The organism is Vitiosangium sp. GDMCC 1.1324 (assembly GCF_003044305.1).
Lineage (GTDB): Bacteria > Myxococcota > Myxococcia > Myxococcales > Myxococcaceae > Archangium.
On sequence record NZ_PZOX01000013.1, the window covers coordinates 114,740 to 170,638 of the forward strand.

At 68.3% G+C, this 55,899-nt stretch carries 51 protein-coding genes (2 of these 51 only partly in view); 28 read left to right on the plus strand and 23 right to left on the minus strand.

Going from position 1 to position 55,899, the window contains the following annotated elements; all coding sequences use genetic code 11:
• From DAT35_RS32585 to DAT35_RS32595, 3 genes are all read left to right on the plus strand, one after another.
• Window positions 1-1,031: the 3' portion of a hypothetical protein gene (locus DAT35_RS32585; protein WP_146209987.1), read on the plus strand. It extends 22 nt beyond the left edge of the window; only the last 1,031 of its 1,053 coding nucleotides appear in the window; the start codon falls outside the window, past its left edge; its stop codon occupies window positions 1,029-1,031.
• A 108-nt stretch (window positions 1,032-1,139) separates the two neighbouring features.
• Window positions 1,140-1,448: a hypothetical protein gene (locus tag DAT35_RS32590; RefSeq protein WP_108072400.1), complete on the plus strand. Its 309-nt coding sequence runs from the start codon at window positions 1,140-1,142 to the stop codon at window positions 1,446-1,448.
• A gap of 98 nt (window positions 1,449-1,546) precedes the next feature.
• Window positions 1,547-2,458, plus strand: a complete 912-nt coding sequence (locus DAT35_RS32595) for a LysR family transcriptional regulator (RefSeq protein WP_108072402.1) — start codon at window positions 1,547-1,549, stop codon at window positions 2,456-2,458.
• A gap of 1 nt (window position 2,459) precedes the next feature.
• Here DAT35_RS32595 and DAT35_RS32600 read toward each other — a convergent pair whose 3' ends face one another.
• Both DAT35_RS32600 and DAT35_RS32605 read right to left on the minus strand, forming a co-directional pair.
• Window positions 2,460-3,692, minus strand: a complete 1,233-nt coding sequence (locus DAT35_RS32600) for a multidrug effflux MFS transporter (protein ID WP_108072404.1) — start codon at window positions 3,690-3,692, stop codon at window positions 2,460-2,462.
• A gap of 141 nt (window positions 3,693-3,833) precedes the next feature.
• Window positions 3,834-4,364: a hypothetical protein gene (locus tag DAT35_RS32605; protein ID WP_158501989.1), complete on the minus strand. Its 531-nt coding sequence runs from the start codon at window positions 4,362-4,364 to the stop codon at window positions 3,834-3,836.
• Window positions 4,365-4,416: 52 nt separating this feature from the next.
• Here DAT35_RS32605 and DAT35_RS32610 point away from each other — a divergent pair, with 52 nt between their 5' ends.
• The 3 genes from DAT35_RS32610 (at window position 4,417) to DAT35_RS32620 (ending at window position 8,030) form a co-directional block, all read left to right on the plus strand.
• The gene (locus DAT35_RS32610; protein ID WP_158501990.1) at window positions 4,417-5,253 is read left to right on the plus strand and encodes an AraC family transcriptional regulator; all 837 of its coding nucleotides are present in this window, start codon (window positions 4,417-4,419) and stop codon (window positions 5,251-5,253) included.
• A gap of 131 nt (window positions 5,254-5,384) precedes the next feature.
• A complete protein-coding gene (locus DAT35_RS32615) occupies window positions 5,385-6,227 on the plus strand; it encodes a DUF2381 family protein (protein ID WP_255415227.1) in 843 nt (280 codons plus the stop codon).
• A gap of 12 nt (window positions 6,228-6,239) precedes the next feature.
• Window positions 6,240-8,030, plus strand: coding sequence for a serine/threonine-protein kinase (locus DAT35_RS32620; RefSeq protein ID WP_108072412.1), 1,791 nt, complete (start codon window positions 6,240-6,242; stop codon window positions 8,028-8,030).
• A gap of 90 nt (window positions 8,031-8,120) precedes the next feature.
• On the opposite strand, the gene DAT35_RS32625 is transcribed toward DAT35_RS32620, so the two are convergent.
• From DAT35_RS32625 to DAT35_RS32635, 4 genes are all read right to left on the minus strand, one after another.
• Window positions 8,121-8,591 (minus strand): NUDIX hydrolase, encoded by a 471-nt coding sequence (locus DAT35_RS32625; protein WP_108072417.1) that lies wholly within the window; start codon window positions 8,589-8,591, stop codon window positions 8,121-8,123.
• Window positions 8,588-10,108 (minus strand): DUF2380 domain-containing protein, encoded by a 1,521-nt coding sequence (locus DAT35_RS32630; RefSeq protein ID WP_108072421.1) that lies wholly within the window; start codon window positions 10,106-10,108, stop codon window positions 8,588-8,590. Before DAT35_RS32630 ends, DAT35_RS32625 begins: the two co-directional genes overlap by 4 nt.
• The gene (locus DAT35_RS61885) at window positions 10,105-10,236 is read right to left on the minus strand and encodes a hypothetical protein (RefSeq protein ID WP_255415226.1); all 132 of its coding nucleotides are present in this window, start codon (window positions 10,234-10,236) and stop codon (window positions 10,105-10,107) included. The genes DAT35_RS32630 and DAT35_RS61885 overlap by 4 nt, the downstream gene beginning before the upstream one ends.
• A 287-nt stretch (window positions 10,237-10,523) precedes the next feature.
• Window positions 10,524-10,841, minus strand: a complete 318-nt coding sequence (locus tag DAT35_RS32635) for a helix-turn-helix domain-containing protein (protein ID WP_199243067.1) — start codon at window positions 10,839-10,841, stop codon at window positions 10,524-10,526.
• 134 nt (window positions 10,842-10,975) lie between these two features.
• Between DAT35_RS32635 and DAT35_RS32640 the strand changes: the two genes are divergently transcribed.
• The 3 genes from DAT35_RS32640 to DAT35_RS32650 all read left to right on the plus strand — a co-directional run bounded on the left by DAT35_RS32640 (window position 10,976) and on the right by DAT35_RS32650 (window position 16,105).
• Window positions 10,976-11,467, plus strand: coding sequence for a Dabb family protein (locus tag DAT35_RS32640; RefSeq protein ID WP_233261861.1), 492 nt, complete (start codon window positions 10,976-10,978; stop codon window positions 11,465-11,467).
• A gap of 538 nt (window positions 11,468-12,005) precedes the next feature.
• Window positions 12,006-15,212 (plus strand): serine/threonine-protein kinase, encoded by a 3,207-nt coding sequence (locus DAT35_RS62175; RefSeq protein ID WP_108072428.1) that lies wholly within the window; start codon window positions 12,006-12,008, stop codon window positions 15,210-15,212.
• A 44-nt stretch (window positions 15,213-15,256) separates the two neighbouring features.
• Entirely contained in the window at window positions 15,257-16,105 is an 849-nt protein-coding gene (locus tag DAT35_RS32650) for a hypothetical protein (RefSeq protein ID WP_146209989.1), read from the plus strand.
• Between the two features lie 38 nt (window positions 16,106-16,143).
• Here DAT35_RS32650 and DAT35_RS32655 read toward each other — a convergent pair whose 3' ends face one another.
• The 5 genes from DAT35_RS32655 to DAT35_RS32675 all read right to left on the minus strand — a co-directional run bounded on the left by DAT35_RS32655 (window position 16,144) and on the right by DAT35_RS32675 (window position 21,189).
• Window positions 16,144-16,563 carry a hypothetical protein gene (locus DAT35_RS32655; RefSeq protein WP_108072434.1) on the minus strand — a complete coding sequence of 140 codons (420 nt, stop codon included), beginning with the start codon at window positions 16,561-16,563 and terminating at the stop codon, window positions 16,144-16,146.
• A 153-nt stretch (window positions 16,564-16,716) separates the two neighbouring features.
• Window positions 16,717-17,145, minus strand: a complete 429-nt coding sequence (locus tag DAT35_RS32660; RefSeq protein ID WP_108072437.1) for a hypothetical protein — start codon at window positions 17,143-17,145, stop codon at window positions 16,717-16,719.
• 125 nt (window positions 17,146-17,270) lie between these two features.
• The gene (locus DAT35_RS32665; RefSeq protein WP_158501991.1) at window positions 17,271-18,587 is read right to left on the minus strand and encodes a hypothetical protein; all 1,317 of its coding nucleotides are present in this window, start codon (window positions 18,585-18,587) and stop codon (window positions 17,271-17,273) included.
• Between the two features lie 95 nt (window positions 18,588-18,682).
• Window positions 18,683-20,203 (minus strand): M4 family metallopeptidase, encoded by a 1,521-nt coding sequence (locus tag DAT35_RS32670; protein ID WP_108072442.1) that lies wholly within the window; start codon window positions 20,201-20,203, stop codon window positions 18,683-18,685.
• Window positions 20,204-20,421: 218 nt separating this feature from the next.
• Window positions 20,422-21,189, minus strand: a complete 768-nt coding sequence (locus DAT35_RS32675) for a M15 family metallopeptidase (RefSeq protein ID WP_233261862.1) — start codon at window positions 21,187-21,189, stop codon at window positions 20,422-20,424.
• 18 nt (window positions 21,190-21,207) lie between these two features.
• Here DAT35_RS32675 and DAT35_RS32680 point away from each other — a divergent pair, with 18 nt between their 5' ends.
• A complete protein-coding gene (locus DAT35_RS32680; RefSeq protein WP_158501992.1) occupies window positions 21,208-22,062 on the plus strand; it encodes a YARHG domain-containing protein in 855 nt (284 codons plus the stop codon).
• Window positions 22,063-22,131: 69 nt separating this feature from the next.
• Here DAT35_RS32680 and DAT35_RS32685 read toward each other — a convergent pair whose 3' ends face one another.
• Window positions 22,132-23,037 carry a CapA family protein gene (locus DAT35_RS32685; RefSeq protein ID WP_108072447.1) on the minus strand — a complete coding sequence of 302 codons (906 nt, stop codon included), beginning with the start codon at window positions 23,035-23,037 and terminating at the stop codon, window positions 22,132-22,134.
• Window positions 23,038-23,108: 71 nt separating this feature from the next.
• Between DAT35_RS32685 and DAT35_RS32690 the strand changes: the two genes are divergently transcribed.
• Window positions 23,109-23,984: an MBL fold metallo-hydrolase gene (locus tag DAT35_RS32690; RefSeq protein ID WP_108072449.1), complete on the plus strand. Its 876-nt coding sequence runs from the start codon at window positions 23,109-23,111 to the stop codon at window positions 23,982-23,984.
• Here the strand turns inward: DAT35_RS32690 and DAT35_RS32695 are convergent.
• Together DAT35_RS32695 and DAT35_RS32700 are read right to left on the minus strand one after the other, a co-directional pair.
• Window positions 23,947-24,165, minus strand: coding sequence for a hypothetical protein (locus DAT35_RS32695; protein ID WP_108072451.1), 219 nt, complete (start codon window positions 24,163-24,165; stop codon window positions 23,947-23,949). The genes DAT35_RS32690 and DAT35_RS32695 overlap by 38 nt on opposite strands.
• Before the next feature lie 93 nt (window positions 24,166-24,258).
• Window positions 24,259-24,531 (minus strand): hypothetical protein, encoded by a 273-nt coding sequence (locus tag DAT35_RS32700; RefSeq protein WP_233261863.1) that lies wholly within the window; start codon window positions 24,529-24,531, stop codon window positions 24,259-24,261.
• Between the two features lie 122 nt (window positions 24,532-24,653).
• Here DAT35_RS32700 and DAT35_RS60110 point away from each other — a divergent pair, with 122 nt between their 5' ends.
• From DAT35_RS60110 to DAT35_RS32720, 4 genes are all read left to right on the plus strand, one after another.
• Entirely contained in the window at window positions 24,654-24,791 is a 138-nt protein-coding gene (locus tag DAT35_RS60110; protein WP_199243068.1) for a hypothetical protein, read from the plus strand.
• A gap of 101 nt (window positions 24,792-24,892) precedes the next feature.
• Window positions 24,893-26,875, plus strand: a complete 1,983-nt coding sequence (locus DAT35_RS32710; RefSeq protein ID WP_108072455.1) for a molecular chaperone DnaJ — start codon at window positions 24,893-24,895, stop codon at window positions 26,873-26,875.
• A 129-nt stretch (window positions 26,876-27,004) separates the two neighbouring features.
• A complete protein-coding gene (locus tag DAT35_RS32715; RefSeq protein ID WP_108072457.1) occupies window positions 27,005-28,639 on the plus strand; it encodes an LVIVD repeat-containing protein in 1,635 nt (544 codons plus the stop codon).
• Window positions 28,640-28,786: 147 nt separating this feature from the next.
• On the plus strand, window positions 28,787-30,388 hold the full coding sequence (locus DAT35_RS32720; protein WP_108072459.1) for an LVIVD repeat-containing protein: 1,602 nt from the start codon (window positions 28,787-28,789) through the stop codon (window positions 30,386-30,388).
• Between the two features lie 15 nt (window positions 30,389-30,403).
• On the opposite strand, the gene DAT35_RS32725 is transcribed toward DAT35_RS32720, so the two are convergent.
• A complete protein-coding gene (locus DAT35_RS32725) occupies window positions 30,404-31,024 on the minus strand; it encodes a hypothetical protein (protein WP_108072461.1) in 621 nt (206 codons plus the stop codon).
• Between the two features lie 140 nt (window positions 31,025-31,164).
• On the opposite strand from DAT35_RS32725, the gene DAT35_RS32730 reads away from it, so the two are divergent.
• Entirely contained in the window at window positions 31,165-31,671 is a 507-nt protein-coding gene (locus tag DAT35_RS32730) for a nuclear transport factor 2 family protein (protein WP_108072931.1), read from the plus strand.
• A gap of 16 nt (window positions 31,672-31,687) precedes the next feature.
• Here DAT35_RS32730 and DAT35_RS32735 read toward each other — a convergent pair whose 3' ends face one another.
• From DAT35_RS32735 to DAT35_RS32745, 3 genes are all read right to left on the minus strand, one after another.
• Window positions 31,688-32,623, minus strand: a complete 936-nt coding sequence (locus tag DAT35_RS32735) for an NYN domain-containing protein (protein ID WP_108072463.1) — start codon at window positions 32,621-32,623, stop codon at window positions 31,688-31,690.
• Window positions 32,624-32,757: 134 nt separating this feature from the next.
• Window positions 32,758-33,879, minus strand: a complete 1,122-nt coding sequence (locus DAT35_RS32740; RefSeq protein WP_108072465.1) for an aminotransferase class I/II-fold pyridoxal phosphate-dependent enzyme — start codon at window positions 33,877-33,879, stop codon at window positions 32,758-32,760.
• Window positions 33,880-33,949: 70 nt separating this feature from the next.
• Window positions 33,950-34,849 carry a DMT family transporter gene (locus tag DAT35_RS32745; RefSeq protein WP_108072467.1) on the minus strand — a complete coding sequence of 300 codons (900 nt, stop codon included), beginning with the start codon at window positions 34,847-34,849 and terminating at the stop codon, window positions 33,950-33,952.
• Window positions 34,850-35,565: 716 nt separating this feature from the next.
• Between DAT35_RS32745 and DAT35_RS32750 the strand changes: the two genes are divergently transcribed.
• Window positions 35,566-39,207 carry a hypothetical protein gene (locus DAT35_RS32750; protein ID WP_146209990.1) on the plus strand — a complete coding sequence of 1,214 codons (3,642 nt, stop codon included), beginning with the start codon at window positions 35,566-35,568 and terminating at the stop codon, window positions 39,205-39,207.
• Window positions 39,204-39,989, plus strand: a complete 786-nt coding sequence (locus DAT35_RS32755) for a hypothetical protein (protein WP_108072471.1) — start codon at window positions 39,204-39,206, stop codon at window positions 39,987-39,989. The genes DAT35_RS32750 and DAT35_RS32755 overlap by 4 nt, the downstream gene beginning before the upstream one ends.
• A gap of 75 nt (window positions 39,990-40,064) precedes the next feature.
• Here the strand turns inward: DAT35_RS32755 and DAT35_RS32760 are convergent, their stop codons facing one another.
• Entirely contained in the window at window positions 40,065-41,036 is a 972-nt protein-coding gene (locus tag DAT35_RS32760; RefSeq protein WP_108072473.1) for a hypothetical protein, read from the minus strand.
• Window positions 41,033-41,941, minus strand: a complete 909-nt coding sequence (locus DAT35_RS32765; protein ID WP_199243069.1) for a hypothetical protein — start codon at window positions 41,939-41,941, stop codon at window positions 41,033-41,035. The genes DAT35_RS32760 and DAT35_RS32765 overlap by 4 nt, the downstream gene beginning before the upstream one ends.
• Before the next feature lie 127 nt (window positions 41,942-42,068).
• Between DAT35_RS32765 and DAT35_RS32770 the strand changes: the two genes are divergently transcribed.
• The 3 genes from DAT35_RS32770 to DAT35_RS32780 all read left to right on the plus strand — a co-directional run bounded on the left by DAT35_RS32770 (window position 42,069) and on the right by DAT35_RS32780 (window position 44,474).
• Complete coding sequence (locus DAT35_RS32770; protein ID WP_108072474.1) at window positions 42,069-42,554, plus strand: hypothetical protein; 486 nt, start codon at window positions 42,069-42,071, stop codon at window positions 42,552-42,554.
• Between the two features lie 167 nt (window positions 42,555-42,721).
• Complete coding sequence (locus DAT35_RS32775; RefSeq protein WP_108072476.1) at window positions 42,722-43,192, plus strand: hypothetical protein; 471 nt, start codon at window positions 42,722-42,724, stop codon at window positions 43,190-43,192.
• A gap of 397 nt (window positions 43,193-43,589) precedes the next feature.
• Window positions 43,590-44,474, plus strand: coding sequence for an S-methyl-5'-thioadenosine phosphorylase (locus tag DAT35_RS32780; protein WP_108072478.1), 885 nt, complete (start codon window positions 43,590-43,592; stop codon window positions 44,472-44,474).
• Window positions 44,475-44,559: 85 nt separating this feature from the next.
• Here the strand turns inward: DAT35_RS32780 and DAT35_RS32785 are convergent, their stop codons facing one another.
• Window positions 44,560-45,963 (minus strand): alpha/beta fold hydrolase, encoded by a 1,404-nt coding sequence (locus DAT35_RS32785; protein WP_108072480.1) that lies wholly within the window; start codon window positions 45,961-45,963, stop codon window positions 44,560-44,562.
• A 369-nt stretch (window positions 45,964-46,332) separates the two neighbouring features.
• Between DAT35_RS32785 and DAT35_RS32795 the strand changes: the two genes are divergently transcribed.
• From DAT35_RS32795 to DAT35_RS32810, 4 genes are all read left to right on the plus strand, one after another.
• The gene (locus DAT35_RS32795) at window positions 46,333-47,442 is read left to right on the plus strand and encodes a hypothetical protein (protein ID WP_146209991.1); all 1,110 of its coding nucleotides are present in this window, start codon (window positions 46,333-46,335) and stop codon (window positions 47,440-47,442) included.
• A 17-nt stretch (window positions 47,443-47,459) separates the two neighbouring features.
• Complete coding sequence (locus DAT35_RS32800; RefSeq protein ID WP_108072486.1) at window positions 47,460-48,188, plus strand: hypothetical protein; 729 nt, start codon at window positions 47,460-47,462, stop codon at window positions 48,186-48,188.
• A 159-nt stretch (window positions 48,189-48,347) separates the two neighbouring features.
• Window positions 48,348-49,463, plus strand: a complete 1,116-nt coding sequence (gene mtnA / locus DAT35_RS32805; RefSeq protein ID WP_108072488.1) for an S-methyl-5-thioribose-1-phosphate isomerase — start codon at window positions 48,348-48,350, stop codon at window positions 49,461-49,463.
• Entirely contained in the window at window positions 49,460-50,119 is a 660-nt protein-coding gene (locus DAT35_RS32810; RefSeq protein ID WP_108072490.1) for a class II aldolase/adducin family protein, read from the plus strand. The genes mtnA and DAT35_RS32810 overlap by 4 nt, the downstream gene beginning before the upstream one ends.
• Window positions 50,120-50,265: 146 nt before the next feature.
• On the opposite strand, the gene yjjJ is transcribed toward DAT35_RS32810, so the two are convergent.
• Both yjjJ and DAT35_RS32820 read right to left on the minus strand, forming a co-directional pair.
• Window positions 50,266-51,588, minus strand: a complete 1,323-nt coding sequence (gene yjjJ / locus DAT35_RS32815; RefSeq protein ID WP_108072492.1) for a type II toxin-antitoxin system HipA family toxin YjjJ — start codon at window positions 51,586-51,588, stop codon at window positions 50,266-50,268.
• Between the two features lie 273 nt (window positions 51,589-51,861).
• Window positions 51,862-53,361, minus strand: coding sequence for an MEDS domain-containing protein (locus DAT35_RS32820; protein WP_108072494.1), 1,500 nt, complete (start codon window positions 53,359-53,361; stop codon window positions 51,862-51,864).
• 166 nt (window positions 53,362-53,527) lie between these two features.
• On the opposite strand from DAT35_RS32820, the gene DAT35_RS32825 reads away from it, so the two are divergent.
• The 3 genes from DAT35_RS32825 to DAT35_RS32835 all read left to right on the plus strand — a co-directional run.
• Entirely contained in the window at window positions 53,528-54,211 is a 684-nt protein-coding gene (locus tag DAT35_RS32825) for a hypothetical protein (protein ID WP_108072496.1), read from the plus strand.
• 444 nt (window positions 54,212-54,655) lie between these two features.
• Window positions 54,656-55,627 carry an ArsA-related P-loop ATPase gene (locus DAT35_RS32830; protein WP_108072500.1) on the plus strand — a complete coding sequence of 324 codons (972 nt, stop codon included), beginning with the start codon at window positions 54,656-54,658 and terminating at the stop codon, window positions 55,625-55,627.
• Window positions 55,624-55,899, plus strand: partial view of an ArsA-related P-loop ATPase gene (locus DAT35_RS32835; protein ID WP_108072503.1) — the 5' portion only. It continues 840 nt past the right edge of the window; 276 of the gene's 1,116 nt are visible here — the first part of the coding sequence; the start codon lies at window positions 55,624-55,626; the stop codon falls past the right edge of the window. Before DAT35_RS32830 ends, DAT35_RS32835 begins: the two co-directional genes overlap by 4 nt.

Sequence of the window (55,899 nt, forward strand, 5' to 3'; positions counted from 1 at the left end):
GCCTCCTGTGCGCCGCGCTCCTCGTGAGCGCGTGCAGGTCGTCGAAGCCCCCCGAGTCCCCACCCCCTCCCGCCGCCGCCCCCACGGTGGCGACCGACTCCGCGGCGGCGCCCGCTCCGGCCCCGGCCCACTTCACCGGGCCGAGCCTCTCCATCCTCGAGCCCGTGCCGCCCGAGCGCTGCCGCTGGGTGCGTCTGGGCTTCGAAGGAGCCCGCGCGGAGCTCTTCACCTTCGATGGCGCGTGCGCGCAGGCGGAGCTCTCGTGGAGCCATGACGGGGGCAAGGGCGCCGTGCTGCTCGCGCCCCACGCCGAGGCCACCGAGCGAGCCTGGGTGGTGGACTTCGCCTCGGGCCAGGGCATCGAGCTCGCACTGCCCCGGCCCGGGTACACCACGGACCTGGGCTTCGACCCCGAGGGCCACCCCGTGGCGCTCGTGTCCCCCGAGGGCATGCCCACCGACGACCCCTCGCAGCCGGCCGTGGCCCGCGCCTTCCTTCACGATGGAGAGGGCTGGCGGCTGCTCGAGTCCAAGGAGACGGCCTACGCGGGCGAGGGCGCCGGCAACCATGCGCTCGACGCCACGCGATCGCTCGGCCCCACCACCACGCTCAACGGCCCCGAGGCCCTCCCCGTGACGCGCCAGGTCGAGGGTGGCAGCGCGGACCTCGCCGCGCTCGGCAACGCCCTTCCTCACAAGCGCTCTGGAGATGGCGGCCAGTGGGTCTTCGCCCCCACGGCGAGCGGCCCGCTCTTCTCCTGGAAGACGGACGCCGCGGCCCCCGCCTCCTGCATGCCCCTGCGCTGGTACGAGGGCCCGAAGCTCGCCGAGCCCGAGCGCCTCGCGCTGCCCGCCGAGGCCTGCTTCCAGCTCTTCCTGCGCGACGACGTGCTGCTCATCGCCAGCGAGCAGGCGGCCCGCGTCTACGACCTGAAGCAACACAAGCGCCTGGGCTCGGCGGACAAGGCCCTCAAGGCGCGCTTCTGGCCCAGGCCGCTGGCCACCGCCGCCGCCGCCACGCCCACGCCCTGAGGCCTGGAGCCACCGCTCCGTTGCCCGTCTGCCCTCCTGCCTGACTCCGGGACCACGTTGCCGCCAGGCGGGCACGCCATGACCGTTGTTACTCGGAGGTATTCCATCATGGCGAACCAGGACCGACGTCCCCCCCCCCAGTCCGCCGAGGACATGTTCGGACGCCCCACGGACGTGCGTCACGACGAGGACGAGAGCCAGCCCACGCGTGAGCAGCAGACCGCCCACCGGATTCCCAGGCACGAACCCGAGGACGCCTTCCACAAGCGATGCGAGGACGAGGCCGAGGAAGAGGCCGCCTACGGCGGAGTCGGGGAGATCTCCGACGGCGACGGCGTGCGCAGCGACCGCGGCACCAATCCCCTTCCCGGCTTCTACTGGGAGGCGTACCCCGACAAGAAGCCGGACCAGGACTGAGCACCAGGGCCACGAGCCCCTTCCTGGGCGGAGGGTGTCATTCCTAGGCTGGCCCACCGGGCGCCAGCCGCGGACACCGTTCCGCCAGGAGAACAATCGTGGCCGCATCCCTCGATGACCTCACCGCCATGACCGTGTTCGCACGCGTCGTGGAGGCCAACTCGTTCTCGGGCGCGGCGGCCCGGCTCGGCATCTCCAAGTCCGCGGTGAGCACCCGCATCACCGCGCTCGAGCGCCGGCTCGGAGTCCGGCTCCTGCAGCGCACCACGCGCCGCCTCTCGGTGACGCATGAGGGAGCCCGGCTCTACGAGCGCTGCGCGCACCTGCTCTCGGTGGCGGACGAGGCCGCCGACCTGCTGGGCAACGTGGGCTCCATCCCCGAGGGCACCGTGCGCGTCAGCGCCCCGGTGGGCCTCGCCCTGCACCCACTCGCCTCGCTGCTCGAGAAGTTCTCCGAGCGCTACCCCCGGGTGCAGGTGGAGCTGTCGGTGTCGGATCGCCAGGTGGACATGCTCGCGGAGGGCTTCGACGTGGCGCTGCGGCTGCACCCGCGGCCCGCCGAGCGCTCCCTCTCTCTCATCGAGCGCCGGCTCGGAACCGAGAAACCACTCATCTGCGGAGCGCCCGCGTACTTCGCCCGGCATCCGCCGCCACAGTCTCCCCATGACCTGGCCCACCACAACTGCCTGCGCATGATGCGCAGCAGGGATTGGCACTTCCGGACGGAAGAGGGCCCGGTCATCGTCCCGGTCTCGGGCACGCTCCTGGTGGACAACATCGCCGTGCTGCGCGAGGCGACGCTCGAGGGCCTGGGACTGGCGCGGCTGCCCCGCTCGCTCCTCGAGGAGGACCTGCGCGAGGGACGGCTCCTCACCGTGCTCGACGCGTACGCGGCCGACACGCTCGTCATCACCCTCGCCTACCGCCAGCGCAAGCACCTGCCGCGCCGGGTGCACGTCTTCATCGACTTCATGACCGAGCACTTCCGCAAGCTGTTCCGCGGAGGATGACTCAGGCTGGGGACACGGCCGGGGAGGAAGCCCGGGCCTCCTCCAGCTTCCGCGCGGGCATGAGCCACAGCGTCCCCCAGGCCGCCACGGCGCACGTCCCCATCACGGCCGCCATGGGGAGCATGCTGCCGTCGTTGAAGAACCCGACACACGCCGAGGCCCCAGCCGAGATGGCGAACTGGAGGGAGCCGAGCACCGCGGACGCCACCCCCGCCCGGTCACCATGGTCCTCGAGGGCCAGGGCGGCCGCGTTCGGCGTCACGAAACCGATGCTGCCGATGAACAGGAACAGGGAGGGCGCCAGGGTGATGACGGCGCCGAGCCCACTGAGCGCCAGCCCCACGAGCACGGCCCCCATGAGGACCATGACGGACAGCGCCGAGAGGGCGATGCGCTCGGGGGTACGGCGGACGAGGAGCCGCCGGTTGACCTGGCCCGCGCCAATGAGCCCGAAAGCATTCGTCCCGAAGAACCAGGCGAAGTGCTCCGGCGAGACGTGATGGAGCTCCATGAACACGAAGGGCGAACCGGAGATGTAGGCGAACATGGCGGACTGCGCGAAGCCACCGGCGAGGGTGGCGGCGAGGAACCGCCGGTCACTGAACAGGGCGCGGAGGTTCATCCCGAGCGTGACGGGGTTGCCCGAGGGGTCGGAGCGGGGCACCTGCCGGGGAATCGCGACCAGCGAGAGCACCAGGGCGATGGAGCCGAGGGCGGTGAGCACGCCGAAGATGGCGCGCCACCCGGAGAGGGAGAGGACCCATTGACCCAGCGTGGGCGCGAGAATGGGGGCAGCGCCCATGATGAGCATGAGCAGGGAGAGCACGCGGGCGATCTCCCGGCCACTGTAGAGGTCGCGGACGATGGCCCGGGCGATGACCGCTCCGGAGGCGCCGCCGAGCGCCTGGAGGAAGCGGAGCGCGATGAGCCAGTGGATGCTCGGAGCGAACGCACAGGCAGCGGACGCGAGCACATAGAGCACGATGCCCGCGAGGAGCGGGCGCCGGCGTCCGAACCGGTCCGACAGCGGCCCATAGACGAACTGACCGAGGCCCAAGCCCGCCATGAAGGCGGCCAGGGTGAGCTGGACCCTGGAGGCGGACGTCCCGAGGTCTGCCTGGATGGTGGGCAGACTGGGGAGGTACATGTCGATCGACAGCGCACCGAACGCCGTCAGCGTGCCCAGCACGAACAGCAACAGGGCACGGCGAGGAGGCGCGGAAGGGGTACTCATGGGTGCCTCTTTAACGGCCGGCACCCGGATGACCAAGGCTTCGCGCGCGGAAACAGTGTTCCGCCAGGAGAACAATGGGCCTCACGGGAAGTCCCCCTCGTCGCACATCGTCCGCTCCAGGAGATGAAGCGACCCTCGGGCTTACGGCGAGGGTGGCAGGAGCTCCGGTGGGATGGGGTGCTCCGCGTCCTCGTCCTGCCAGACCACGCTTGCGATCCACCAGCGCTGACCGTCGAAATAGAGCTGGATGTAATTGACGCCTCGAGCGTACCGGCTGCCATCCGAGCGCCTGAGCAGCTCATAGCTGGAAGCCACATGGGCAATGTTGCCATAGCGGTGCACGATGCGGCGGAGCTCCGGCTCACGGAAACCCTCGCGCATCAGCGGCTCCGCTTGTGCCACGAAGGACGGATGATCGAACACCGTCAGCTTGCTCCCAATGGCGACGAAGTGGATCCACGGAGCGTAGAGCGTCCTGTCCCTGGCCCACTGCCGCGGTGCGTCCGGGGCCACATTCACGACCTCATAGAAGGCGCGCATCACCCCCTCGATGGTGCTGACGTCTTCCGGATGGGCGGGCACCGTCTCGACATGGACGGAAGGAGGGGTTGTCTCTGGGGCATGGGCGCATGCGGCCACGAGCAGAAGTGCGTTGACAAGAACGGTTCGCATGGCCGCCAATATGGAACCTGGCCGGAACGGCCGCTGTCAGAATCTTGCTCGAATGAACTGGGAACTCGCCTTTCCAATGCGCACGCTGCTCCATGGGCGTGAGCTCTTCGTGGGTGAATGGCATTGCGCCGGCGGCTCGCCGCGTCCTCCCTGCTGGCGGGAGCGAGCCCTCTATTACGAGGTGGATCTCCTCCAGACGGGAACGCACGTGCGTGACCTGGGGCATCAACGCAACGTGGTGGATCCGACGACGGCCGCGCTCCATGCGCCATCGGATGAGTATTGGATGGCCGCGCCCACGGAACGCCCTCAGCGGGGCACGCTGCTCCTGCTCCGGGGCGCACTGGCCGAGGAGCTGATTCCTCGTCTGCCCACCCGAAGTTGTTCCATTTCTCCGCAAGCCGCGCGCTTTCATGTCCAGCTCCTGCACTCCGTGGATCCCCTGGCCCGGGAAGAGACCGCGTTGTCGCTGGTACATTGTGTGTTGTCGGATGCGCGGGCCCAGCCGGAACGGGCTCGGAACGTTTCCCGCGCGTGGCGCCGCTTGAGCGAGGAACTGCAACACGTGGTGGCCACTCGCTACAAGGAACGCCTGTCTTTGGAGGACATGGCCTCCGCGTGCCGCACGTCTCCCTTTCACGCGAGCCGTGTCTTCCGGGCCGTGACGGGTGAGACCCTGCACCGGCACCTCACCCGAGTGAGGCTTCGCGCGGCTCTCCTCGAGCTCCAGGGCGCTGCCGGACGCTTGACCGAGCTTGCCCTTGCCATGGGATTTTCCTCCCATAGTCATTTCACGCAGGCCTTCCAGGAAGAGTTCTGCTGTGCGCCTTCCTCTCTGGTGGGCGGACCTGCTCTTGGACGGAAAACCCCTTCACGGAAGAAGGATTGAGGCACGGCAGGCCACAGCAGGTGTCAAAGGAGTTGTTCCGCACCTCGTGGGTGCGGCATCTGCTAGGGTGACCGGAGAGGTCTACCCCCCTGACACTACCACCATCCCTTCCGCTCCTGATTCTCCTCGCCCTGCCCCTCGGCATGCCCGCGACAGCCCAGGCCCAACCCCCGGCCCGCGAGCAGCAGCAACGGCAAGTCGTCGTCCCCAACAACCCGGACGAGCCGATACCGGAGGTGCGGGTGGCGGCCAACACCCTCACCCTCTTCCGCTTCGGCTCGGCTCTCGATAGGGCCTCGGTGGAAATAGAGGGACGGGCGACGCGCTTCCGGTTCGTGGATGTGGGTGAGCGCACCATCGTTCTCGAGCTGGCCGTGGAGCCAGACCCCGAGGAGCGGCTCATCGTGCGAGTGCGCTACAAGGACGGAGCCTCGCCGGCGTACGCCACCTTCGCGCTCGTCTCCCACCCCACGCTGGTGGACAAGGAGGTGGAGGTGATGCGTCGCCCGCGCACCCTCGATGCGTTGGAGGCGGCACTGGCGGAGAAGGACGCGCAGCTCGCGGCGCTCCGGGCCGTGAGTGGGCCCGCCGGGCTCGTCTTTTCCGGGCGGCTCAACCTGGACGGAGTGCAGGCCCGGCGCCTCATGGTGCCCGCGAGCCCTCGAGATGGGCTGAAGGTGACGAGCGGAGAAGGGTACCGCGCTGGCCCCTGGGCGCTCGCCGTCTTCCGCGTGCGCAACCTTCCAGGACAGAAGCCCTGGGAGCCAGGAGAGGCGCGACTCACCCGGGCGGACGGCCTCCCCGTGAAGGTGCGCTCCGTGGACATGAACAGGGCGCAGCTTGGGCCCGGTGAGGAGGGCCTCGTGGCGGTGGAGACGGAGACTCCCTTCTGGAAGGCGGACGAAACCCTCCGCCTGGAACTGCTGGACAAGAGCGGCAGCCGGCACCTCCCCATCCTCGAAGTGAAGCTATAGGAGCACTGGCCCATGAAGACGGAAGTCCTGCACCCGGACCACCTCCAACCAGGCCACAGGGTGGGGCCCTGGCACATCGTCCAGGTGCTGGGCCGTGGAGGCTCCTCCCTCGTCTTCAAGGTAGAGCGGGACGGCCGCCTCTACTCCCTGAAGATGGCGCTGCGCCCCCTCTCCAACTCCCGGGAAGAACTCCCAGAGGAGGAGTACGTGGAGGAGAAGAGCGTCTACCGGCAACTGGCGCGCGAGGCAGCGGCCCTCTTCACCTACTCCTCCCACCCCAACCTGCTGCGCGTGTACGCGGTGGACTTCTGGCCCAACCCCACCAAGGGCTACCCCTTCCTCGTCACCGACTTCATCGACGGGGACAACTGGCACCAGTGGCGCTGGCGCAAGCCCCCTGACGCCGCCGGGCTGGTGGACACCTTCAGCGACGTGGTGCGCACCGTGGGCGTGTTGCACCAGCGCGGCGTGTACCACCGGGACTTGAAGGCGGACAACCTCCTCATCCGCCGCGAGGATGGCCGGCCCTTCCTCATCGACTTCGGCACCGTGCGCCTGCCCGGGGCCCTCACGAAGACGCTGGGCCTGCCCGAGGGCGTCCTGCACCTGTTGCCGCCCGAGCTCCTGGCCTACACGCGCACCGAGGCGTGGAAGCGGGGCGAGCCCTTCCAGGGGGGTGTGGCCGCGGACCTGTACGCCCTGGGGGTGCTGCTCTACCAGGCCCTCACGGACCTGCACCCCTTCAACCCCGAGCTTCCGGACAAGGAGCTGCTGGCCGCTATCGCCACCGTGCCCCCAACAGCACCCCACCTCCTCAACCTCCTGGCGCCGCGCTCCCTCAGCGACATCGCCATGAAGCTGCTGGAGAAGCAGCCCGAAGGGCGTTACCCCAGCACCGAGGCGCTGCTGCAGGCGTTGGGGACGGCCGCCGAGAGGGAGAGACAGTCCCCCTCCTGGAAGGTGCCGCTCTTCCCCGCTGGGGGCAGCCCGGCGGTGGAGTCATCACCCCAGGAGATGGTGGCTCCGCCAGCCCAGTCGCCGGAAACGGCGCGTGAGGCCCCGGAGGAGGCTCAGCCATCCAAGGAAGAAGCGCACCAGGCAGAGGCGCAGCAGTCGCCCCCCGCCGCCCCTGGGCGCTCGCGCCGCGCGAGGTGGCCCTTGGTCCTGCTCGCGAGTCTGGCCGTGCTCGGCCTTGCCTTGTGGCTGACGCGCTCCACACTCCTGCCCCCACCCGAGGCGCAACTGCCTGGGTCTGGCCGTTTCGAGAAAGGAAGCCCGCCCGTGTCCACCCCTCCCCGCTCCACCCCCTCGAGTGTCCTCGCCGTCTGGCTGTGCGCCGTCGCCGGCATCGGCTGCCCCGCCGCCCAGGTGAAGCCCCCGGAGCCCGAGGACTGTCCCAAGGAGGCGACCGAGGCCATGTTCCAGGAGTTGAAGGTTAGGACGGCCAGCCCTCTTCGGGCCATCGTGGACATCAACCAGCCCGGCGACTTTAGCGAGACGGGCGTCTACCAGGATGGCCCCATCATCGGACGCATCACGGAGGGAGATGGCAACCTGCCCGAGGGGACGCTGCTCCACGGCCGACTCTGGACGGGCCCCGGCCTCTACTGGTCGGCGGATAAGCGCCCGGCCGTCATGGCCCGCTACACCCTGGCCGTGCTGCCCGATGGGCGGAAGTACCCCGTGTGCATCGTGCTGGGCGACCCGGATGATGGCCGTGCGCCCAAGGTGAAAGGCTCCAAGCCCGGAGCCTCCGTGCTGGCGCGCGAACTGCCGGTGAGTCCCGTCTGGCGCTGGCCCTGAGCCCCCTGGCCCCACGCGCACGACAGGTGTCAAAGGGTTTGCTCCCGACACCTCGCCCCCTACGAGTCGCGAGACATCCCGCCTGAAGATTCAGACGTCCTCGTCAGGCAGGAGCGTGAGCAGCAACTCGTCGTCCGGCCCGAGGGGACGCCAGCCGGGCGGCGGCGGCGTGGCGAGGAGCGCATCGCCGACCTTCTTTACGCGCTCCTCATGAGTTTCTGGCGTGTAGGTACTCCAACGAGCGAGCGCCACGGCAACCTTGAGACGGTTTGCGTCGTCAAGCACGGCCGGCCAGCCGTTCGGAAGACGCTGAGACAGTTCGCGCACGAGTTGCCCGCGCACCAAACGCGTGACCTGGCGGCTTCGCTCAGCCTCGGCAACCAACCCGCTGAACAACTGCACTGCCGCGATGTCATCAGGGCCAAGCTCATCCGCCAGTGCCACCAGCGAAGCGGTGGGGCGCGCCTCGGCGAAGGCGGTGAGCGAATCATAGCCGCGCTCGCGGACCCGCTCATACAGGCGTGCTTTCACGTTGCCCTGCCAAGCACGTCCGTCGCTCATCGCCCTCTCCAGCGAATGAAGTTCATCGGGATTCTGTACTCCTTCATGTACTCCGCGACGATCTCCAGGACCGTGTTTTGCGTCAACATCCGGCCAGCCCTGGTCTCGGCCTCGTACAGCGCCTTCATGATCATCTGGTTCCATTCACCAGGCCATGTGCGGCCCAGCTTCCAGTTGCCACCGCCGTGGATGGCCTCGTGGTGCGCCTGCTCCAGCTTGACGCAGAACTCGTCAATGTCCATCTCGCCGGTGAAGCCGCGCTTCTCGAACCACTCGCGGAACTCTTTCGGCATGACGTGGTGCCGCGGTGGCTCGGCCATGCCAGCCCCCGTTTTGCCCGTCTCGTGCATGGCACCTACCTCTGGCCCATCGCCGAGCGCTTCGCGCACACCCCTGGGCAGCTCGCCGTGCGCCTGCGCCAGCATCACCTGGCCCGCCTGAATCCGCACGGCGGCGCTGACGACGGGAAGGGAAAGAACGCCCGCGCGCACCAACTGGCGCACCATCTCCACCCACTCGGCGGACACGACAATCCGCGTGCCCATCATCACGCCGTCGCTCCCTACCACCAGGCCGATGCCGACCAGGGTGGGAGCGGACGGTGGCACCGAGGGCAACGAGAACCGCATTGTCGAGAGCATGGTGACAGTCTCGATGGCCTCCTTGAGCACCAACACCTTCTGGAGGTCCTCCGCCGCCACGCGCATTCTCTCCACGGTGGCCGCGAATTCCTCCGTGAGGTGGCCTATCAGCGGGGGCACGTCTTGCGCCGCGGCCTCCACCTGCTCGTGCTCCCGGGAGGAGAGCGCCCCCATTGCGGGCTCGAGCATCTTCTGCCTGCGCTTCATGTCCGCGAAGAGCGTCTCCCCGGGGTAGAGGTGCTGTCTGAGCGCGACGTCGGCGAGGTTGAGGAAGTCGAGCCAGACGGCGAGCAGGAGCGAGCCCACCATGGCGGCTTCCAGCCGTGGGCCGGCGAGGCGCAGCAGGGCGAGCTGCATGTCCGAGTCCTCCACCTCCGAAGCGGCGTTGACCAGCCGGGTGGCGGCGGCGAGCTGGGCGTCAATCCACCGCAGTTGCTCAGTGCCGTAGTCGGCATAGCGGAGGAAGACACCGTTTCCGTCGGCAATGCCCCGGCCACTGGCCTTAAGCCGGGCGAGTTCGCCGGAGATACGACGGGTGGAGCCGGACACTTCGCGAATGGCTCCACGAAACGCCAACTGGGCCGAGAGGGCGCTCTGCCGCGCCTCCCTTTCCGCGCTGTCCGGGCCCGCCGCCGTCACCTCCGCACGGGAGGCCCGACGACGGCGCAACCGCTCCGGTGTCTCGGCATCAGGCGTTGAGACGAGGAGGAGCGGAGACTCGACACCCGGCCCCTGGGCCGATGCAGGCCCTGTGGCCTCGCGCGGTGTGTAGCGCAGGCTCGTCCCCCTGCCGGACGGAGGCGTCAGTGACGCGCAGCCGGTGGACAGCAGGGCCAGGGTGAGCACCAGGCCCACCCACCGGGCCCTCGATGTCACAGAGGGAGTCTGCCCTCCGGCCCTCTGACCCAGGCATGCACCACGGACAGCACCAGCGTGTAGTGCCCGAGCCCCCTGGGCTGGTCGACGAGTACGTGCTGCACGTCCCGTGCGGCTTCCGCGCTCATCAGCCACCAGCAGTGGCTCCATGCCCCCAACGGGCGGGTTGCCGGGCTTTTTCGACTGCGAGAGCGGCAGGGTGGACGTCATCTCAGCGCCTCCGGTGGTGACATCGACTCTACCGGGCGCTTCCGACAAATCCGAACAAGCCGCGTCAGGTGTCAAATGATTTGCCAGACACCTCGCCGCCTCCGAGTCGTCTGCCCCAGCCTGGGAGACGGTCCACGACCCCAGAGGGGACCGTCTGTGAAACGGCACCACGGTGCCTGGCGTGTGAGGCGCGACAACAGCTCGCTCAGTCTCGCAGCACCGATTCCAGGCTCACTGGAGCCATCGCGGTCATTCGCGTCAGCTTCGTTCCGACGCGGACGATGGCTTCGATCACCGGAATGAGCTCTCGTCCGAGCTCTGTCAGCGCGTATTCGACGGACGGCGGAGACGTCGGAAGCACGCTGCGGGTGATGACCCCCTCGGCCTCCAGCGCCCGCAGCCGCGCGCTGAGCACCTTGGCCGAGATCCGCGGGATGTCGGCGCGGAGCTCGCTGAAGCGACGTGGCTCGGCGCTCAAACACCAGACCAGACTCGGCGTCCACGCACCTCCGAGCAGCTTCATGCATTCGGTCAGAGGGCAGATCGGAGAAAGTGGAGGAACCTTGTTCTTGCGTCGTCGAAGCGCCATGTCTCTCTCTCGAATGGGTTACCAGCTGGATACCACATTCGTCAGTGACCACGGGTGATGGGGTTTACTTGAACAACAATCACGTTACCTTCTCTAAGAGCGACATCGAGCGCGCGGTGAGGACCCGCGAGGCCGATGCGCCTCACACGGAGGTTTCGATGATCATCAACCTGTTGCGTTTCAGCTTCAAAGAGGGAGTAACGGAGGCCGAGAAACGGCGCGCGCTGGCCGCCATTTCCCGTACGGCCGCAGTGGACTCGGTCTCCTTCTCCGTCATCGGACAGGATCTCGGTGACCCGACGGAGGGCTATACCCATTCCTACTGCGTCGGGATTCCGGATCTGGCGGCGTTGGATCGCTACCTGTCTGAACCCGTCCATCGAGAAGGCGATTTCGTGTTCGCGCCCGTCGTCGCAAAGCTCACCCGGGTCGCGCTGTCGGACGACACGGACCCGGCCCTGAGTGAGAAACTCATGGCGATTCACGCTCGAAAGATGGCGGCCGACCCCGAATGGGCGAACCTCCTCCGTGCGGTCCCCGGCATGCGCATCAACGGCTGAGTGCGTGTATGGCGCAGGGACGCCGACGGCGGGGCTCGCTCACGGGTGCCGTCTCAGGGTTCGCGCTACGGCGCTGAAGGGGCCGCCGACCGCACCGGCCTCATGAGGGATGTCCGGCGCCCTCCCCCACCCCGCGGTGCCTTGGAGGAGCCCCCTCCTCTTCGACGAGGAGGGGAAGGTGTGCGGACCGCGCCGGCTCGCGGACATCGGGGCCCGACTGGCCGCGTGGGCATACATTCCATTGCCGACACGGATGCTTCGAATCCCAACCAGATGTGCAATCCATTCAACAATTGCATCAGCGTTTCTCAGCCCATCGCGCGAGAACCCTATCAAGAATCGAGAGCCACAACTTGTGTGGGTGCTCTCAAGTCATTGGCGCTCAAAGACTCCGGGCCAGGGTGTCGGTTTTGAGTGATGATGATTATGATCGAGCAATTCCCTGACGGATTTCCTCAACCCTGACCGGGTATGGGTGGCCAGGGCCTGCCGCCGGGGGCGCGGCGGTGTTCACGCCCTGTGGTCTCTCGAGGGTCCCATGACGATAGAGGACAACCCGACCGGTGCTCCGTTCGCCGCCACGGTTCTGAGCCAGGCTCCCTCGCCGCTGTCCGCTTCGCTCAGGAGAATCCCTCCCTCATTGGCCGCGCGGTTCAAGGACATCCAGCTCGCCGGTGAAGGCGCCATGGGGACCGTCTACCGGGCCGTGGATCCCCAGCTCGGCCGCGCCGTCGCGGTGAAGCTCTTGAAGGGCGATGCCGCGTCGCTCGGGCGGAGGTTCGTCGCGGAGGCGCGGGCCCAGGCGCGCATCCAGCACGAGCACGTGTGCCGTGTGTACGAAGCCGGACAGGCCGACGGCGAGCCGTACATCGTCATGCAGTTCATCGACGGAGAGCCCCTGTCGCGGCTGCGCGGCCGGCTGACGCTCGAGCAACAGGTGAAGCTGCTCCTGGAGGTCTCCGAGGCCGTGCACGAGGCGCACCGGCTGGGGATGATCCACCGGGACCTCAAGCCGGGAAACATCCTCGTCGAGCACCGCGAGGACGGAACGTGGAAGCCGTACGTCGTGGACTTCGGCCTGGCGCGTCAGGTCGAGGACGACCACGGGCAAACCCAGACAGGAGACATCATCGGGACGCCCGCGTACATGTCCCCTGAACAGGCCATCGGGGACGTGCGGCAGATGGACCGCCGCTCGGACGTCTATTCGCTGGGGGCCACGATGTACGACGTCCTCACGGGGCGGCCTCCCTTCGTCACGGAGCAGTCGTGGAAGCTGCTCTTGATGGTGGTGACCGAGGACGCGCCGCCGCTCCGGAAGCTGCTGCCAGGAGTGCCCAGGGACATCGAGACCATCGTGATGAAGTGCCTGGAGCGAGAGCCGGCGCGCCGGTACGACTCCGCGAAGGCACTCGCGGAGGAGCTGCGGTGCGTCCTCGACGGCGAGCCGATCCAGGCGAAGCAGGCCTCCTGGGCGTACGTCCTCCGGAAGAAGGCGCACAAGAACAAGCTGCTCACGGCGCTCCTGGGTGCACTGGTGCTGGGAGCGCTCGGGCTGGTGGGCGTGTGGACAGCGGCGCAGCGGCACGCGGCGGAGCAGGCTCAGCTGGCGCGAGAGCTGGGTGAGCACTTGAAGGAGATGGAGCTGTTCCTGCGCTCGGCATACGGGCTGCCCCTGCACGACGTGGAGCGGGAGCGGAACGTGGTGCGCGCCAGACTCGGGGAGATCGAGCAGCGGATGGGGGCAGTGGGCAGGGCGGGTGTGGGACCGGGGCACTACGCGCTCGGGCTGGGGCAGCTCGCGCTCGGGGAACCCGAGCAGGCCCGAAGGCACCTGGAGCAGGCGCTCGCCGCGGGGTACTCGTCGGCGGAGCTCGAGTACGCGCTGGGGCGGGCGTTGGGTGAGCTCTTGCGGCGTGCCCTCGAAGACACCCGGCGCATCACCAACGACGAGGAGCGCAAGAAGAAGCTGGCTCAGCTGGACAGGGAGATCCGCGAACCAGCGCTCGTGCACCTGCGGGCCGCGGTGGGGGCGAGAATCGAAGTGCCGGAGTACGTGGAAGGGTTGATCGCGCTGTACGCGGGAAGAAACGAGGAGGCGATCGCGAAGGCGAAGGTGGCATTCGACAAGGCGCCGTGGATGTACGAGCCGAAGAAGCTCGAGGGGGATGCGCTGTACGCGGAAGGCAGCAAGTACAGACATGACGCGGCGTTCGATTACGAGAAGATGAAGGGCTACTTCGACCGGGCGGCGGCGGCGTACCGGGCGGCGGCGGAGATCGGCAGCAGCGATCCGGACGTGCACCGGGCGGAGTGCGAGCTCTGGGAGAAGATGGGGTGGGCCGCCGCCGCGCAGGGCCTGCCACCCGGCCCCTCGTTCGATGCCGCCAGGGAGGCGTGCGACCGCGCGGTGCGTTCGAGCTCGAGGGACGGAAGGGCCGTGGTGCAGCGCGCGCTCGTGCTCCTGGCGCGCGTTCATATCCTGACAGGCAACAGCTCTGAAGTCTCGGAAGACATGATTCCGGTCGTGGACGAGGCGATCAACGCCGCGGAGGACGGCGTACGGGCACGCCCCCGGGACGCCATGGCCCACTATGCAGCCGCCCTGGGCAACCTCCTCCGCACCCGGCTCATGTATGAGTTTGGCCGAGACGCGTCGATGCAGCCGGCGATCACCGGGTACCAGACAGTCCTCTCACTGGAGCCGGACTTCACCTGGGCGGTGAACGAGCTGGGGGACGCGTATTTCGAGGAGGCCCAGAAGGCACTCTCGGACGGACGGGAGGCCGCTCCGCTGTTGGAGAGCGCCATCCAGCAGTACGAGCGGGCCATGGCGCGGGACTCCCAATTCCTGTTGCCCGTGGGTGGCCGGCTGGAGGCGTTGACGCTGCGGATCGAATCCGAGCTCGCCCGGGGACACGACGCGCAAGCGGCGCTCGAGGCCCTGTCCAACGCGGTCTCCCTGTTCGAGCGGACGACCTCCAGCCCCCGGGGCGTCGCCTTCTGGAAGGCGCGCACCCAGCGGCTCCGCGCGCTGCGAGCGTTTGCCCTCGGAGGAGACCCGCGTCCGTCCGTCGAAGCCACGGTCGAGGTGATTCGCGCGGCCGCGGGAGAGTCGCCGAAGGACACCTGGCTGCTCAAGGAATTGGCCATGTGCCACCTGCTCGAAGCCGAGTACGCGCGGCGCGAGGGGTTGGACCCGGCACCGGCCCTGGAGAAGGCGCGGGCAGCGGCGCGGACGGCGGGGGAGCTGAGCGCGCCGCCCAGCCAGTCGCTCCTCCAACTCCTGGCGGACATCGAGCTCGCGGCCATCCGCGCGGCCGCGCGGCGCGAGGCCCTCCGGGAAGAACGCTTCACGGTGGCCTTCGGGTACTTGCGCCCCATGCTCTCTCATCCGGGGAGAAAGCCCGTCATCCACCAGCTCGCCGCGGAGCTCCATGCCGAGCGCGCGGCCTGGCGCGCCAGGCGGGGTCTCAGTCCAGAGGAAGACATCCGCGAGGGCCTCACCCTGGTGGACGAGGCGCTCTCGAAGAATCCCCACAACCCGAGAGCCCTGCTCGCGAAAGGGTACCTCCACCTCCAGCGAGCGCGCACTGCTCGCCCCCCCCAGGCGCGCACCGGAGAAGAGCAGGTCGCCAGGGAAGCTTTCGCGGCGGCGCTCCGGGAGAACCCGGTCCTGGCCCGGGATATTGTCAGCCAGTCCCCAATCCCATCCGACTTCAAGGAAAAGCAGAAAGGCAATTAATCATGTTATCGTTTTGACTGCTCTTGAATCCAGAGGTTCCCACAATGAGCTCGCGCGCACGCCACATGTTGCTCGTTTCCGTCACGGCCCTCCTCGCGGGATGTGGAAGCGTGGAGACAGGCCTCGAGCAGGACCCTTCTCTCGCGACACTCGAACAGAAGGAAGAGGACAGGCGCCCCCCGCCCAACGGTGCGAACGGCACGCGTCCCTCCTGCTTCTGGGCTCAGGGCGCCCAGCAGACCCTCAGGGCCCTGGGAGGCGCCGCGCTCGACCAGGGCAGAGGGTTCCTCAAGAGCATCTCCCTCGGCATGGTCCCCGCGGACTGCCGGGAGGTCCTTCGCTCCGCCGTCGAGTGTGCCCTCACCCGTGAGCAATCCGTGACGGACCCCGTCACGGGCGAGCGCTACACGGGCTGGTGGGGGCTCGCCCCATCATGGCTCGGGGATGCGCTGGACGTCGACGGCCGCCGGTACGTGACCGCGTGCATGGTGCAACGGCTGAACTACTACGGGACGACCGTCCCCATCCTGCTCGAGGGTCCTCACCCGGCGATCTCTCGCAACCCGACCTATGGTCCGCAGTACGCCATCCAGGAGTCGACCGTCTTCGGTGACCTGTTCTCGTCCCCCATCCCCTTGCTCGGAATCCTGCCCGCGTTCTCGGTGTTCGTCTGCTGGGAGAGTCTGCTGCCCCAGTCCTGTGGCCTGCTGGGGCTGCCCCTCCTCGAAAAGCGCATCTGCGATGATGCACCGCTGTGCGGCCTCGTGCCGATCGGTCCATGCGGCCTGATGTGCCAGCAGAATGGTCCGTATTGGCAGTGCAAACCGGACCTGCTCGCCCCCGCGTGGACGCAGACGGTGCGGGTGAAGCTCGAGACGTCCTCCTGTCGTTGAGCACGGCTCGAGCTCACGTCGGACCATCCGGACAGACGTCAGGCCACCACGAACCGGCCCTCGCCCGTCAGCCGCACCTCCGTGTACGTGTCGAGCTGCCGGGTGTCGATGATGAATCCCCCGGTGCGGGTGAGGATGCCCAGGGTGTTGATGTTCACGTGGTCATCCTTGCCCGTGATGCGCGCGTGGGGAATCAGCACGCTGAAGAGCAACGCGCCCGCATCCGCGTTCGGCTCGAGGGTGACGGTGACCAACGTGCCGATCCCCACATCCACCTGGGTAATCTCATCACCGCGTGCGTTCACCTGGTGGCGGCGATCGCGGTACTGCAAGAGCGGCTCTCCGCTGAAGCTGGTCGCCGAGAAACTCACGTGAACATCCCCTCCCCTGAGCTCGAACTGGTTGGGGGTCACGAAGGAAACGGCCGCGCCCTGCTCAATGGGTTGCACCTGGTCCATGGCTCTACCTCACGTGTCTGGGGCGGCACCCCGTGAAGAGCGCCGCACGTTTCCGAGGTAGAGGTCGTTCGCGGGCAGGCGTGATGGGCGGGCACCTGCTCGAGCGTCCTGACCGGAGGTCTGGGGGAGCGCCAACCCCCAGGCGCTCTCCCGTCAGGTCGCCTTGCCCCCGTGCACCTCGCGCAACCGGGCCAGGAGCTCGCGGGCCTGGTCGTTCGTGGAAACGAAGTGGACCTTGGACATCGCACTCGCGTCCGCGCGCCCGGTCAGGTAGGCCGCGAGGAGGAGGCCCCGCGCCACCGCTTTGTGCGCGAGCCGCGCCCCGATATAGATGACGGCCAGGATCCACTCGGGCTCGGTGTTCTCGCTGAAGTAGCGCCGGACCTCCTGGTCGAGGACGGCGGCCTCTCTCAAGTCCGACACCAGGAAGAAGGGCCGTGGCCTGCTCAGCTCCCGATAGAGCTCCACCAGGCGGTGCGCCTCCTCCAGGGAGACCGCCCCACGGAACTCCACCCAGAGGATGTCTGGAGGCTCGAAGCGAAGCGCGTGCGCGCCAAGCGTCCACTCGCGCTGGTTCTCCATGAGGGCTCTCCCGTCAGCGCCAGCCTACCCGTTCACGGGAGCAACCCCCAGGAGGGACTCTCTGAGCCCGGCAGCCAGGGGAGGCGACCCTTCATCCTCCCCTGGTTCGTCACCCCGGGTGGCGCCTACGGAGGAGGCCGCAGGCAGAGGGTGCCGGCGGTCGTATTGAGGTTGCAACCGCCGAAGTACTGATCGGGCGTGGCGGCGTTGAGTCCGCAGTGCGTCCAGTTGCAGGCATTGCCCTCCAGGTCCGTCCCCGCGGGAGTGCAGACGCGCATCGGTTGCCCCGCGAAGCATTGCGAGCCCACCGTGGAGGAGACGTAGCAGCTCGAGGAGCCGCTGCCGTTGTATTTCAGATCCTCGTTCGTCCAGTAGTTGTGCGACGGCGTGGTGGAGCCGTAAGCACCCGTCCAGTCCTCCGAGCCAGCGGCGACCCAGCCCGGCGCGCAGAGGGAATCACGATCGACCCACGCCACGCTCCCCGCGCACCCCACGGTGCTGTTGTTGAGCACCTGCTCGACGCTGCCATCCGCGCACCCCTCGATGGGAACGCAGAGCGCGCCGGCGGTCGTGTTGCCGACGCACCCGCCGAAGTAGTGGTTGGGCGTGGTGTATCCGTAGCCGCAATTCGCCCAGTTGCAAGCGTTGCCCTCGGCGTCGGTTCCGCCCGAGGTGCAGACGCGCATGGGCTGATTGGTGCCGCACGAGTACCCGGAGAGGTCGGCCGTGCAGGCCAACGACGAGCCGTTGTATTTCAGGTCATCGTTGGTCCAGTAGTTGTGGGACGGGGCCGCCGCCCCGTGCAGGTTGACCCACTCGTCCGCGGAGGCGAGCCGGTAGCCGGGAGCGCACAGCGTGGCCCTGTTGTCCCAGGTCACGTGCCCCGCGCACCCGACCATGCCCCGGTTGAAGGCCTGCTCGGCGGAGCCATCGGCGCACCCGTTCGGGACGCAGAGCGTGCCCGCGGTCGTGTTGCCGGCACACCCGCCGAAGTAGGCGTTGGGGGTCGTCGCCCCGATGCCGCAATTGACCCAGTTGCAGTGGTTGCCTTCGGCATCGTTCCCCGACGTGGTGCAGACGCGCATCGGCTGATTGGCCCCGCATGAGTACCCCGCGGTGTATTCCGCGGAGCAGCTCGCCGAGCCTGCGCCGCTGTAGCGCAGGTCATCGTTCGTCCAGTAGTTGTGCGCCGGAGCGATTCCGCCGAAGAGGGAGCGCCACTCGTTCGCGCTGGCCGGGTGGTAGCCGGCGCCGCAGAGCGACGCGCGGTTGTCCCAGGTGGCCGTGCCCGCGCAGCCGACCATTCCGCCCGCGAAGGTCTGGTCCGTGGTGCCATCCGCACAGGGAGCTGCGTACGCCACCGCCGCCGGGCCCATCACGCAACAGAGCACCGCGGCCCGCAGCAAGTGAAGTGATGATGAATTGAATGCATTCGCTGGCATTGAGATATGTCCTCACATGTCCTGCAAATCCAGCCAGGAGCACCGCTCCCAGCAGAAAGGGGATTGAAGCGTCACAGTGATGACGAGGCTTCGGCTCAGTTCACGTTGACCGCGGACCAGGCCGCCGCCACCGTGTTGGACTGGGTGCTGCCCACGCCATAGAGGTCATTGGCCGCGGAGAGGCTGGCGGCGCGGGCTCCGGCGTAATTCGTGGACGAGGTCATGTACACGGTGAGGGCGCGGTACCAGATCTTCTCCGCCGCGAAGCGGCCGATACCCGTGACGACGGAGCCGTTGCACGTGGGGCTGGCCGGCGAGCCGTTGGAGCCCACCGCGAGCAGGTAGAAGAAGTGGTTGGCGATGCCGCTCGAGTAGTGCACGTCCAGCGAGCCCACTCCGGAGTACCAGCAGTTGACGGAAGCGCCGTCCTTGCTCGGGTTGTACATGTAGCGCAGGGCGTCGCCCGACTTGGAGGGCGTGTAGACCTTCTCGCCAATGAGGTAGTCGCCCGGATCGTTCACGGAATTGGCGTAGAACTCCGTCATGGAGCCGAAGATGTCCGAGGTGGCCTCGTTCAGGCCGCCGGATTCGCCGGAGTAGATGAGCCCGGCGGTGCGGGACGTCACACCGTGGGTCATCTCGTGGCCCGCCACGTCGAGCGACACCAGCGGGCTGAAGTAGCTCCCATCGCCATCGCCGTACGTCATGCAGAAGCACGGGTCGTACCAGTAGGCGTTGTTGTAATTGGTCCCGTAGTGGACGCGCGAGTAGCCAGTGTTGCCCGCGTTGTCGATGCCATTGCGGCCGTGGACATTCTTGTAATAGTCATACGTCTTCATCAGGCCGTAATGGGCATCCACACCCGCCGAGGCGCGATCCGAGTTGGTGCCGTTGCCCCAGACGTTGTCCGCGTCGGTGAAGATGGCGTTGGTGCTCGCGTCGATGGTGTAGAAGCCATTGCCGCGGGTGACGTCGCGCATCTCGAAGCCGCTGGCGATGCTGTTGGTGGCGATGGACACCGTGCCCACGTACAGCGAGTTGCCGGTGCCGATGGCGGCGGTCGTCTCGATACGGTCCCACTTGTCCAGCAGCGCGCCCGTCCGGGCGTCCACCAGCAGGTGCAGCTCCTGCGGCACCGAGAGGTCCTCGGAGATGACCTCGTAGGCCAGCGCCGGCGCCCGCTCGTGGGCGAGGATGACGAGCTCCGAGGAGACATTGCCCGTCAGCGACGCCATCTTCCGCGCGGTCTCGATGGCGTCACGCTCGGAGAGGCCCGGGCGGATGTCCATCCGGCTGAGGTCGTACGTCAGGGGAGCGCTCAGCTCCTTCAGGGTGCCGTTCGCGTTGTTGTGCACCACGAAGTCGCCACCGATGACGCGCAGCCCCCGGTGATTGCGATTGAAGCGCACGTGCTCGGCACCATCCGCATCCAGCACCACGCTGGTGGCCCGAGCCTCATCCTGGGGAGTGAGCACCTTTCCCTGGGCATTGCTCAGCGCCCGGCTGACCTGCTGTGGGTATTGCACCACCACCGGGTTCGGTGGTTGGGATTGCTGCGAGCTACTACAGGCGGCGACAGCCACCGTACAGACGCACACCATCCATGAACGGACCATTCAACGCTCCTGGCTTGGGTTCAGGGAGCAGCGGCATACGTCGGCCCTCGGCGGGCCTGCCGCGTGTCGAGCAACAATCATGGTTGTGGGCGTACCGCGGCCCCCTCTGTACACAGTTCAAACTTTTTCACACCGGAAGTGAAGTCTAGAAATGGAAGAACCGACTTCACTGTCAGAAGCTGAATTCTTTATTTCCAGTGGGTTTGAAGCGCCCGGGGCTACCGGCAGGCCGGGTCCAACAGCTCCGGCCGGTACTCGAAATGCATCGTGTCGTAGTGGTACCAGCGCCCACCCCAGATGAAGCCCTCGGCCTCGAAGGCTTCCACAATCGTGTGGGGAATCTGGTTCACCCAGCGCACCGGCTCCTTCGGCTTCGCCCACTCCCAGTAGTGCGAGCGCTTCACGTTCACGTCGATGGACACGCCGTAGGAGTGCGCGCTCTGCCGGTTCGTGTGGGCAATCTTCCTCCACACGAAGGTGCCGCCCAGGTTCTTCAGGTAGGGCGTCAGTGACGGCTCCTGCTTCACCGCCGCGTCGAGCCGCTTCGCCACGCGCTCGAAGGCCGGCGCCGCCTTGCGGTTCACCTTCAGCTTCTGCCCCAGGAAGGAGATGTCCACCACGTCCACCTGGGCCTCGGAGGCACCGTAGGTCGCGTGGAAGAGGGGATCGAAGCGGATGCGCCCCGGGTCCTCGTTCTCGCGCGTCACCGGGGTGATGGGCCCGGGGGTGTATGGAATGGAGAACGAGTCCTCCAGGTCCGGCGACTCCAGCTTCTCCTCGAAGGATTTCGTCTTCCCGTCGTCCCACGGGTACGTGGCTCCCCCCAGCCTGGCGTGCCACACACCGTCCACCTTCACCGGCTCCACCGGGTACCACTTCGACAGGCAAGCCAGCGCACGCGGCGGCGCGTCCGCCTCGGCCCCGGCGCGGCCTCCGAGCGTGAGGAGGAGCAGCAGGGTCCATGGGCTGTTCGGGCGGAGTCGCATTGGCCTATGGTGCCACGCATGCGCGCCCTCGTGCTGACCACCCTCGTCGTGTCCGCCTCCGCCCTCGCGGCGCCGCCCGCGGAGTACGTCCCCGCTCCCGCGAAGGAGATTGCCGGGTACTCGGAGACGGTCTTCCCCTGCAAGGTCTCGCCGTCCGTGGTCTGTAACGGAGAGCCGCACCTCGAATCGAAGTCGCTGCGGGAGCTGTCCCTCCTGCGCAACACCATCTACGCCCGCTATGGCTGGGCCGGCTTCCGCAAGCCCTGGCTGCGCCAGCACTTCCAGAGCCAACCCTGGTACAAGCCAGACCCGAAGTTCTCCTACAAGCGGCTCTCCCAGGTGGACCGTCGCAACGTCGAGCTCATCGCCCAGGTCGAGGCGAGCTTGAGCTACGCCGACCTGGAGCAGAGGAAGGAGACGCTCCTCGCCAGGACGGGTAGGTCCAACCTCGCGGAGCTCGGCGCCGAGGACCGCATCGAGCTGGGGCTCATCAGCCGCGCCATGGGGGACTTCGCCGTCGACGAGGGCCAGCGCGACCAGGTGGCGAGCTCGCTCGAGAGCGTGCTGGCGGTGAAGGAGCTGCGCATGCTCTCGCTGAGAGACTTGCGGCTGCTGCGCAACACCATCTACGCGCGGCGCGGGCGGCCCTTCAAATCCGAGCTGCTCCAGGAGCACTTCAAGCGCATGCCCTGGTACACGCCGGATCCGGCCTACACGGACAAGCGTCTGACCAAGACGGACAAGCGCAACATCGACCTCATCGTCCAGGTGGAGAACGAGTTCGGCGGCGCGCTCCACGACAAGGACTTCATGGTCGAGAACCCCTCGAAGGAGGGCATCGAGGAACCCGTCCCCATCGGGATGCAGGCCTGATAGGGCCTGAGCCGCCCCGGGTGGGCGACACGAAAGACAGACAAACACAGACGCCGCACCGAGCTCCGGTCAGCGGATGAGGAGGTGTCCGCCCTTCACTCTCACCTCGCTGCCGAGGTCCTCGGAGAGGCTCTGGAGGAGTTGCACCACCTCCGGGTCCTCCGTGCGCTGCGGGGGCTCGCGCAGCCCCGCCTGCAGCGGCACCGCCTCCACGTCCACCGCCGCCCCCGCTCCGTCGATGCGGAAGCGCAGCACGTAGGCGTCTCGCTCCTCCGTGCACCCGCACGCGAATGCCACGTTGCCCAGCGAGTACGCGATGATGCCTCGCCCGTGCCGCTCGATTCCCTGCGGCGTGTGCGGACCGTGTCCCAGCACCGCCGTCGCCCCCGCGTCGATCAGCCTCCCCGCCAGCCGGCGCTGGTCCTCCGTGGGCAGCAGCGCCCCCGCCCGACCCCAGTGCAGCGACACCAGCACCGGGCCCGCCTCGCGCGTCTCGCGCACTCGCGACTCCAGCGCGGACTCGTCCTCGGGGGACCAGGACTCGGGCAGCGCTCGCGCGATGAGACGGATGCGCCGGCCCCGGCGCTCCAGCTCCGCGTCCGTGGTTCCGGTGGCGGATTGAATGCCTTGCTCGCGTAACAGCGACACCGTCTCCGCCAGCCCCTGCTCTCCCTGGTCCAGCGCGTGGTTGTTGGCCAGGGAGACCGCGTCCACCCGGCCCTTCAGCCACTTCGCCGCCACCGGGGGCGCGTTGAAGCGCAGCGGGCCCGTGGGTGTGCCGTCCTCCGCCAGCCCGGACTCTCGGCCCGACTTCGTGAGGGGACCCTCGAGGTTCACGAAGCGCACGTCGCCCTGGAGCAACCGCGATAGTGGTGCCACGTGCGACTCGGAGGAGGCAGTGCCCAGGTGCAGATCGCCCGCGGCGGAGACCGTCACGGGCGCGGCGCCCAGACACAACAGCAGGAGCCCAATCATGGGCTCGAGCCTACTGCGCTCCCGGGGGTACTGGTTGACATCGGCACGCGGCGGCCCATGCTCGCGACCCCATGCGCATCCATCATCTGAACGGGACGACGTTCTGTCCGCCGGCCAGCCGTCTGCTGCTGGGCCACGAGGACGCACACCTGGTGTGCCATTGTCTGCTCATCGAGACGCACGCGGGCCTGGTGTTGGTGGACACGGCGATGGGGCTGGAGGACATGCAGGCCGAGTCCCACCGCGCCGTGCGCCGCCAGCTGGGCGCGCTGCGGCCGAGGCTGGACCCGGAGCAGACGATGGCTCGGCAGGTGGAGAAGCTGGGCTACCGGCGCGGCGACGTGCGGCACATCGTGCTGACGCACCTGGACTCGGACCATGCCGGGGGCCTGCCGGACTTCCCTCGAGCGCGGGTACACGTGTACGCGCGAGAGCACGCGGCCGCGTTGGCCAAGCGGAGTCTCATCGAGCGCATGCGCTACGTGGACATCCAGTGGGCGCACGGCCCGGACTGGAAGCTGTACGAGTCAGCTCGGGGCGAGCCGTGGTTCGGCTTCGAGTGCGTGCGTCAGCTGGAGGGTCTGCCGCCGGAGCTCCTCCTGGTCCCCCTGGTGGGGCACACGCGAGGGCACTGCGCGGTGGCGGTGAATCGGGGAGACTCGTGGCTGCTGCACGCGGGCGACGCGTACTTCCACCGAGGCGAGGTGAACGCGGAACCCCCGCACTGCCCGGCGGGGCTGCGCTTCTTCCAGAGCGTCCTGTCGGTGCTGGGACCGGAGCAGCGGCACAACCAGGAGCGGTTGCGCGAGCTGGCGCGGACGCAGGCCGGCAAGGTCCGGGTGTTCTGCGCCCACGACGAGGAGGAGTGGCGGAGCCTCGCGGGGAAGGCGGCCCCGGTGGGCACTCCGGCTACTTCTTCTTCGGAGCCGCGAACCGCTCGAGGCTAGCGGCGAAGCTCTTGCGCTCGGGGTTGAGCGGCGCGTTCAGCTGGCGCTGCTCGCGCACCGAGGGGATGGGGGACTCCTGGGGGCCTTCGAGGGCCTCCTTGTCGAAGCGGTCCTGGCCGCCGCCTACGCGGCGCAGGGGCTGCGAGCCGTAGATGCGGCGGTTGGGGTCTCTCCCTGCCATGGGACTCCTCCGGGGTCGGTGGTGCGCAGAGCATAGGCCGGAGCGGCACTGACGTGCACCTCACCACGCCCATCCCGAGGCGGCGCTGGAGTCCTACTCCGGAAGCACACCCCAGCGCTGGTGGGCCAACTCGAGGGTCCGGGCGTTCTCGGGCACCTGGCGCAGGAAGCGCTCGCGAAGAACGGGGTCCGGGATGTCGCTGGCCCGCTCCCGCACGCATTGGAGGGCTCCGCGCAGGGCGGCCTCCCCCGCGCTGGCGTCTCCTTGCGCGAAGCAGGCCTGCACCAGCGCCAAAGTGGCTGTCGGGCTGTAGCTCGATGACCTCCTGCTCCACCAGGCGCCGCAGGTGCTCCTCCAACAGCTCATTCGAGCCCTGCCGGTCCAGTAATTCCCTCACCCCGCCATACCCCAAGAAATTCGTCCCGGGCCTTTGGGGCCTCCCGTCCAGAGCCAGCACTCCGTCCGCCAACGTCACCGTCAGTCGGGGCATGCCCGGCAGAAAGGTCTTCTCCGAGCACTTCGCCCACTTCGTCGAGCAGCACGGGTCGACGAACATCCAGCTGACTCCCATCAAGGAGTACACCTGGGAGCCACTGGAACCGGGCCCATCACAGCACGTCGGGTGAAAGCTCGGCTCCAGGGCGGGCGGGCATCCTCTTGCGCTCGGGCCATTTACGAGCGATCACCCCGCCATCGGGTACCCTGTATCGGGCCCCTGCCACCTCGCATGTCCTCCTCGTCGACAGCCCCGCTCGCTCCCGAGTCGGCCCTGCTCCGCGTCGCGCCTCCCCCCGAGGAGTCGCCCCTGCGCCGCGCCGAGCTGCGCCTCAAGGAGCTCCTCGCCGAGCTCGAGGCGCTCGACACGGAGATCGACTCGCTCGGCCTGGAGCTCGAGCGCTTCGCCCGCGCCTACGAGGACGCCCTCGCCCCCTCCTTCGAGACCGTGAGCCGCTCCGAGCGTCTCCTGCGCCGGCTCCGCAACCTCCAGGACGCCGCCTCCGCCCTCACCCGCCGCCTCGAACAGCTCGCCCTGCCTCCGGCTGATCCGCAGTCGTCCGAGCACGCCGCTCCGGACTCGACCTCCGCGCGCCGCGCGCAGGCATCCAAAGATGGCACGGAGCCGTCCGCCTTCGCGGACGATGACAAAGTCTCTGACACCTTCGCCGCCGACGATGACGAAGTCTCTGACACCTTCGCCGCCGACGATGACGAAGTCTCTGACACCTCCGAGGAGGACGTCCTCGCCGAGCGCGAGAACGAGGCCGTGGCCCTCAAGCGGCTCCATCGCCGGCTGGCCCGCCTGCTCCACCCGGACCTGGCGCAGTCGGACGAGGAGCGCACACGGCTCGACTCCCTCATGGCCCGCGTCAACGTGGCCTACGAGGCGGGTGATCGCACCACGCTGGAGCTCATCGCCGCCAAGGTGGGCGCTGGCGACACCACCGACTCGCTCACGGACGAGGAGCGCCTAGCGCACCTCGAGCGCCGCATCCGCATCCTCTCCACTGCCGCCCACTCCCTGCGCCAGCAGCGCGAGAGCCTGCGCTCCACCGCCACCGCCCGCCTCCACGAGGAAGCCTCGCGCCGCGCCGCCGAGGGCCGCGACTACCTCGCAGAGACTCGCGCGGAGATGGACGAGGAGCTCCACGGGCTCGCCCAGGACGCTCGTGCCCGCCTGCGCCAGCTCGAGCGCGCCGCGCGCACCCTCACCTCCCTCAGGAACAAGCGCATGTCCACGCTCGCCGAGAACGGCAAGGGCCGCAAGCTCCGCGCCTTCGACCCTGTCCTGGAGAGCCCCCTGGTGCGTCAGGGCGTGCTCCGCCTCGAGCGCCAGCGCGCCACGCCCGCCGCTCGCGAACTCGCCCGCCGCCTCGAGGACACCGTCTCCCAGGAGCCCTGGCAGGTCTCCCTCACCCTCATGGCCTTCTTCGCCGAGGCCGCTGGCCGCCCTCCTCCGGGGCTCGACTCCAGCGAGTCCTGGGCCGAGCGCTATGAGTTGCTGCGCGAGCTCGACATGCCCGAGGCGCCCTCCTTCGACGAGGCCCTCACCCGGCTGCCGCGCCACCTGGAGCTGGGCATGCGCGCGATGAAGAAGGAGGTGCGCTTCGGCCTCCAGCTGCGGGACGCCGAGCTGCTCGCCGCCGTGCCCCTGGCGCTCCAGCGCGCGGACGTGGCCGAGCGGGGCCGCTCCGTGCTCTCCGTCCTCGGCCCCCAGGAGCAGTGCAAGCGCTGCGGCGAGGAGGTGCTCCTCCAGCACCTGCTGCGCACCCGCGGGCTCGACGAGCTCAACGGCATGCTGTGCCCACTGTGCGCCCACGTGCAGAAGAGCTACTGGCTCTACAGCCGCTCCGAGGGCCAGGAAGCCCTGCTACCCCACGCGCTGCGGCTGCACACCGTCGTCGAGCAGGGCGTGCGGCTCGCGGGCACCACCGTGGGCTTCCAGTTCCTCCCCGAGGAGCGCGAGGCCCTCACCGCCGCGCAGCTCCTCCAGCGCTTCGTGGACCTGTACCTCCAGCCCTACGGTGTGGAGTTGGAGCCCGTGCACCTGCGGCTCGTGCAGGGCGGCAAGGCGCTCGAGGCCGAGGCACCCGTGGGCAGGGGCGCCCTCACGTTGAAGCTGGCACCCGAGGCCGCCACCTCCGAGAAGCAGGTCCTCGAGCTGCTGCGCTCGCGCATCGAGCGGCGCTTCCGTCCCGACGCCACCCGGTGACACCGGACTGAAGGCCTCGCGCCTGGATTCAGCACTCGCGGGTTGACAGTTGCTCGATGAAGCCCGCGATTTGCCCCGGGGGACTCCCATCGCGAGCATGCGCGCCCTTTTTCACGGGAGCTGTTCGCCATGAATTGGAAGTACCTCACCCGAGCATCCCTGCTCGGCTGCATCCTCACGCTGCTGGGCTGCCACACCTCGCCAGGGAACTCAGATGGCCCGGATGCCTCGACCGGGACCGATGCTGGAACCGACGCCTCGACTCCCGATACCGATTCGGAGTGGGACGGCGGCTATGTCCCGCTCGAGGAGAACGGCAACTCCTTCGACCCCGGGCGGCTGTCGCCCTGCCGCTTCGCGGCCAGCGGCGGTGGCGGCTGTGACTTCAACACGTTCGACCTCTCGGCGTGCGACCAGGGCTCGCTCGCGAACGCGGGCACCGAGGGCGAATACATGCTGACGCTCCGCGAGCAGGGCCCGGACCCCGACGGCGAGTTCTACTACACCGAGGCCGCCGTCCTGACGCTCAGCGGCGACGGTGGCACCTCGTACCTCAATGGCGTGGCCGCCACCGAGGTGCGCCAGGGGAATGCGCGGCTGTTCTCCACCACCACCCTCAAGCCGGATGGTAGCTCGCTCCGCTACGCGGCCGTCACCTGCGAGGCGCCCCAGGCCCCCGAGTTCACCGGCTGCTACACCAACTGCCGCAACGGCAAGCTCCTCTCGCTCTCCACCTTCAAGTCCGAGCGGATGAAGTGGCGCGCCGGTGAGTCCGAGGCCTCCGGTCTGGAGCTCGTCTCCGAGAGCCATGTGGAGCAGGGCCACCCGGTGGATGTCTATGTCACCAAGGGCTACGCCTACGTGGTGGCCATCGACTCCATGGGGCAGACGGGTGGCCTCACCGTCTTCGACGTGAGCAACAAGGCCGCGCCCGTGAAGGTGAAAACCATCCACATGGAGAACGACAGCTACTGGAACGCCGCGTGGGCCAAGGGGGACGCGCTCTACGTCGCCAGCGCCGACCGGGGCGTGCTCCTCTTCGACATCACCCACCCGGCGGACCCGAAGCTGGTGCGCAACCTGCCCGGTGGCAGCGGCAGGGTCAACAACCACACCCTCTTCATCGAGGGCGACCGCCTCTATGCCACCACCAACAACTCGGTGAGCATCTTCGATGTCTCCACGCCGCTCGCGCCCGTGGAGCTCAACCGCTACGCGCCCGTGAGCGAGTTCCCAAACTCCCCGCACGACATGCTCGCCGTGGGAGACCGGCTCTACGTCAACAACGCCATCGCGGGCTACGTCGTGGCCGACGTGAGCAACCCGAGCGACATCCGCACGCTCGGCCAGTTCGACTACCCCGGGCAGTACAGCCATGCGAACGCGGTGGGTACCTTCGCCGGCCGCACCATCGCCTTCGTCGGTGGCGAGGGCCCGTTCGAGCACCTGCGCGTGCTCGACGTCACCGACCCCGCGAACATCGTGAAGATTGGCGAGTTTCAGCTGCGGCCCACCGTCTCCATCCACAACATGCTGCTGGTGGGCAAGAAGCTCTACATCTCCTGGTATCAGGAAGGCGTCCGCGTGCTGAACGTCGCCAACCCCACGAAGCCCACCCAGGTGGCCTACTACAACACCTGGCGAGAGACCGACCCGCACCGGGGCCAACACCTGGACGGCGCCATCGGCATCCGCATCCCCGGGGATGGCTACATCTACGTGGTGGACACCTCGCGCGGGCTGCTCATCCTGCGCGAGAAGTGAGCAGCGTTCCGCCACGTGAAGCGGGACTGAAGGCTTCGCCTCTGGCTCCACCTCTCATGGGTTGACAGTTGCACAATGGAGCCCCGGTTTGCATTCCGGGGCTCCCTCCGCGAACCTGCGTGTCTTTCTTCGCGGGAGCTGTTCGCCATGAATTGGACGCGCTTCACTGGGGCTTCGCTGCTCGCCTGCGCCCTCACCCTCCTCGGCTGCCCACCGGCATCGGAACCCACCGGGCCCGATGCCTCCACTCCTGACGCCAGCACCGGCTCCGAGTGGGATGGCGGCTATGTCCCGCTCGAGGAGACGGGCAACTGGTCTGGCGACCCGGGCGCGCTATCGCCCTGCACCTTCGTCCCCAAGGCGTCGGCCGGTGCCTGCGGTGAGCGCACCAACTTCGACATCTCGGCCTGCGATCAGGCAAGCCTCGCCAACGCGAGCACCGAGGGCGCGTACATGATGCTCAGCCGAGGGGGGGACCCAGGCGGCGAGTGGTACTACGTCAGCGCCGTTGGCCTCACCCTCTTCTCCGATGGAGGCACACCACTCCTCAACGGCGAGCCCGCCACCGAGACACGGGAAGGCAACGCCCGGTTCTTCTCCACCCTCACCACGTTGCCGGATGGTGGCACCCGCCGCGCCTCGCTCATCACCTGCGAGGCGCCCCAGGCCCCCGAGTTCACCGGCTGCTTCACCTACTGCCGCAACGGTAGGACCCTGTCCCAGGAGACCTTCAAGTCCGAGCGGCTGAAGTGGCGCGCCGGTGAGTCCGAGTCCTCCGGCCTGGAGCTCGTCTCCGAGAGCTACGTGGCGCAGGGCTACCCGGTGGATGTCTATGTCACCAAGGGCTACGCCTACGTGGTGGCCGTCGACCTCATGGGGAAGAAGGGCGGCCTCACCGTCTTCGACGTGCGCGACAAGGCCGCGCCCGTGAAGGTGAAGACGATCCACATGGACGGCGACTCCTACTGGAATGCCGCGTGGGCCAAGGGGGATGCGCTCTACGTCGCCAGCGCCGACCGGGGCGTGCTCCTCTTCGACATCACCGACCCGGCGGATCCGAAGCTGGTGCGCAACCTGCCCGGTGGCAGCGGCAGGGTCAACAACCACACCCTCTTCATCGAGGGCGACCGCCTCTATGCCACCACCAACAACTCGGTGAGCATCTTCGATGTCTCCAAGCCCCTGGAGCCCATCGAGCTCAACCGCTACTCGCCCTTCAACCAGGCCCCGCACGACATGCTCGCCGTGGGGGACCGGCTCTACATCAGCTATGGCGTGTCGGGCTTCGTGGTGGCCGATGTGAGCAACCCGAACGACCCCCGCATGCTCGGCATGTTCGAATACCCCGAGCAGTTCAGCCACGCGAACGCGGTGGGCACCATCGGCGGCCGCACCATCGCCTTCATGGGCGGCGAGGGCCCCGGCGAGCACCTGCGCGTGCTCGACGTCACCAACCCCGCGAACATCGTGAAGATTGGCAAGTTCCAGCTCCGGCCCACCCTCTCCATCCACAACATGCTGCTGGTGGGCAAGAAGCTCTACGTCGCCTGGTACCAGGAGGGCGTGCGCGTGCTGGATGTCTCCAACCCCACGCAGCCCACCCAGGTGGCCTACTACAACACGTGGCGGGAGACCGACCCGGGACGCGGTGACTACTTCGATGGCTCCATCGGCATCCGCATCCCGGGGGATGGCTACATCTACGTGGTGGACACCTCGCGCGGGCTGATCATCCTGCGCGAGAAGTGAGCCACACAGCGGGGCTCAGCCCTGCTGACGGCCCTCGATGGCGCACAGGAGGATCGCCGCCGCGATGCCCAGGCGGCGGTCCAGCTTGCTAGACGTGTCCGCGGAGTAGTCGAGGGAGATCTTCTGGATGAAGGGATTGAAGTGCTGCCGGAAGGTGAAGACCGGCGCACCGCCCACCGCGCCCTGGAAGGTCTGCGGCACCAGGTTCGTGAGGAAGCGCCGCACGATGGCCAGCACCATGCTGTCCTCCTGGATGGTGCCCACCTCCCGGTCGTTCACGTCCAGGATGAGCCACTCGTCACGCAGGATGGACTTGAGGCCCTTGCGGCGCAGCGCCCCCACCTTCTGCCCCGACGCCGTGTCCGTGACGTCGTACGTCGCGCTGATGTCCAGGATGTTGCGCGCCTTGATGGAGAGGACCTCCTGCGTCATGTCCTCGCCCGTGAAGACGCGCAGGTCCTCCTTCAGCTTGAAGGCCTTCATCTTCGAGTAGAAGGCGACGTTGCCCGCATCGTCGTAGATGTGGAACGCCCCGCCGAAGATCTTGAAGAACTTGCGGCGGATCATGTAGCGGCTCTGGCCAAAGCGGCCAGCGGCCAGGTCACTGTTCGGGCGGTGCTGCAGAGCGCTCGTCACGGGTCCCCCTGGAGGTAAAACGTTGAGGGCCCACGTATAGCGCATCGCGCCATTTATTCGAAAATAGTTCACTCCTGGTGGAACGAGGCCCCGAGGATCGCGCCTTGACCCGAGCCCGCCCAGAGGCGCTCATGGCGGCCATGTCCACGCTCGCCCTCCTGTGCCTCACCCTCGTCACCGCCACGCCCGATGCGGGAACACCCGCCGCGGGAACCTCCGCCACGCCCACGGCCGCGGTGAACGCCGTGCTCGATGACTGGCACAAGGCCGCGGCCCAGGCGGACGAGGCCCGCTACTTCAGCCACTTCACCCCGGACGCCGTCTTCCTGGGCACGGATGCCACCGAGCGCTGGACGCGCGACGAGTTCCGCGCGTGGGCCAAGCCGTACTTCGCGAAGGGCAAGGCGTGGAGCTTCACGTCCGTGTCACGGCACGTGAGCTTCTCGAAGGACGGCTCGGTGGCCTGGTTCGACGAGGCGCTCTCGACGCCCAACATGGGCCCCGCCCGAGGCTCGGGCGTGCTCGTGAAGGACGGGGGCGCGTGGAAGATCGCCCAGTACAACCTCTCGCTGCCCATCCCGAACGACCTGATGAAGGAGTTCAAGGAGCGCATCGAGGCCCACGCGAAGCAGCAGCAGGGCAAGTAGTCCGCCCGAGCGCCTCTCAGAAGTCGTCCACGGGGTCCGGGTAGACCTCTTCCTCGTCCTCTTCCTCTTCGTGCCGCGCGCCCCGGCCCTTGGGCTCGGGAGGAGCGGACTCGGGCCCCACCACGTACCACTGCCGGCCCTGCTGCACGCGCTTGAGCAGCCCCTCCTGCTCCATGGCCGCCAGCAGCTTCGTGAAGGACGAGAAGCCGTGGTCCCGCTCGTCGAAGTCCGGCTCCTTGCGGACGATGGCTTCCTTGATGATCGACGGGTTGAGCACGCCCGTGGTCCGCGCGAGCAGCCGCTGCACCACCTCCACGACGCTCTCGGGCACTTCGATCTTCTGCGCCTCGGCCTTGCCCTTGGGCCCGTGCGCCTGCTCCTTCCCCTGGCGCTCGCCGCCGCCCTGCCCCTTGCCCTGCTTGCGGCCCCGCGCGCCCTCGTCCTGCTCGTGGGCGCGCTTGTCCTTCTCCTTGTCCTTGTCGGCGCGGGTGCGGGGGCGCAGGTAGATGAACTCGTCGCAGGCCTTCACGAAGAGGGGGCTGGTGGCCTCCTTCACCGCGAGCCCGATGAGCTGCTTGCCGTTCTCGCGCAGCTTGTACGCGAGCGGGCAGAAGTCGCTGTCCCCCGAGGCGATGGCGAACGTGTCGATGTGCTCGCGCGCGTAGCACAGCTCCAGCGCGTCGATGACCAGGCGCATGTCCGCCCCGTTCTTCCCCGAGCGCGTCGAGGGCGGCACGTCGATGAGCTCGACACCGAACTCGTGCAGGTTGCCCTTGGCCTCCTTGAAGCGGGACCAGTCACAGTAGGCGCGGCGGAACACCACCTTGCCACGCTCCAGCAGGCGATCCATCGCGGGCTGGAGGTCGAAATTGCCAGCGGTGAACCCGGTGTTCGTCACCAGGTTCTCGAAATCGAGGAACAGCGCGATGCGGTGTTCTTTCTTCGTATCCAAAAAAGCCTCGGAGATGCATGCCGCCTTCCTGGCGGCGGGGAGAGGGAACGCTCGCTCGGAGACTGCTCCGGCGCGCGCCTCCCGGGGCGTACCCTACTCCCAACCCGGACCGGCGCCTTCAACTTCCTGGTGAATCAGCGTCCGAGTGTCTCGCAGAAACGCTCCAGTCTCGCGAGCGCGTCGGGCATGTTCGTGCGGCCCAGTCCCAACCGGAAGTGATTGCCCGGGAAGTCATACACATCCCCCGGCAGCAGCAGCACGCCCTCCTTCTCCACCAGCCGCTGGCAGAACTCCGCCACCGGTCCGCCCTTCAGCAGCTTCGGGAAGGCGACGCTCCCCGCCTTCGGGCGCACCCAGCGGAACATATCCGCCCTCCGGACGAAGAAGTCATCCAGCACCGCCAGGTTGCGCGTGAGAATCTCCTGGCTCCTCGCCAGCACCCGCTCCTTCGCCCTCAAGGCGATGAGCGACAGCACCTCGCTCGGCGCCGCGTTGCAGATGGTCGTGTAGTCCTTGTACGCCGCGCACCTCGCCAGCAGCGCCGGGTCCCGCACCGCCAGCCACCCCACCCTCAGCCCCGCCATCCCGAACGCCTTCGACATCACGCCGAGGCTCACTCCGCGTCCCGACAGCTCCACCGCCGCGGGCAGGGTGTCTCGCGGCTCGTACTCGAGCAGACGGTACACCTCGTCCGCCAGCACGTACGCGCCCCGCTCCTCCGCCAGCGCGAACAGCCCCTTCCACGTCTCCGCGTCCGGCAGCGCCCCCGTCGGGTTGTGCGGGAAGTTCGCCACCACCAGCTTCGTGTTCGGCCTCAGCTCGCGCTTCAGAGCCTCGAGGTCCAACTTCCAGCCGTCCTCCTCGCGCAGCCTCAGCAGCGACACGTCCGCGCCCGTCGCCTTCGCCACCTCGTAGAGCGACTGGTAGCCGGGCCACGTCACCACCGCGTGGTCCCCGGGCCCCAGCAGCACGTTCGTCAGGACGAAGACGGCCTCCTGCGCTCCGGCGAATGTCAGCACGTGCTCCGGCCCCACTCCGCGGTACAGCCGGGCGAGCTCCTCGCGCAACACCGGCAGGCCCGTGGACTCCGTGTAGCCCAGCGACAGCCGCTCCCACCGCTCGCGCCCGTCCGCGTCCGCCAGCGCGAGCACCTCGCTCATCCGCCAGCCCTCGATGTCCGAGCTGCACAGCAAGTGCGGCGCGGTGAACTCCCACTTCGCGAAGTAGCGCTCGAGCTTGAAATCTGGAATCCGCATACCGCGCTCGCTACCGCGAGCCGAGCCGCTTTGCAAAGTGGGCAAGGCGCTCGAGCTGCACGGGCGCCGCCTACCCTGGCTCGCTCCCGGAGGCCGGGGGGAGCGTGGCGGCCAGGGGCTTCTCGGGTCTCGCGAGCAGCACCACCGCCGTCAGGATGAGCAGGCCTCCCACGCCCTGCAGCAGGCTCAGCCGCTCGTCCAGCACGAACGCGCCCAGCAGCACCGCCACCAGCGGCTCCACCGTCGACAGCAGCGACGTCACCACCGGTCCCACCCGCTCCATCCCCGCGAAGAACGTCAGCACCGCCACCACCGTGGAGAACAGCGAGAGCGCGCCGATCGCCATCCACCCCTGCGCCGTCTGCGGCCACGCCGGCCCCTGCGCCGCCATCAGCAGCCCATACACCACTCCCGCCGAGCCCAATATCACCGTGGACGCCGCCAACGGCCCCGCCGACCCCGCCACTCGCGCGCTCGTGAAGACATACACCGCGTACACCAGCGCGGCCATCACGCCAAACACGATGCCCTTCGCGCTCGCGCCTCCATTCAGGTCGATGGTCAGCGCCGTCCCCCCGAGCGCCAGCACGATGGCCATCGCGCGCACCCGAGACATCCGCTCACCGTCCACCACCACCGCCAACAGCGCCACCAGCGCCGGGAACAGGTAGAGCAGCAGCGACGTCAGCCCCGCCGAGGCGTGCTTCAGCGCCGTGAAGTACGCCAGGCTCTGCCCCACGTAGCCCACCGCGCCCAGCAGCACCAGGCCGCCCAGGACTCGCCCTCGAGGCAGTGGCGTCCGCCGCACCAGCATCACCGCGCCCAGCACCAGCGCCGCCGATGAGAAGCGCAGGAACAGCACCGTGGGCGTGTTCGCCCCCGACGCGTACGCCACCCGCCCGAAGATGCCCAGCGCTCCGAACGATGCGCCCGACAGAAGAATGAGCAGGATGCCCACGATCCGATTCATGAGGAGCGCCGAGTTAGCACACTTCCGCCTCCTCCTTTCCAACACGACGCATGGCCGCACTGGCTCCCGAACGACGCTTGCGCCGCTCCCCCGGCTCCCTCTCGTCCCTGGCGGCATGATCCGGGTTGCAGGGCTTCTCGGAGTCTCTGAAGTTGAAGGGGGGGGCAAGCACCCCCAGCGTCAGCAGCACGGCACAATGGAGAGTCCCAGGGAGAGCCCTACCAACCAAATACCCGCTCAGTCCGACAGGGTTGACAGGACAGCACTCGGCCATGGAAGGTGTCCCAACCTCCTTTCTGGGTAGTCAGTGCCCCGGGCTCTCTTCCCGGGAGGTTGCCGTTTCAAGGGACACTCCGCATGGCGAAGGACTACGCACCCGTCGCCCGGAAGCGCCCTGACGGGGACAACCTCGGCACATTCTCGTACAGGTGAGGAGGTGCAGCATGTCCACTCGTCGTGGTGATGCATCCACATCGTGCGCACGGCCGCCCCCAACAGTGGCAACGACCCATCTTCCGGCGCGCACGTGCGAGCACCTGGTCGAGCCGAATCCCGGCTTCGGACCACCGGCGCCGAGGCAGTCAAGCACCAGCACAGGACCAGTGGTTTCGGCGCTCAGCCGGTGGGAGCCGAAGTGGGCCGGAGACATCCAGGCCCTCCTGATTGCAAGCTGCCTCGTGGCCAGCATGAGCGCGGCCGGCGAGGAGTTGAGACGAGTGAAAGTCACTCTCTCAGCCGAAGCGCATTCGCGTTCGGAAGCATTCAGCCCCCGCCTGGAAGACTGGCAGGGGGGTGTGCTCTCTCTCCGGGTGGTGGACCCCGGGCTCCTCGTGGTGGAGGCTGGCGATGAGGTCATCGCCGCGGGCGCGCTGAACTGGGGGGAGGACAAGCAGCTGCGGGTAGATCCGCTCAAGGCCCGCGCGCCAACACCGTTGCCCCGGGTCGTGAGCCACGAGCCAGGCCGGGAGGAAGTGGAGATAGACATCCCGGAGGGGATTGGCGCCGGAGCGATGCTCACCCTCACCTATGAGTGGAGCTGGGACTACCGGGATCAGCCCGCCCTGGTGCGCACCTGGCGCATCCCCCCCATGGAGGACATCCCGCCAGAGTGGCTGGAGGACGAGCAGGTTGAGACGGAGCGGGAGGATACGCCGGAGCAGGGGGAAGACGGCGCACGAGCCCTCCTCTCGGAACAGGAGGATTCCTTCCCCGTACAAATGGATCCACAGCGGCCCGAGTTGCTCTGGGTTGCTGGGTACGCCTCGCGTGAGGAGATAGCCTCGCGACTCTTCGGAGATGGTGCGGCGGCGAACGCTTTCGACATCGAGCCCCGAGCGCCTCCCTCCAACACAGTGGAAGGCCTCCAGGTCTGCGTGCGCGTGCGCCACCCGCCAGCGCTCGTGCCGGAGGTGCTCGCCACCATGCGCCGTGCCCTGGAGGCGCAGCTGGAGGCGGATGTCGCTTGGAGCCGCTCCCAGCTCTCAGTGGCCTCCCTGGACAGGGCCGGGGCCACCGCATTGGTGGAACGCGGCCTGCGTTGGGCTCAACGCTCGGACATTCTGGACGGGGCCGGGCAGAGCTACTTCGACCGATACCTCCAGGCGCTCGAACCCCTGAGGAACGAGTCGCAGCGCGGGCACATCCTCGGAGAGGCCTCCGAGCCCCTGCGGAAGGCCATCGCTCTGCGCTCCAAACGCTTCAAGGCGAGCGACAGCGTCAAGGATGGTCCGCCCGTCCTCGCCCCGGGCAGCGTGGTGGGCCGCTTCTATTTCTCCGACGGCTCTAGCGTCCAGGTGCGAACCCTGCTGCTGCTCACCGAAGAGACCTCCCTGGAGCGTGCGGAACTGCGAGTGCGTAACCTTCCTCGCGACACTCCGCGCGTCATCATCCCCGGGGAGGACGGGCGGTGGCGGGGCTATAGCGCCGAATTCAACACCGTCGCGGGGGCGCCCGAGCCACTCGAGCACCCCGAGGGCAATGCCTACTGGTACTACCCGGGCACGCTCCTCATTCGACCGGGAGACTGGCGGCCGGGGCTGGGGGCCGGTACGGGCGAGTTGGCGGCCCTGCGACGGGAGCTACTCCAGACAGCCCTCGCCACGGCGACACCGCAATCGCCCCAGCCCCTTGTCGCCCTCGATCATGACGTGCTCTCCCTGCTCACTCCGAACGAGCGCCTGGGCGTCTTCAACACCCTTCTCACGGGCCCTGCGCTCACCTCCGACATCAGGGAGGATGCGGTGCATCTGCTGGCGCGTGTGCTGCTGTCCACGCCCGACCGGGAGTTTCCCCCCTTGGAGCGCAGGCTCACTTCGAGTGGGGCGCTGGAGAAGCTGCTCGGCAGCAACGCCCCGGAGTACAAGGTGTTGCTGGGACAGGCCTTCACCCAGAAGGCGCTCGCCTCGTTTCCCCTCAGGCTGGAGCTCCTGGAGTCCCTGCCCACCTTCCACCTGGGGCGCGAGGGAGAGACGACACACCTGCTCAACGTCCCCTCTGGGCTGGTGCCCACGGTGTTGGTGGCGTCGGAGGCATGGGCGGCGCAGCAGGGAGTGCACCTGGGAGCAGAACCCGCTCTGCCCGGAGAAGCGGTGGGGCCCTCCCAGCGCATGGCCCTGTACTTCCAGCAGGTGCAGCAGGAATTCAAGGCGCGCTACCTCCCCTCCGTGGACGAACTGCCGCGCAGCCGGGCCCTGCACCCGCTGGACTGGGTGCGGGTGAAAGTACACGGGCCACAGCCGCGCACGCACCTGATGACGGCCATGGAACTGGCCCTGCTTGCTTCAACCCCGGACACGTCGCTTCTCTGGTCGACTGTGGGCCGCATCAGTGAGATGCACATGGTGTACGGCGCCGTGTCGGCCCTGGCGCGGGCGCCGCTGTTGACAGGAGCACCAGCCACAGCCGCGCAAGGGAGCATGCTGGCGGGGGCGCGCGGAGCGGCGGTACGCCTGTTCGTGGGCCGCATGTCGTTGGTGACGACCCTGGCTGTGGTGGACACGTACCGGGACGAGCTGTCGCAGACGCCAGAGGGACGGGACTTCCTCGCGGTGCATGACCTGGCCATGGTGGCGCTGGCCGGTAGGGACATCTACAAGCTCACCACCTCGGGTATAGGACGCGAGCTGGTACACCGGGGAGGGCTGGCGTTGAGCGCGGCTGGCGCCCGGGCCTCGTCCGGACTGCGCGAGTCGGTGGAGTCCATCCAGGCCCTGGTGAAAACGCTGGAGCGGATGCTCGCCGAGGGCAAGGCCGTTGCGACACCGGACGGACTGCGGTTTTCCCTTCCTGGCGGCGTCGAGGCCTTCAAGCAGGCCTTCTTCGCCGTCCGGGGGGAGATGGCCGCCGCACGCGCCCTCGGTGGCATTCGCGGCGCGGGGCTCGCGGCCGAGGAGGCCGAGAAGACGCTGGAAACGTTGAAGCTACTCGCGGCGGAGAGCCAGGAGATGGGGCTCGCCTACAACGCCGTGGCAAGGCGCGCGGCGGCCCTGCCTGCAAACAAAGCTCAGGCCTACCTCGCCGCGGTGGAATCGTTGCGCTCCTCTGCCCGCAGCAACGTGAAGCAGGCGCTGGCACAGCTACTGAAGCGTTCGGGCTCACGGAGCCTTGCGGATCCACATGCCTTTCTGAAGGAGGCCGAGTGGCTCGTCAGCCACCCAGAGCTGGAAGCCGAGGCAGCTGCCGAATTGGCGAGGAAGGCATGCAGGGGCAGCGTGGACCTGGGCTGGCTGCGCTCGACAGGGCTGACCATGGAGGACCTCAACTTCATGGCCAGGAACGAGAAGATGGTTTGGGGACTCTTCCGACGCGCAGCGGCGGAAGCGGGGAACCTGAAGCTGCAGCTGCAAGCGCGTGAGCAACTCCGCGGCGTCGCCGTGGAGATGCTGACAGAGCGCAATGCGCAGAAGCTCTTCCCGGGCTTCCGGCTGACCGGGTGGCAGGTGAAAATGAAAGAGGGGCATGTCATCGACAACGAGCTGACAGCGATGGGGGGCTCGCGGCTTCAACATGGGGTGGAAGCAAAGGGCTGGAACGAAAACCGATGGCGCCAATCGCTGGACACCTGGAGGGCCAAACAGGGCACCAAGAAGCTCAATGAAGCGCAGGAGGCACTCGCAGAGAAGCTCCAGCACCTGCTTGACCAACTCGCGGACGCGGGGAAGGCCCCCCGAGGCAAACCGTTCCTCGTCGTTACCGACAAGCTGAGTGGGCCGACCAGAGACAAATTAGATAGATTCCTGGAGAGACATGCGCCAGGTACGCAACTCATCCAGGTCGAGGAAGCGGAGATCCTGAACAAGACGAAGCAGTTGCGCGCGGCACTCAGGCTGCCGGAGGGCTTGTCCGGAGGTGCGCCATGAGCCGGTGGCATCTCTGGGCGGTCCTGGCTCCAGGTGAGCCCGCCCGACTGGAAAGCCGAGCCCTGGGCATCGTGATGCCGGATTGGGACGAAGAGGACGGAGAAGAGCTTCCCTTCGAGGTCATTCCGGGCAGTGGTCGCTACCACGCCATTGTGGGTACGGACCCCAGTGACGTGGGCGCCGAGATGCAACTCGCCGAAGAACTGTCACTCGAATGTGATGAGCCCGTGTACTCGATTGAGCGCGCCAACGATCCGTGGACCGTCATGTCGTGGCGGAATGGTGCGCTAGAAGTCCTTGAGGTGGGCCCAGAAGCCCTGGCGAAGTCCCTCGGCTGTCCACTGCCAGAAAGCGAGAGCCCAGCGGACTCGCCCGCGAGGAAGCCGCTGCAGACTGTCGCATTGGCAGAGGGAGTCCATGAACAGGAGGCTCGCCGCGCGTTGGAAGAAGACGCCGGCGAGCCACTCCCTCCAGGGCACTACCGACTTGAGGACTCGCCGCGTGGACTCCTCATTGCCAGCGGCACAGGAGACATAGGGTATGCCGACATGACTGTGTCGGAGCGGTTCCCTCATGCAACTGTGTATGCAGTCACTGCTTCGCCGAATCTGGAGATGTTCTTTGTTACCGTTTTTCGCAAAGGCGAGAGTATTGAGAAATTCGCGCAGCCGAAGCCTGCGATTTCGTCTCGGCCAACCGTCAACGAAATCAAGGGCGAGCGCTCACCCGAGCGGATTCTCGCGGCTCTGGGTATCCCAGCGGAGTGGTTCCGGAATGAATGACGGGTGCCGAGGCGGCCTCGCCCTGGCCCCGGACACCCTCCAGATGGGACGCGGAGCTCTCGGGTATCCAACGCCTCAGCGCATGAACAGCAACGCCAGCACCCCCAGCGTCAGCAGCACCGCGGCCACCACCAGCACCACCTTCGCCACCGACACCGGCGCATCACCCAGCACCACGCCCGCGTCCTGCCCGTGCACTACCACCCGGTACAGCTTCTTCCGGTACCGGTACGCCAGCACGTACGCCGGCAGCGCGTAGCGCTTCGTCTCCAGGCTGGAGAGCACCACCGCCACGTGCACCTTGCGAAAGCGCCTGCCCGGAATGTGCTCGCGCTCCACCCGCTCGCGCGCCACCGACTCCACCGCCGCCAATATCTGCCGCCTCGCCCCCGAGCGCGTCACGTCGAAGCGCTCCACCTGCGCGTCCTCCGGCCCTCGCGCCTCGCCCTCCGCGCTCCCCATCTGGTAGGCCCCCGAGAGCTGCTCGCACTCGCGCTCCGACAGGCCTCGCGACGCGGACACGAGGACGTCCTGGAACGTCACGTCCGCCTGCCCCGCATGCGGCGCCCACGACGAGCGTCCACTCCCCGCGTCCGAGTCCGCCGCCCAGCTCACCCGCGCCCCCGCGCTGAAGCCCCACGCCGGCCACCACATCGGCCTCAGGGACTCCAGCGCCGCCGCCGCCGCCAGGTCCGACGGCCGGAAGAAGCGCCGCTGCGCCAGGAAGCCCACCAGCGCCTGCCTCGCCGCCGCCGCGTCCACCGTGAAGGGCAGGAAGGCCTCCGCCTGCTCCAGTGGATCCGCCGTCGTCTCCACGTGCATCACCGACGCGCAGAACGCGCACCGCGGCGCCTTCACCTCCGCCGAGTACTCCAGCGATGCCCCGCACGTGCCGCACCGCACCACCTTCGCCTGCTCCCTCACCGCCGGCAGCACGCCCCGCTCCCGCGGCTCCCCCACCGCCAGCCCGCAGATGGGACAGCGCAGGTCCCCCACCTCCAGCGCGCTCCCGCACCGCTCGCACCCCGTCACCGCCGCCGCCGTCATGGCCGGCCTCCCCGGCTCAGCAGCAGGTACATCAGCAGCCCCAGCACCGCCGCGCCCAGCACCGTCAGCGCCACCTTCACCCAGGAGAGGGGCACCTTCCCGAACACCTCGCCCGACTGTCCATTCACCACCACCCGCAGCGGCGGCTTGTCCGGCGCATAGCGCGCTGCCAGCACCCAGACGGGCACCAGGCACACGTCCAGCGACTCCGACTCCAGCCGCGTGTCGTGCTTCAAGTCCCGGTGCGAGTCCCCCGGCATGAAGGACTCGAGCCTCCGGCCCACCTTCTCCAGTGCCTCCTCGCGCGCCAGGCCCAGGCACTCGTCACGCGACAGCGACGGCTCCTCCGCCACCCACCCGGCCACCAGCGCCGGCTCGTAGCGCGCCAGCACCCTCAGGTCGAAGGGCTCCAGCTTCTCCAGCTCCACGTTGGACAGCCCCCGCGAGGCCGTCACCAGCACGTCCGGCACGTACTCGGCATGCTCCCCGTGCAGCGAGCGCCACTCCGTCTTCGTCACCGTGCGCGTCTTGGTGACCGTCTTCCCGTTCTCCGTCGTCGTGTACGTCTCCGTCTCCGTGTAGTCCTCGCCGATGGAGACGCTGTACCGGGACATGGCCAGCGCGCTGTAGAGGTACGCCGGCACGTACACCCCTCGCACGTCCTGCAGCGACGCCCGCTTCAGCCCCGAGTGGCTCCACGGATTGCGCGTCCTCAGCCAGTGCTTCACCCGCTCGCCCGCGGCGGGGTGCGTCAGCGCGAAGCCCAGCGCGAAGGTGGGCGTCGGCCTGTCCACGCTCGGCGGCCGCTCCACCACCGAGGGCGCCGCGCAGTATGGGCATACAGTCGTGCGCAAACCTTCCGCCACCACCAACTCCGCTCCACATGATTGGCACCGTAAGTTCATCTCAGGCTCCTCCCGTGCGCGCGCGAGCCATCGCCCTTAGCATCGCATTCCCCTCAACTTTCCCCCCGAGTTGAGGTACATTCACCCACCCTTGCTCCGATTTCACTCCATCAGCGCCCAAGACGGAATGTCGCTGTCCGTCAGCACCGGCTTCGCGGCCCGGAGCGGCGAGCTCCCGCCCGCCACGGTCGACGGCAGCCTGTGGCCTGTGCTGATGGTGAAGTTCGGGCGGACCGGCACGATGAGGGACCTTGAGGCGTACCTGGCGCACCGGGCCGCGTGGCTGGGGCGGTGCGAGCCGCACCTGTGCATCATCGACGCGCGCGAGGTGAACCTGCCCTCGATGCAGTTGCGCCAGCGTTACACCGATTGGCTCACCGAGCACGAAGCCGCGCTGCGCCAGTGGATGCTGGGAACGGCGTATGTCATCCAGTCGCCCGCGGTGCGGGTGATGATGAGCGTCATGCGCCACGTGGCGCCCCTCACCTCGCCCTTCGTGGTCACCGCCACCCCGCAGCCCGCGGCCATCTGGGCCGCCGAGCGCCTGCAGGAGGCGGGGCTCGCCCAGGCCGCCATGCGCCTGCGCGCCAGCTACGCCGTCCCCGCGAGCTGAGCCCCACCCGCGCGGCGGAGCCCCTCACGGCATCGCCTGGCGCAATCGCCTGGCGCACGAACCCGTACCCCAGACGAATCTTCGGCGGGAACCGCGTATGTTCGTCCCGGGTGCGCACGGGGGCGGGTGCAGTCGCGTGTCAATCCCAGGGGGCTTGGTCGCAAGAGATGAATCCCATCAGCGACATCCAGGAGGACGACTCGCTGTGGCCGCTGCTCATCGTGCGGTTCGTGGGGGAGCCCACCACCCCGCAGGCCGAAGCGCATCTCCAACGGATGGAGACCGTGCTGGAGCGGGGAGAGCGCTACGTGGCCCTCTTCGACTCGAGCGGGGTGACGGGCATGGGCCTGGCGGAGCAGCGCCACCTGCAAGCCGCCTGGATGAGGAAGCACGACGCGCGGCTGCGCGAACTGCGCCTGGGGGCCACCTATGTCATGCACTCCCCCGTCTTCTGGCTGACGGTGAACGTCGTCCTGTCCCTCAAGCCCTCGCCCTCGCCCTACTTCATCACCACGAAGATGGACGAGGCGGCGGAGTGGGCGGCGAAGCGGCTGGACGAGGACGGCCAGGAGGCCGCGGCCCGGCGCGTCCGTGAACAGTTCCGCCTGCTGCCGGGCAGGAAGACCGGGACCGGGTAGGCACTCCCGGGCCACTCCGGTTCACCCCCCTCCGGAAGCGGGAGGTCCTCCGGGACGCGGTGCGCGAGCGGATCATTCCCATCGGGCAAGGGGGCCTCGGGCACCCGGGGGAGCGGCTCCTCGTCCTCCCAGGGGACGGATCCGGACGGGACGGGGATGCGCTCCCACGCCCGCACGGCCAACTCCGCGAGCTCCGTGTCCATGGGTGCCACACCTCCGCGCCGATGAAGGGACGGAGGAACAAGGTCGGCCCGCGGTTCCGCTGGGAACAGATGCCCCGGAGTCCCGGGTCTCTGTCCGGGGTGCGACAGCGCCGCCCCCATCTTCACTGTTGCCTCCCCGACGTACGGCGGGAAGAGTGAAGGCCCTGTCCCTTCCGTCCCCCGGAGCTCCCGCCATGCCGCACCCATCCACCCCCGTCATCGGCATCATCGGAGGCAGCGGCCTCTATCAAATCGACGGCCTCCAGGACGTCACCTGGCGCAAGGTGTCCTCGCCCTTCGGAGAGCCCTCGGACGAGCTGTGCTTCGGCACGCTCGAGGGCACGCCGGTGGTGTTCCTGCCGCGCCACGGCCGGGGCCATCGGATCGCGCCCTCGGAGATCAACTTCCGAGCCAACATCGACGCGCTCAAGCGGGTGGGGGTGACGGACGTCCTCTCCATCTCCGCGGTGGGCAGCCTGCGCGAGGACCTGCCGCCGGGCACCTTCGTGGTGGTGGACCAGTTCATCGACCGGACGTTCGCGCGCACCAAGAGCTTCTTCGGCACCGGGTGCGTGGCACATGTGTCCATGGCGAAGCCGGTGTGCTCGCGCATGGGAGACGCGGTGATGAGCGGATGCCAGGGGCTCGACATTCCAACGAAGCGCGGCGGCACCTACCTGGTCATGGAGGGACCGCAGTTCTCCTCGCTCGCCGAGAGCCAGCTGTACCGCAGCTGGGGGTGCAGCGTGATTGGCATGACGAACATGCCCGAGGCCAAGCTCGCCCGAGAGGCGGAGCTCTGCTACGCGAGCGTGGCGATGGTGACGGACTTCGACTGCTGGCATCCGGGCCACGACGCCGTCACGGTGGACCAGGTCATCGCCGTGCTGACGGCGAACGCGGGCAAGGCGCGAGCGCTGGTGAAGAGCGTGGTGCCACTGCTCGGCAAGCACACGGGCCTGTGCAGCCAGGGCTGCCACACGGCGCTCGACCACACCCTCATCACCGCCCCCGAGGCGAGGGACCCCGCGGTGCTCCAGCGGCTCGACGCCGTGGCCGGCCGCGTGCTCAAGCGCTGAGCGAGTTCCCTCCGCGCACGGGAGTGAAGCGTGTGCGGGGTGCATTTGTGCGGAGGTGAGTGGGCTTACAGGAGTGTGCGCGGCGTCAGTCCTTCTGAAGCGCCGCGTGGATCCGCTCCTGGACCCATCGGGGGTGCTGCATCAGGATGCCGTGCCCCGCCCCTCCGGGTCCGTCGTAGACCACCAGCGTCGCTTTGTCCTCGCCGTAGGCCTTTTGATACGCCTCGACGAGCGCCTTGCCGTACGTCCATTGGATGAACAGGTCCTGCGGGCCGTTGATGACGGTGAGGTTGCCCGCGAGCTTCAGCGGCACACAGTTGAAGGAGCTCGGGGCATTCCGGGTGTTTTCGCCAGACTTTGATTGGCAGACACCGCCGTTCGACTCCGTCATCTGCGCCGTCTTGGAGCACGAACACCCGGTCGAGTTGAAGCTCGAGCCTGGGGTGGCGCAGTAGCAATGGTTCCAGTCATCGACGAGCACCCGCTGCTGGCGGTACAGGTCCTCGGACACGCCCTGCGTGTGCACCCAGGGGGAGACTAGTCGATTGAGCATGTAGTCGTCGAACATCTTCCCGCACTGGCTGCCCCTCGAGCACCCCTGCGGCTCGACATTCAGCGAGACCTTGTGGGCGGCCGCATCGACCGTGGCCGAACAACCGCTCTCCGGACCGTCGTACGACCGCTGGTTCTCGTAGGGGAAGGTCAGCTTGAACAGCTCCGACTTGAGTTTCACGGCCAGCCGCGTGTCGAGGTGGGGCGACTTCAAGGCCTCGAAGAGCGTGCTCACGCACGAAGCGCCATTGCCATCCGCGAAGCCATCGACCGCGCCTCCCGCCTTGGTCGCAATCAAGATGATGTCGTGAATCTCGCGCTCGGGACGGGCGGCCGGTGACAGGAACGCATACTTCAGGGCCGCCAGCGTGCCCAGCGACCACCCCACGAGGCTGACGCGCGAGGTGGAAAGGCCATAGCGCGCGGAGATGTCCTCGAGCATCGCATCCACGTCATCCGCGACCTGATCGAACGTGGCGAAACCACTGCCACGGGTGTCTCCGACTCCGGGGTAGTCGAACAGGACCAGGCGATAGTCATGACAGAGGGAAACCGCGGACTCTTCGTCACGGCTGTAGGCTCCTGTCCGGGCAATCTCGGGGCTCTGTGCGACATTCGTCAGCATTTGCGCGGGCCAGTCGGAGAAGACACCGCCCGTTCCGTTGAACATGAGCACCAGCTCGTCGCTCCGGGCTCCATCTCCGATGACCACGTACTCCAGTGAGTGGCCGGTCCTCGCGTTCTTCGCCACTGACGCCTGGCGCCACAATGCGCGCAGGGTCTCGATGTCCTTGCACGCCACGGGACTCTTCCGGCTCGCGGCACTCGCCGTGCCCGCCTGCGTGGAAGACACGCATGCGCTCGTGAGGACGATGCTCGAAACGATGGCGGCCATCGTGACGCACCGCAGGCCCTGGCGCTCTCTCCTCGTCGTCATCCTGCCTCCCGGACAGAGGTGGATTCTCCCACCCACACCTTCTGACCCGCGAGGGTGTCCCTATGGGCAACGGGATGTGGCACCCCTCGTCCACCACCACTTGCCGGCCCGCAGCCATCCACCTCTCGCGTCCTTCAGGACTCCACGCCGGTCCTGCATCGTTGCTTCATGCGACCTACCGTGGACTCCGCGCACGCTCCTCGAACCACGCCCCTCGTCACACGTCGCCGTTCCATGGTGCGGGGGCTTCATCGGTTGGGTGGGCTTGCACTCCTGTTGTTACTCACGGGATGTGCCACGACACCCTCCCTGAGCGGGCCTCGGTGGTATGGGCAGAAGAGTCCTGTCGCAGCTCAGGATTTCCCTGGCGTGGCACGAGCCGGGCATCAGGCCGTCGAGGTCGAGCTCGAGGTCCCCACTCCTCAACAGGCAGAGGAACTGAGCCAGCTCGGCGTCGAATTGCCCCGGGCCTCTCGGTTGGGAGACCCACGAGCGCATCCGGATTTCGTCGATCTCCGAGTGACGGCCGTGGGCTTTGGCATCACCGCGGGAGGGTATCTCCTCTATTGCGAGGGATTGCCGCTGCCCGTGCTCGTACCGGAGACCCATGTCGACCTGAAACTCACGAGCGCGGAGCCGCTGAATGCAGCCATCTACCCGGACCGGGACACGGCCCTCGCGGACCTGACAGCCAATGCCTCCAGGTCAGGACGCGCGAGGTACGCCTGGTACCGCGGAGCGGGAGAGAAGCTCATCGTGCCCACCCTCTTCTCTCCGGCCACCACCCCTCGCATCGCCCGGACGATGCTCGAGGTGCGGCAGCACCTGTCCGAATCAGTTCAGCGCGAGCTGAAGGTCCTGTTGTTGGGCCTGACGGGGGCCAAGGTTCTCCAGGGAGTGTTCTCGCACGTGGTGCGGGTGAGCGCGGAGCCAGCACTCCGTCCGCTTTCCCGGCAGGAGGGACTCGGGGGCGAAGCTCCAGCGCCTCGACAGCCGGTGCCGCGTCCCACTGCACCCGCGCCAGAACCCGCTCCCGCGCCAGCAGCACCCGTTCCAGCGCCAGCAGCACCCGCGCCATCGCCGGGCCTGGTCCAGGCGCTCGCTGGCAACAACCCTACTCGGCCGGTGGCTCCTGGCTCTCGCCTGCCTCAGGATGTCGCGGTCAACCCAAGAATTCCCAGGCAACGTGCGCCGACCCGTCCCGTCGGACCCAGCCCCACCCAGAATGCGCAGGTCCAGGAGGACATCAAATACCTGGAGAGCATAGGGGCCACGAACATCCGAGTGAACCAGCAGCAGATCACGGTGCGCAACGGGCAGCGTGTGGGAACCAATCGACCGGACCTGCAGTTCGACTATAACGGCCGCCGCTACCATGTGGAGTACGACACGCCCACGTCGGGCCGTGGCCTCGGCCACCAGTCGCGAACCACGGCCAACGACCCGGATGCGGAAACCATCCTGCTGATCGTGCCCTGACGGGCGAGGCGCACCTGATGACCGAGAACATGAAGGGACTGCTCCTGGATGACCGCTGGGCGCCTATCACTTCGGAGATGGGATTCCTGGAGACCAGTGCGGAGCACGCCGCCCGCGCCTTCGCGGCGTGGCACGCAGGGCTGATGGCGCCCCGTGGCATCGCCGTGGAGATGCGCCCAGTCTCTGGCACCCTGGAGCAGGCCCTCTCCAGTCTGCTCCCGTTGACCAGTCCAGAGGCGCGGCGGGATCTCTTCATTCCGACACGCAGCGCCTGGACGGCGTACGTCGAGAACGGGTGGGGTGGGACCGATGCCGCGAGCCCCATGCGCTACATGGCCCGGACGCTGGGCTGCCGGAGCATGCGTGTTGTCGCCGTGCCCCACACTCTCCGGAAGGACACGGGTCGCTATGGTGCCATGATGCTCGAGGTGTACGGCCCGCACCAGACAGCCTGGCTCAACTGCGTGCGCGTCGTGAGCGCGGCCAATGACGGTGGCCCCTGGGTCTTCGACCAGTTCGGCGAGCCCTTCCCCTTCGAGAAGCTGGAGCAGTACCAAGCACGTCGGGTGAGGGACCGGTTCACGTTCGACATGCTCAAGGAGTATCTGCGCCACCTGGGGCTGTCTCCCTTCGAGGAAGACTTCTACCTGCCGGAGGGCGCACCCGCGTGGCTCGTGGAGAAAACAGGTCCGGTCCTCCCTTCCCACAAGGAGTACACCCTGGCCCAGGCCCGGGAACAGCTCTGACGCACGGCCCCTCGGTGAGCGGGCTGATCCGGTCAGGACTCGCCCCCAACCTCTCTGGGAGAGAACTGGAGTAGGAATCACCCCCAGAACGCCCCACGTCCCTGCTCCCCCGGCCGGATCAGGGCATGATGGGCCTTCCCCACCAGGAGATGGAGTCGCATGAAGGTCCATGGAAAGCCGATGCGCAGCATCTGGGTCGAGGCCGATGGTCGGTCGGTCGGCATCATCGATCAGACGCGCCTGCCCCACGCCTTCGTGACGCTGCGGCTCACGACGCTCGAGGAATCGGCCCATGCCATCCGCTCCATGCAGGTGCGAGGTGCGCCGCTCATCGGCGCGGTGGCCGCCTACGGCGTGTGTCTGGCTCTGCGCGTGGACGCCTCCGACGTGGCGCTCGAGCGCGCGTGCTCGCAGCTCCAGGCCACCCGGCCCACGGCGGTGAACCTGCGCTGGGCGCTCGACGAGATGCGCCACGCGCTGCGCCCCCTGTCCCCCTCCGAGCGGCTCGCCGCGGCGTATCGCCGGGCCGCGGCCCTGTGCGACGAGGACGTGGCCATCAACCGGGCCATCGGCGAGCACGGAAGGACACTCATTGAGGCCGCGTGGGTGCGCAAGGGGCGCCAGGGGCGGGTGAACGTGCTGACGCACTGCAACGCGGGCTGGCTGGCCACCGTGGACTGGGGCACGGCGCTCGCGGCCATCTACCTGGCACACGACAGTGGGATTCCGGTCCACGTCTGGGTGGACGAGACGCGTCCGCGCAACCAGGGCGCGGGCCTGACGGCGTGGGAGCTCGGGCAGCACGGCGTGCCGCACACCGTCATCGCCGACAACGTGGGCGGCCACCTCATGCAGCACGGCGAGGTGGACCTGTGCATCGTGGGCACGGATCGCACCACGGCCCGCGGCGACGTGGCGAACAAGATTGGCACGTACCTCAAGGCGCTCGCGGCCAGGGACAACGGCGTGCCCTTCTACGTGGCACTGCCCTCGCCCACCATCGACTGGACGCTGGAGGACGGGGTGCGGGACATCCCCATCGAGCAGCGGGACGGCCGGGAGCTGACGGACATCAGCGGGCGGCTGCCCTCGGGCGAGGTGGTGACGGTCCGGGTGACGCCGGAGGGGAGCCCGGTGGCCAACTACGGCTTCGACGTGACTCCGGCGAGGCTGGTGACAGCGCTCGTGACGGAGCGCGGGGTGTGCGAGGCCTCGACCGAGGGCATGCTGTCGCTCTTCCCCGAGCGGCAGCCGGCTCGTGGGACGGGGACATGAGCGGGAGGGGGCATCTCGCGCTGCGCGAGGCGATGATCTCCACGGCGCGGAAGATGAACGCGTCGGGGCTGAACCAGGGCACGAGCGGCAACCTGAGCCAGCGGGTGGAGGAAGGCTTCCTGCTGACGCCCTCGGGGATGGACTACGACACGCTGGTGCCGGAGGACATCGTCCTGATGCGCTTCGACGGGAGCCACGAGGGGCGCCGCGAGCCCTCGACCGAGTGGCGCATCCACCGGGACATCCTCGCCGGCAGGCCCGAGGTGGGAGCGGTGCTGCATGCGCACTCGATGTTCTGCACGACGCTGGCGTGCCTGCGGCGGGAGATTCCGTCCTTCCACTACATGGTGACAAAGGCGGGGGGCGAGGACATCCGGTGCGCGCCGTACGCCACGTTCGGTACGGAGGAGCTGTCGCGCTACGCGGTGGCGGCGCTGGAGGGGCGCAAGGCGTGCCTGCTGGCGAACCACGGGATGCTCGCGCTGGGCGGGGACCTGGCGGGCGCCTTCAAGCTGGCGGTGGAGGTGGAGACGCTGGCGGCCATGTACTGGCGCGCGTTGCAGGTGGGCGAGCCCGTGCTGCTCGACAGGGCGGAGATGATGCGGGTGCTCGAGAAGTTCAAGACGTACGGCCAGCAGCCGGAGCCCAAGGGCTGACAGGACAGGGTCGTACGAATCCCTATCCGCAAATGACAAATACCTCAGGCGCCACGCTCGCCTCCTCCTTGGGGTCTTGCGTCAGCGGGGCGCCTCGGACTTCCGGGGCGCCTCCGCTCATGGAGCGCGGTGGGGAACGAAGCGGCTCAGGGCAGGGCCGTGTCTGCGATGAGAGTGGCCAGGGTGTCCCGGCTGGTGACGCACCGCTGCCGGAAGTCGTCGCTCAGGTCTTCGCAGGCAACGAGCGTGTCCCAGTAGGCGAGGGAGTGGTCCGCGGCATGGGCCCAAAGATCGTGGTTGTGGGCGTGGCGAGGTTCGGGCGTGAAGTCGCGAGTGGGGAGGTGCGCGCCCCTGGGGGCGAAGACCATGGGGAGCATGTCGTAGATGGGCGCGAGCCGGAACCGGTCCTGCTTGTCCAGGAAGAAGGACACGTTGCCCAGGTGCCGGTCGACGTTTCCGATGAGCTGGCCGAAGGTGTCGAGCCAGCGGATCCGCCGGTAGTCGTCCTCGGATAGTTGGAGGGGAAGCAGGTGCCGGGCAACGTCGGTCCAGGTCGTGACGCCGTCCTTGGAGACGTACTCGCCGTCAATGGACCGCAAGGATAGGAGCGCGCGTCGCCCTCGCGGGCCGATCCGGTCGAAGCGGTCGACCTCCAAGAAGCGATGGTCGCCCTGGTCGAACCAGCGGGATTCAGCCGCCTCGAACCCCGCGGCCTGGATGTGTCGCAGGGCGAGGTGCTCGCAGGTGAGCAGGTCTCGCCAGCGCTGGCCTGCGAGGCCCATGCTTGCATCTGCGAACTTCACGAGCATGTGCCGGTCCCCAGAGTACACGGCGAACTTGGGTTGCTCCCCTCCCGCAGAGGAGCCCGCGCCTTCCGACAGGGACGTGTGTGCCAGCTTCCCATAATGCTCACGGGAGACGGCCTGGGGCGGGGTTCGCAGGTACCGGTTCAGCGACTCGTCGCCCAGGATGAGGTCGCCCGTGCAGTCCTCTCCGCGAAGAGCCAGAGCGGCGAGGACCTGATCATTGCTCCAGTACCGGGGGTCCGGAGGGAGCTTCAGCTCCGGGTGTCGCTCATTGAAGCCTCGGCCCATATAGCCTTGAGGCTGCATCTCCACCGCGAAGGGCGGCAGTCCTTCGAAGATTTGCCCCAGGCCCTTGGGCGCGTCGAGCCAGGCGCCTCCCGTGGAGAGGAGGTGCAGGGTTCCCACGGAGTGAGGGTCCCCCGCCTCATCAATCCGGTACACGGGAATCCGGGACCCCACCTCCGACAGGGTGCGCCTCCGGGCATAGAGCGCACCCCTCGTGCGGCCCATCCGGCAGATCTCCGACTCGGCGGCCTTGAGCCAGCGCGACAGGGTCGGCTGCGAGACGCCAAGGAACTTCTGGAGCGTCTGGGCCTGGACAGGCTGCAGGCGCTGGATGGCGGCCAGGAGCTCCTCTCGAGGACGGGGAAGGGCAGGAGGCATGAATAGCTAGGTGAATAGATATCGAGAGCAGCCCGTGCTCGCAACCTGTTGATTTAACAGTTAAAGCACGGCCCCCCTCATCCCCTCCCCCTCCATATGAATAGTTAGACCATACCCCCCAAGAGGTAGAAGCGGGCAAGAGGAGGGAACGGCGGCCCGCCTGGTCGGCTTGCGCTCCGGGCGTGGAGCCTTCGCATGCGGGGCGCGCAGGGCGAGGCACACGCTACGGGCCGAACCGGGATGCGGCCATCAACCGAAGAGTGAGGAGGGCGCTCAGCCGGCCATGTGGGGCCTGAGCGGCAGCTCCACCCGGAACGTGGCGCCCCGTCCCGGCTCGCTCTCCACCTCGATGTCGCCTCCCAGCGCCTGGACGATCTGCCGCGTGATGTAGAGCCCCAGGCCCAGCCCTCCGTAGTTCCTCCCCGACACCGCCCGCTCGAACTTGTCGAAGATGCGCTCGAGGTGCTCCGGCGCGATGCCTATCCCCTCGTCCCGCACCACCAGCACCGCCCGCTCCGGCTCCTCCTCCACCCCCACCCGCACCGGCCTGCCCGCTCCATACTTCAGCGCGTTCGACAGCAGCTTCGTCACCACCTGCTCCAGCCTCGACCGGTCCCATCTCCCCACCACCGGCCCTCGCGCCTCCAGCTCCAGCGCGCAATCCATCTTCACCGCCTGCTGCGCGAAGCGCCCCACCACCTCCCTCGCCACCTCCACCAGGTCCACCTCCTCCCAGCGCAGCCGCAGCTTCCTCTCCGTCAGCCTCGACACCTCCAGCAGGTCGTCCACCAGCACCGACAGCTTGCGCAGCTGCTTCTCCGCTCCCGCCACCGCTCCCTCCACGCGCGGCGGGCACCCCGACCTGCACCCCACCACCGCCTTGCGCAGCCCCTGCAGCTTCAAGTGCAGCGGCGTCAGCGGCGTCTTCAGCTCGTGCGAGGCCACCGCCAGGAACTCGTCCCGCAGCCACACCGCCTGGCGCGCTTCCTCGTACAGCTTCTCCTTCTCCCTCGCCTGCTCCGCCAGCTGTGTCCCCATCGCCACCAGCTTGCGCTCCCCCGCCCTCACCCGCTCGAGCTGCCTCAGCATCCACTCCACCCGCAGCTCCGCCGACTCCTGCCCCAGCACCATCCTCGGCGTCTCGTAGAACAGGTTCTCGTGCACCTCGCCGTCCACGATGACCAGCGGGTGCGTGCGAATCACGTCCCGGATGACCTCGGGCGGGAAGCGGCTCCGGTTGTACTGGCAGATGGCCAGCGTCCGGCTCTTCGGGAAGAACTCGCCCAGCAGCACCTCGTAGCGGATGACGTGCTCGCAGCCCGGCTGCGGGCCCAGCGCCCACGTCTGCTCCCCCGTGATGCTCAAGCCCGTGAACCCGTCCGCCAGCGCCTGCTGCTCCGTGCGCCTCAGGAAGGCCACCATCTCCTCCGGCACGAACTTCCCCGAGCGCAGGTGCGCCTCCCCCTTCGTCAGGAACACCAACGCTCCACGCTCGCGCTCGGCCACCACGTCCACGCCGTGCTCCAGCAGCACCCCCGCCACTTCCTCCTCGCTGTGCTCGTCCACGATGTACACACAGCGCTCGCCTCGCTCGAGCCCCATGCGCACGAAGGGCACCAGCGCCTCCACCTGTTGCTCGAAGCGCTCGTAGATGAGGCAGAGATGATCTCCCGGGCCCACGCGCGTGAGCTGCCGGGCCATCTCTCCCACCGCCATGCCCGCCTCCTGCAGGAGCTCGGGGGGCGGGGACGCCAGCGTCTGGGTGTTTCTCATCGGCCCTCGGGGGGAAAGGGGCCACCAGGTGGCCACCCCCTACTCGTGGTCATTCCGCAATGGCACGACAAGTGGAGAGGAGTGTCTTGCGCCGGATTCCAGACCCCTTCCATGTCAGACCCCTCCGTTAATGTCTTCACATCATGACGTATCAGGGAGGCACCGCATGGACGCACTCAGGGAGTCACCTCACGTCTCCGTGAACAAGCTGGGTCGCTACCTCACCGCGACGCCCGCGCTGCGCAAGCGCCTCATCGACAACCAGAAGCACCCGCCGGATCCGCACTACCTGCGCTACCCCGAGGCTGCTCACGCCATCTCCGATTTCCTGTGCCGCGGCCAGGACGAGGCCATCCTCCGCCAGCACCAGCACCGGCTCGCCACCACCGTGTTCGTCGACGAGTTCGCCGCGCACCGCGCCCAGTTGTGCATCGAGGCCATCGAGAACTACCGCCAGCTCCACCCCCGTCTGGGCCTCCAGGGCCTGGTGGCCAGCGAGGTGGGACATGAGCCGCCCCCGCTCGAGGTGGCCGGCGTCTCCATCCGCGTCTGGCCCCAGGTGGTGCTCCAGTCGGTGGACCGTCACGGCAACAACAAGGTCGGGGTGATGAAGCTGTATTTCTCCAAGCACCACCCGTTGGATGAGCGCTCGGGGCAGTACATCGCCACGCTGCTGCAGGCCTTCGCCGAGCAGCACCTGGCGCCCCTGGGGCCCGTGGAGCCGAAGCTCATGCGCGTGGTGGATGTGTTCGCCGGGCGCGAGTACCTGGCGCCCAAGTCCCGCGCTCGCCGCCTGTGCGACGTGGAGCGCGCCTGTGAGGAGATCGCCGCCCGCTGGCCCGTGCAGTGACACAGGCCCGGCTATGCCCACCGTGTGCCACTGGCACGCGGGCACGCTGGCCTGGAGCGGGCCATCCCCGCTGACAATCCCAGCCTTTGCCTCGCGGGATTCGGACAGGGATTGTCCCATCGCCGCCTCGGCTCCTTCCGGAATGGCTCCCCCGCCCCTGGCACATCCGTTGCTCAAGGGCAGGCGCGACCCACAACGGAGGAGTCGGCCCGCTCCCACCTGCACGTGGGGTGCGGGCCTCGCTCATTGCGGGCGGAGCTTCGCGTTGAAGCCAGACACGTGCCTCGCGGTGGGCCTGACGCGGAGCGCCACCCGTGGGCCTCGCGGTGAAGGACGTCCGGCCCCTTGCCCCCGGTGCCTCGGGCACGAGGGGTGCCCTTGTGGCAAGGGGGGGCCGTCGTTAAGACTCATTCCCTGAGAGACACGACGGGAGGGGCGACGGCCTTGCTGGACGCACTGTGGGAACGGCGGGCACTGCTCGTCTCGGGGAAAGGGGGCGTCGGCAAGACGACCGTGACGGCGGCGCTCGCGCGTGCGGCGGTGGCCTCGGGCCGGCGCGTGCTGCTCGCCGAGGTGGAAGCGGCCTCCGAGAACCAGGACGCCCCCTCGCCCCTGGGCTCGCTGGTGGGCGCGCGCGCCTCCGGCTCCCAGGTCACCGAGGTGTCCCCCGGCCTGTCCTTCATCCGCCTGTCCGCCGTCGAGGGCCAGCGACTCTTCCTCCAGGACGTGCTGCCGCTGCGGTTGATGGCTGACGCCGCCATGCGCACCCGCGCCCTGCGCCGCTTCCTCGAGGCTGCCCCCGCGCTCCGGGAGATGGGCGTCCTCTACCAGATGCTCCACCTCCTCCGGCGCACCCGCCCGGATGGCAGCCCGCTCCATCCGCTGTGCATCCTGGACCTGCCGGCCACCGGCCACGCGCTCGCCATCGCCGCGCTGCCGGACGCGCTGCTGTCCGTCATACCCGGAGGGCCGATCGGCCGCTCGGTGCGCGAGGGGCTGGCACTGCTCAGGGATCCGCGCCTCACCGGAGCCCTGCTTGTCACCCTGCCGGAGCCACTGCCGGTGAGCGAGACGCTGGAGCTGGCCACCGCCATCCAGCGCCACCGCATCCCCATCGCCGCGGGCGTGCTCAACCGGATGCCGGACAATCCCTTCTCGCCGGACGGGCGCGCCGCCGTAGCTCGGCTGCTGGACGAGCACGGGCCCCACCTGGGGCAGCGCGCGCTGGGGCGGTTGGACCGGGCCCGTGCCGCCGAGGCCCGGCTCGCGGGCAACCTTCCGGCTCCGCTCGTCACCCTGCCTGAGTTGCCCGCCTCGGGGAGCGAGTTGGTGGAACGGCTCGCCGCGCACCTCACCCGTCCCGCCACCGTTCCCCCAGCAGCGCCCTCGCACGGGCGCGCCGGAGCCCGCTCATGAGCCTCCAGTCCCTGCTGCGCGACAAGCGCGTCCTCGTGCTGTGCGGCGCGGGCGGCGTGGGGAAGACGACGACGGCGGCGGCGCTGGGCGTGGCGGCGGCTCGCGCGGGCCGCAAGGTGCTGGTGCTCACCATCGATCCGGCGCGGCGGCTCGCCGAGGCCATGGGCCTGTCCGAGGGCGGTGCGGAGCCCACGGCGATTCCCTCCGAGCAGCTCCACGCGGGCGCCGAGCCCGGCCCGGGCCAGTTGGACGTGTGGATGTTGGATCCGCGC

What these genes read in the sequence shown, in the direction of transcription:
- DAT35_RS32590 (WP_108072400.1), top strand. Translation starts at nt 1,140, where the DNA reads ATGGCGAACCAGGACCGACGTCCCCCCCCCCAGTCCGCCGAGGACATG.
- DAT35_RS32600 (WP_108072404.1), bottom strand. Translation starts at nt 3,692, where the DNA reads ATGAGTACCCCTTCCGCGCCTCCTCGCCGTGCCCTGTTGCTGTTCGTG.
- DAT35_RS32605 (WP_158501989.1), bottom strand. Translation starts at nt 4,364, where the DNA reads ATGCGAACCGTTCTTGTCAACGCACTTCTGCTCGTGGCCGCATGCGCC.
- DAT35_RS32610 (WP_158501990.1), top strand. Translation starts at nt 4,417, where the DNA reads ATGAACTGGGAACTCGCCTTTCCAATGCGCACGCTGCTCCATGGGCGT.
- DAT35_RS32620 (WP_108072412.1), top strand. Translation starts at nt 6,240, where the DNA reads ATGAAGACGGAAGTCCTGCACCCGGACCACCTCCAACCAGGCCACAGG.
- DAT35_RS32625 (WP_108072417.1), bottom strand. Translation starts at nt 8,591, where the DNA reads ATGAGCGACGGACGTGCTTGGCAGGGCAACGTGAAAGCACGCCTGTAT.
- DAT35_RS61885 (WP_255415226.1), bottom strand. Translation starts at nt 10,236, where the DNA reads ATGAGCGCGGAAGCCGCACGGGACGTGCAGCACGTACTCGTCGACCAG.
- DAT35_RS32635 (WP_199243067.1), bottom strand. Translation starts at nt 10,841, where the DNA reads ATGAAGCTGCTCGGAGGTGCGTGGACGCCGAGTCTGGTCTGGTGTTTG.
- DAT35_RS62175 (WP_108072428.1), top strand. Translation starts at nt 12,006, where the DNA reads ATGACGATAGAGGACAACCCGACCGGTGCTCCGTTCGCCGCCACGGTT.
- DAT35_RS32650 (WP_146209989.1), top strand. Translation starts at nt 15,257, where the DNA reads ATGAGCTCGCGCGCACGCCACATGTTGCTCGTTTCCGTCACGGCCCTC.
- DAT35_RS32655 (WP_108072434.1), bottom strand. Translation starts at nt 16,563, where the DNA reads ATGGACCAGGTGCAACCCATTGAGCAGGGCGCGGCCGTTTCCTTCGTG.
- DAT35_RS32660 (WP_108072437.1), bottom strand. Translation starts at nt 17,145, where the DNA reads ATGGAGAACCAGCGCGAGTGGACGCTTGGCGCGCACGCGCTTCGCTTC.
- DAT35_RS32665 (WP_158501991.1), bottom strand. Translation starts at nt 18,587, where the DNA reads ATGCCAGCGAATGCATTCAATTCATCATCACTTCACTTGCTGCGGGCC.
- DAT35_RS32670 (WP_108072442.1), bottom strand. Translation starts at nt 20,203, where the DNA reads ATGGTCCGTTCATGGATGGTGTGCGTCTGTACGGTGGCTGTCGCCGCC.
- DAT35_RS32675 (WP_233261862.1), bottom strand. Translation starts at nt 21,189, where the DNA reads ATGCGACTCCGCCCGAACAGCCCATGGACCCTGCTGCTCCTCCTCACG.
- DAT35_RS32680 (WP_158501992.1), top strand. Translation starts at nt 21,208, where the DNA reads ATGCGCGCCCTCGTGCTGACCACCCTCGTCGTGTCCGCCTCCGCCCTC.
- DAT35_RS32685 (WP_108072447.1), bottom strand. Translation starts at nt 23,037, where the DNA reads ATGATTGGGCTCCTGCTGTTGTGTCTGGGCGCCGCGCCCGTGACGGTC.
- DAT35_RS32690 (WP_108072449.1), top strand. Translation starts at nt 23,109, where the DNA reads ATGCGCATCCATCATCTGAACGGGACGACGTTCTGTCCGCCGGCCAGC.
- DAT35_RS32695 (WP_108072451.1), bottom strand. Translation starts at nt 24,165, where the DNA reads ATGGCAGGGAGAGACCCCAACCGCCGCATCTACGGCTCGCAGCCCCTG.
- DAT35_RS32700 (WP_233261863.1), bottom strand. Translation starts at nt 24,531, where the DNA reads ATGAGCTGTTGGAGGAGCACCTGCGGCGCCTGGTGGAGCAGGAGGTCA.
- DAT35_RS60110 (WP_199243068.1), top strand. Translation starts at nt 24,654, where the DNA reads ATGCCCGGCAGAAAGGTCTTCTCCGAGCACTTCGCCCACTTCGTCGAG.
- DAT35_RS32710 (WP_108072455.1), top strand. Translation starts at nt 24,893, where the DNA reads ATGTCCTCCTCGTCGACAGCCCCGCTCGCTCCCGAGTCGGCCCTGCTC.
- DAT35_RS32715 (WP_108072457.1), top strand. Translation starts at nt 27,005, where the DNA reads ATGAATTGGAAGTACCTCACCCGAGCATCCCTGCTCGGCTGCATCCTC.
- DAT35_RS32720 (WP_108072459.1), top strand. Translation starts at nt 28,787, where the DNA reads ATGAATTGGACGCGCTTCACTGGGGCTTCGCTGCTCGCCTGCGCCCTC.
- DAT35_RS32730 (WP_108072931.1), top strand. Translation starts at nt 31,165, where the DNA reads ATGTCCACGCTCGCCCTCCTGTGCCTCACCCTCGTCACCGCCACGCCC.
- DAT35_RS32740 (WP_108072465.1), bottom strand. Translation starts at nt 33,879, where the DNA reads ATGCGGATTCCAGATTTCAAGCTCGAGCGCTACTTCGCGAAGTGGGAG.
- DAT35_RS32745 (WP_108072467.1), bottom strand. Translation starts at nt 34,849, where the DNA reads ATGAATCGGATCGTGGGCATCCTGCTCATTCTTCTGTCGGGCGCATCG.
- DAT35_RS32755 (WP_108072471.1), top strand. Translation starts at nt 39,204, where the DNA reads ATGAGCCGGTGGCATCTCTGGGCGGTCCTGGCTCCAGGTGAGCCCGCC.
- DAT35_RS32760 (WP_108072473.1), bottom strand. Translation starts at nt 41,036, where the DNA reads ATGACGGCGGCGGCGGTGACGGGGTGCGAGCGGTGCGGGAGCGCGCTG.
- DAT35_RS32765 (WP_199243069.1), bottom strand. Translation starts at nt 41,941, where the DNA reads ATGAACTTACGGTGCCAATCATGTGGAGCGGAGTTGGTGGTGGCGGAA.
- DAT35_RS32770 (WP_108072474.1), top strand. Translation starts at nt 42,069, where the DNA reads ATGTCGCTGTCCGTCAGCACCGGCTTCGCGGCCCGGAGCGGCGAGCTC.
- DAT35_RS32775 (WP_108072476.1), top strand. Translation starts at nt 42,722, where the DNA reads ATGAATCCCATCAGCGACATCCAGGAGGACGACTCGCTGTGGCCGCTG.
- DAT35_RS32780 (WP_108072478.1), top strand. Translation starts at nt 43,590, where the DNA reads ATGCCGCACCCATCCACCCCCGTCATCGGCATCATCGGAGGCAGCGGC.
- DAT35_RS32785 (WP_108072480.1), bottom strand. Translation starts at nt 45,963, where the DNA reads ATGACGACGAGGAGAGAGCGCCAGGGCCTGCGGTGCGTCACGATGGCC.
- DAT35_RS32800 (WP_108072486.1), top strand. Translation starts at nt 47,460, where the DNA reads ATGACCGAGAACATGAAGGGACTGCTCCTGGATGACCGCTGGGCGCCT.
- mtnA (WP_108072488.1), top strand. Translation starts at nt 48,348, where the DNA reads ATGAAGGTCCATGGAAAGCCGATGCGCAGCATCTGGGTCGAGGCCGAT.
- DAT35_RS32810 (WP_108072490.1), top strand. Translation starts at nt 49,460, where the DNA reads ATGAGCGGGAGGGGGCATCTCGCGCTGCGCGAGGCGATGATCTCCACG.
- yjjJ (WP_108072492.1), bottom strand. Translation starts at nt 51,588, where the DNA reads ATGCCTCCTGCCCTTCCCCGTCCTCGAGAGGAGCTCCTGGCCGCCATC.
- DAT35_RS32820 (WP_108072494.1), bottom strand. Translation starts at nt 53,361, where the DNA reads ATGAGAAACACCCAGACGCTGGCGTCCCCGCCCCCCGAGCTCCTGCAG.
- DAT35_RS32825 (WP_108072496.1), top strand. Translation starts at nt 53,528, where the DNA reads ATGGACGCACTCAGGGAGTCACCTCACGTCTCCGTGAACAAGCTGGGT.